This window comes from Acinetobacter dispersus (assembly GCF_009884975.1).
GTDB lineage: Bacteria > Pseudomonadota > Gammaproteobacteria > Pseudomonadales > Moraxellaceae > Acinetobacter > Acinetobacter dispersus.
Genome location: NZ_CP041970.1, coordinates 1901085 through 1958755, shown reverse-complemented (window position 1 = coordinate 1958755; position 57671 = coordinate 1901085). Strand labels below are relative to the sequence as shown.

43 protein-coding genes (2 of these 43 cut by a window edge) are annotated in these 57671 nt (G+C 42.3%); 29 read left to right on the top strand and 14 right to left on the bottom strand.

Annotated features, from left to right (window positions below):
- From pcaF to FPL17_RS08945, 6 genes are all read right to left on the bottom strand, one after another.
- Window positions 1-314, bottom strand: the start of a protein-coding gene (gene pcaF, locus FPL17_RS08970; RefSeq protein WP_159884600.1) for a 3-oxoadipyl-CoA thiolase. Its footprint begins 895 nt before the window's first position; the window shows 314 of its 1209 coding nt (coding positions 1-314); the start codon lies at window positions 312-314; its stop codon lies off the left edge, out of view.
- 234 nt (window positions 315-548) lie between these two features.
- A complete protein-coding gene (locus tag FPL17_RS08965; RefSeq protein WP_159884598.1) occupies window positions 549-1202 on the bottom strand; it encodes a 3-oxoacid CoA-transferase subunit B in 654 nt (217 codons plus the stop codon).
- Window positions 1203-1204: 2 nt separating this feature from the next.
- Window positions 1205-1888, bottom strand: a complete 684-nt coding sequence (locus FPL17_RS08960; RefSeq protein WP_159884597.1) for a 3-oxoacid CoA-transferase subunit A — start codon at window positions 1886-1888, stop codon at window positions 1205-1207.
- Between the two features lie 119 nt (window positions 1889-2007).
- Window positions 2008-2928: a catechol 1,2-dioxygenase gene (gene catA / locus FPL17_RS08955; RefSeq protein ID WP_159884596.1), complete on the bottom strand. Its 921-nt coding sequence runs from the start codon at window positions 2926-2928 to the stop codon at window positions 2008-2010.
- Between the two features lie 119 nt (window positions 2929-3047).
- Window positions 3048-3338 carry a muconolactone Delta-isomerase gene (gene catC, locus FPL17_RS08950; RefSeq protein ID WP_159884595.1) on the bottom strand — a complete coding sequence of 97 codons (291 nt, stop codon included), beginning with the start codon at window positions 3336-3338 and terminating at the stop codon, window positions 3048-3050.
- Between the two features lie 14 nt (window positions 3339-3352).
- Entirely contained in the window at window positions 3353-4462 is a 1110-nt protein-coding gene (locus tag FPL17_RS08945) for a muconate/chloromuconate family cycloisomerase (RefSeq protein ID WP_159884594.1), read from the bottom strand.
- Window positions 4463-4566: 104 nt separating this feature from the next.
- Here FPL17_RS08945 and catM point away from each other — a divergent pair, with 104 nt between their 5' ends.
- From catM to FPL17_RS08915, 6 genes are all read left to right on the top strand, one after another.
- Entirely contained in the window at window positions 4567-5484 is a 918-nt protein-coding gene (gene catM, locus FPL17_RS08940) for a cis,cis-muconate-binding transcription regulator CatM (RefSeq protein WP_005190507.1), read from the top strand.
- Between the two features lie 290 nt (window positions 5485-5774).
- Complete coding sequence (locus tag FPL17_RS08935; protein WP_159884593.1) at window positions 5775-7040, top strand: OprD family outer membrane porin; 1266 nt, start codon at window positions 5775-5777, stop codon at window positions 7038-7040.
- Between the two features lie 319 nt (window positions 7041-7359).
- On the top strand, window positions 7360-10194 hold the full coding sequence (locus FPL17_RS08930; protein ID WP_159884592.1) for a TonB-dependent receptor domain-containing protein: 2835 nt from the start codon (window positions 7360-7362) through the stop codon (window positions 10192-10194).
- Between the two features lie 60 nt (window positions 10195-10254).
- The gene (locus tag FPL17_RS08925) at window positions 10255-10602 is read left to right on the top strand and encodes a DUF3649 domain-containing protein (RefSeq protein ID WP_159884591.1); all 348 of its coding nucleotides are present in this window, start codon (window positions 10255-10257) and stop codon (window positions 10600-10602) included.
- A 4-nt stretch (window positions 10603-10606) separates the two neighbouring features.
- Window positions 10607-12304 (top strand): PepSY-associated TM helix domain-containing protein, encoded by a 1698-nt coding sequence (locus FPL17_RS08920; RefSeq protein WP_159884590.1) that lies wholly within the window; start codon window positions 10607-10609, stop codon window positions 12302-12304.
- Window positions 12304-12639 (top strand): DUF3325 domain-containing protein, encoded by a 336-nt coding sequence (locus tag FPL17_RS08915; RefSeq protein ID WP_033133175.1) that lies wholly within the window; start codon window positions 12304-12306, stop codon window positions 12637-12639. Before FPL17_RS08920 ends, FPL17_RS08915 begins: the two co-directional genes overlap by 1 nt.
- An 85-nt stretch (window positions 12640-12724) precedes the next feature.
- On the opposite strand, the gene FPL17_RS08910 is transcribed toward FPL17_RS08915, so the two are convergent.
- From FPL17_RS08910 to FPL17_RS08900, 3 genes are all read right to left on the bottom strand, one after another.
- Window positions 12725-15250 (bottom strand): TonB-dependent siderophore receptor, encoded by a 2526-nt coding sequence (locus FPL17_RS08910; RefSeq protein ID WP_159884589.1) that lies wholly within the window; start codon window positions 15248-15250, stop codon window positions 12725-12727.
- A gap of 66 nt (window positions 15251-15316) precedes the next feature.
- Complete coding sequence (locus FPL17_RS08905; RefSeq protein WP_159884588.1) at window positions 15317-16273, bottom strand: FecR family protein; 957 nt, start codon at window positions 16271-16273, stop codon at window positions 15317-15319.
- Window positions 16274-16295: 22 nt separating this feature from the next.
- Window positions 16296-16811, bottom strand: a complete 516-nt coding sequence (locus FPL17_RS08900; RefSeq protein WP_159884587.1) for a sigma-70 family RNA polymerase sigma factor — start codon at window positions 16809-16811, stop codon at window positions 16296-16298.
- A gap of 234 nt (window positions 16812-17045) precedes the next feature.
- On the opposite strand from FPL17_RS08900, the gene FPL17_RS08895 reads away from it, so the two are divergent.
- The 6 genes from FPL17_RS08895 (at window position 17046) to FPL17_RS18765 (ending at window position 29056) form a co-directional block, all read left to right on the top strand.
- Window positions 17046-18257 carry an efflux RND transporter periplasmic adaptor subunit gene (locus FPL17_RS08895; protein ID WP_159884586.1) on the top strand — a complete coding sequence of 404 codons (1212 nt, stop codon included), beginning with the start codon at window positions 17046-17048 and terminating at the stop codon, window positions 18255-18257.
- 4 nt (window positions 18258-18261) lie between these two features.
- Window positions 18262-21351: a multidrug efflux RND transporter permease subunit gene (locus tag FPL17_RS08890; RefSeq protein ID WP_159884585.1), complete on the top strand. Its 3090-nt coding sequence runs from the start codon at window positions 18262-18264 to the stop codon at window positions 21349-21351.
- Complete coding sequence (locus FPL17_RS08885) at window positions 21348-24455, top strand: efflux RND transporter permease subunit (protein WP_159884584.1); 3108 nt, start codon at window positions 21348-21350, stop codon at window positions 24453-24455. The genes FPL17_RS08890 and FPL17_RS08885 overlap by 4 nt, the downstream gene beginning before the upstream one ends.
- 9 nt (window positions 24456-24464) lie before the next feature.
- Entirely contained in the window at window positions 24465-25871 is a 1407-nt protein-coding gene (locus FPL17_RS08880) for an efflux transporter outer membrane subunit (RefSeq protein WP_159884582.1), read from the top strand.
- Between the two features lie 393 nt (window positions 25872-26264).
- On the top strand, window positions 26265-28730 hold the full coding sequence (locus FPL17_RS08875) for an acyl-CoA dehydrogenase (RefSeq protein WP_159884580.1): 2466 nt from the start codon (window positions 26265-26267) through the stop codon (window positions 28728-28730).
- Between the two features lie 215 nt (window positions 28731-28945).
- Window positions 28946-29056 (top strand): hypothetical protein, encoded by a 111-nt coding sequence (locus tag FPL17_RS18765; RefSeq protein ID WP_085942822.1) that lies wholly within the window; start codon window positions 28946-28948, stop codon window positions 29054-29056.
- A gap of 85 nt (window positions 29057-29141) precedes the next feature.
- On the opposite strand, the gene FPL17_RS08870 is transcribed toward FPL17_RS18765, so the two are convergent.
- On the bottom strand, window positions 29142-29837 hold the full coding sequence (locus FPL17_RS08870) for an alpha/beta hydrolase (RefSeq protein ID WP_159884578.1): 696 nt from the start codon (window positions 29835-29837) through the stop codon (window positions 29142-29144).
- Between the two features lie 203 nt (window positions 29838-30040).
- On the opposite strand from FPL17_RS08870, the gene FPL17_RS08865 reads away from it, so the two are divergent.
- Window positions 30041-30925 (top strand): helix-turn-helix transcriptional regulator, encoded by an 885-nt coding sequence (locus FPL17_RS08865; protein WP_159884576.1) that lies wholly within the window; start codon window positions 30041-30043, stop codon window positions 30923-30925.
- 82 nt (window positions 30926-31007) lie between these two features.
- Here FPL17_RS08865 and FPL17_RS08860 read toward each other — a convergent pair whose 3' ends face one another.
- Together FPL17_RS08860 and FPL17_RS08855 are read right to left on the bottom strand one after the other, a co-directional pair.
- On the bottom strand, window positions 31008-31685 hold the full coding sequence (locus FPL17_RS08860; protein ID WP_151714850.1) for a hypothetical protein: 678 nt from the start codon (window positions 31683-31685) through the stop codon (window positions 31008-31010).
- 46 nt (window positions 31686-31731) lie between these two features.
- A complete protein-coding gene (locus FPL17_RS08855; RefSeq protein WP_151714849.1) occupies window positions 31732-33903 on the bottom strand; it encodes a TonB-dependent siderophore receptor in 2172 nt (723 codons plus the stop codon).
- A 448-nt stretch (window positions 33904-34351) separates the two neighbouring features.
- Between FPL17_RS08855 and FPL17_RS08850 the strand changes: the two genes are divergently transcribed.
- The 3 genes from FPL17_RS08850 (at window position 34352) to FPL17_RS08840 (ending at window position 38312) form a co-directional block, all read left to right on the top strand.
- Window positions 34352-35443: an amidohydrolase family protein gene (locus FPL17_RS08850; RefSeq protein WP_159884574.1), complete on the top strand. Its 1092-nt coding sequence runs from the start codon at window positions 34352-34354 to the stop codon at window positions 35441-35443.
- On the top strand, window positions 35430-36272 hold the full coding sequence (locus tag FPL17_RS08845) for an SDR family NAD(P)-dependent oxidoreductase (protein ID WP_159884572.1): 843 nt from the start codon (window positions 35430-35432) through the stop codon (window positions 36270-36272). Before FPL17_RS08850 ends, FPL17_RS08845 begins: the two co-directional genes overlap by 14 nt.
- Window positions 36273-36611: 339 nt before the next feature.
- Window positions 36612-38312: an NAD-dependent malic enzyme gene (locus tag FPL17_RS08840; RefSeq protein WP_159884570.1), complete on the top strand. Its 1701-nt coding sequence runs from the start codon at window positions 36612-36614 to the stop codon at window positions 38310-38312.
- 42 nt (window positions 38313-38354) lie between these two features.
- On the opposite strand, the gene FPL17_RS08835 is transcribed toward FPL17_RS08840, so the two are convergent.
- On the bottom strand, window positions 38355-38777 hold the full coding sequence (locus tag FPL17_RS08835) for an Lrp/AsnC family transcriptional regulator (RefSeq protein ID WP_004654809.1): 423 nt from the start codon (window positions 38775-38777) through the stop codon (window positions 38355-38357).
- Between the two features lie 225 nt (window positions 38778-39002).
- On the opposite strand from FPL17_RS08835, the gene FPL17_RS08830 reads away from it, so the two are divergent.
- The 12 genes from FPL17_RS08830 to posA all read left to right on the top strand — a co-directional run bounded on the left by FPL17_RS08830 (window position 39003) and on the right by posA (window position 56437).
- Window positions 39003-40277, top strand: a complete 1275-nt coding sequence (locus FPL17_RS08830; RefSeq protein ID WP_167515363.1) for a Glu/Leu/Phe/Val family dehydrogenase — start codon at window positions 39003-39005, stop codon at window positions 40275-40277.
- A gap of 78 nt (window positions 40278-40355) precedes the next feature.
- Complete coding sequence (locus FPL17_RS08825; RefSeq protein ID WP_159884566.1) at window positions 40356-41561, top strand: aspartate aminotransferase family protein; 1206 nt, start codon at window positions 40356-40358, stop codon at window positions 41559-41561.
- 21 nt (window positions 41562-41582) lie between these two features.
- Window positions 41583-42626 carry an arginine N-succinyltransferase gene (astA, locus tag FPL17_RS08820; RefSeq protein ID WP_159884564.1) on the top strand — a complete coding sequence of 348 codons (1044 nt, stop codon included), beginning with the start codon at window positions 41583-41585 and terminating at the stop codon, window positions 42624-42626.
- Complete coding sequence (gene astD, locus FPL17_RS08815; protein ID WP_159884562.1) at window positions 42626-44095, top strand: succinylglutamate-semialdehyde dehydrogenase; 1470 nt, start codon at window positions 42626-42628, stop codon at window positions 44093-44095. The genes astA and astD overlap by 1 nt, the downstream gene beginning before the upstream one ends.
- 32 nt (window positions 44096-44127) lie before the next feature.
- Window positions 44128-45468, top strand: a complete 1341-nt coding sequence (gene astB / locus FPL17_RS08810; protein ID WP_159884560.1) for an N-succinylarginine dihydrolase — start codon at window positions 44128-44130, stop codon at window positions 45466-45468.
- A gap of 33 nt (window positions 45469-45501) precedes the next feature.
- The gene (gene astE, locus FPL17_RS08805) at window positions 45502-46476 is read left to right on the top strand and encodes a succinylglutamate desuccinylase (RefSeq protein ID WP_159884558.1); all 975 of its coding nucleotides are present in this window, start codon (window positions 45502-45504) and stop codon (window positions 46474-46476) included.
- A gap of 172 nt (window positions 46477-46648) precedes the next feature.
- The gene (locus FPL17_RS08800; protein WP_159884556.1) at window positions 46649-48139 is read left to right on the top strand and encodes an amino acid permease; all 1491 of its coding nucleotides are present in this window, start codon (window positions 46649-46651) and stop codon (window positions 48137-48139) included.
- A gap of 314 nt (window positions 48140-48453) precedes the next feature.
- Window positions 48454-49104 (top strand): paraquat-inducible protein A, encoded by a 651-nt coding sequence (locus FPL17_RS08795; RefSeq protein ID WP_159884554.1) that lies wholly within the window; start codon window positions 48454-48456, stop codon window positions 49102-49104.
- Window positions 49101-49880, top strand: a complete 780-nt coding sequence (locus tag FPL17_RS08790; protein ID WP_159884552.1) for a paraquat-inducible protein A — start codon at window positions 49101-49103, stop codon at window positions 49878-49880. The genes FPL17_RS08795 and FPL17_RS08790 overlap by 4 nt, the downstream gene beginning before the upstream one ends.
- 45 nt (window positions 49881-49925) lie before the next feature.
- Entirely contained in the window at window positions 49926-51578 is a 1653-nt protein-coding gene (locus FPL17_RS08785) for a PqiB family protein (protein ID WP_032864454.1), read from the top strand.
- Window positions 51575-52276: a PqiC family protein gene (locus FPL17_RS08780; RefSeq protein ID WP_151714829.1), complete on the top strand. Its 702-nt coding sequence runs from the start codon at window positions 51575-51577 to the stop codon at window positions 52274-52276. Before FPL17_RS08785 ends, FPL17_RS08780 begins: the two co-directional genes overlap by 4 nt.
- Window positions 52277-52438: 162 nt before the next feature.
- Window positions 52439-56437: a delta-poly-L-ornithine synthetase PosA gene (gene posA / locus FPL17_RS08775; RefSeq protein ID WP_159884551.1), complete on the top strand. Its 3999-nt coding sequence runs from the start codon at window positions 52439-52441 to the stop codon at window positions 56435-56437.
- Window positions 56438-56525: 88 nt separating this feature from the next.
- On the opposite strand, the gene FPL17_RS08770 is transcribed toward posA, so the two are convergent.
- Window positions 56526-57290: a COG4705 family protein gene (locus FPL17_RS08770; RefSeq protein ID WP_005190423.1), complete on the bottom strand. Its 765-nt coding sequence runs from the start codon at window positions 57288-57290 to the stop codon at window positions 56526-56528.
- Window positions 57291-57449: 159 nt separating this feature from the next.
- On the opposite strand from FPL17_RS08770, the gene FPL17_RS08765 reads away from it, so the two are divergent.
- Window positions 57450-57671: the beginning of an undecaprenyl-diphosphatase gene (locus tag FPL17_RS08765; protein WP_005190420.1), read on the top strand. The gene runs 339 nt beyond the window's last position; only the first 222 of its 561 coding nucleotides appear in the window; the start codon lies at window positions 57450-57452; the stop codon falls past the right edge of the window.

The window sequence follows — 57671 nt, the reverse complement described above, 5'->3', positions numbered from 1 at the left end:
TTAATAGCACGGGCAGCTATGGCAATGGCATCCAGTGATGAACCACATAAACGGTTCACTGTGGTTGCTGGTACTTGATAAGGTAAGCCTGCCAATAGTGCAGACATACGCCCAACGTTGCGATTGTCTTCACCCGCCTGATTGGCACAGCCATAGATGACATCATCCACTTGTTGCCAATCGACAGTTGGGTTACGTTGCATGAGTGCTTGGATTGGAACTGCCCCCAGATCGTCAGCACGGACAGGTGCAAGACCACCTGCGTAACGACCGAATGGAGTGCGGATGGCATCAATGATATAAGCATTTTTCATAGTCTTACATTTCCATTTCTAAATCTGTTGTGAGCTCTGCCATATCGTTAAAGTCTTTTTGAGCATTTATCGATAGTTGATTGTCATTACTCAGTTATGAATGAACACGACGGAGTCTTATCGTCTTAAATCAAATGCCAGTAGCTCATTCTTGTTACTTTTTATCCTTAAAAAGTAAGGCAATGCCTATACAAAAAGCCTCTGCTTTAACCCGTAATTAGTGGCTGTTAAACATTATCCTTGTGTCGCATCAATCAATTGAGCACCCGTTAATGCTTGTAACTCTTCAAAGCTCAAACCATCCACTTTTTCAATCACTTTTAAACCGTCTGCTGTCACATCAATCACACACAGATCGGTATAAATACGATCGACACATTTCAACCCAGTTGCTGGATATGAAAGCGTTTCCACAATCTTCGGTTCACCTTGCTTGGTGTTGTGATCGGTGGTGATAAATACTTTCTTGGCACCGACTGCCAAATCCATTGCTCCACCCACCGCAGGAATCGCATCCGCTGCTCCAGTATGCCAGTTAGCCAGATCACCATTGGCTGCCACTTGGAACGCACCGAGTACCGCAATATCCAAATGTCCGCCACGCATCATGGCAAAGGAATCACCATGATGGAAAAAACTGCCACCAGTCAGCATGGTGACGTATTCTTTACCTGCATTAATCAGTTCAGGGTCTTCCTCACCTTTAGCAGGTGGTGGACCGAATGCGAGTAGGCCATTTTCCGAATGCAGGAACACATCTTTGTCTGCAGGAAGATAGTTTGAAATCTTGGTTGGAAGGCCGATGCCGAGATTGACATAAGCACCATCTGGAATATCTTGTGCGACACGTTCAGCAATTTGGTCACGGCTTAATTTTTGATAGCTCATGCTTATTCTCCTGTGCCATTGGCTGTATCAACAGCGACCACATGCTGTACAAAAATCCCAGGGGTAATAATGTGTTCAGGATCAAGCTGCCCCAGTTCGACCAGTTCAGACACTTGCACAATGGTGACATCCGCTGCCATCGCCATGATTGGACCAAAGTTACGCGCAGATTTGTTATAAACCAGATTGCCCCAGCGATCACCTTTGTGTGCCTTAATCAGTGCGAAGTCTGCTTTGATTGGGTATTCAAGCACGTAATCTTTACCATCGATATGACGGGTTTCTTTACCTTCTGCCAATAAAGTACCAAAGCCAGTTGGGGTAAATACTGCACCGAGCCCCATGCCTGCGGCTTGAATACGGCACGCCAGATTACCTTGCGGCACCAGTTCCAATTCAATCTTGCCAGCACGATAGAGTTCATCGAATACCCATGAATCGGACTGACGTGGGAAAGAACAGATGATTTTACGTACTGCCCCTGTTTTAAGCAGTTTGGCCAAACCATAATCGCCATTGCCTGCATTATTATTGACGATGACAAGGTCTTTAATACCAAGTTCGATCAGTCCATCAATCAGTTCAGCGGGTTGTCCTGCGGTGCCAAAGCCACCAATCATGATGGTTGCGCCATTCTTGATCTGTGACAGTGTCTCAGTCAATGTGAGGGTACTTTTATCAATCATAAGGCCAACCTTCTATCCATGTTTTCAAATTTCTATACATACGAATTGCTGTATAAACGGGTATGCATAGAAATTTAAAAACTGTGAGCTAAGGTCTAGCTCACAGTAAATTTGTGGTGTTAAGCACCGACACGACGACGGTCAACTTCGGTAGTTGGCGCACCTGTTTTTTCTGCCACCAATTCAACATTAAAGGTAATGTGTTTGAATGGCTTATTCACACCACGACGAGCAAGTTCAGCTTCATCAGTCACATCAACAGCAGTAGCGACTAAGCCTTCACGTGTTGCAAATGCAAAGTCATCCCATAGGTATTGATCACCTTCAATATTGAACTGCGTGGTTAATTTGCGATAGCCTGGTGCAGACACAAAATAGTGCACATGAGAAGGGCGGTTACCGTGACGGCCAAGCAAGTTCAGTACTGCTTGTGTGGTCCCTTCTGGTGGGCAGCCATAACCGACAGGCATAGTGGTCTGTGCCACATAGTGACCATCGGCATCAGATAAAATAGTACGGCGTAAGTTAAAGTCAGATTGTGACTTATCAAAGAATGAATAGTTACCTAGGCTGTTGGCATGCCAAACTTCGACTTTAGCGCCTTCGATAATATTACCTTCAGGATCAGTGACAGTGCCTTCGATGAATAAGATATCCACTTTGTCTGATTCAGAACCGTCATCCATACGGGCAAAACCAACAGATTCAGGCGCGCCAGCCACATACAATGGACCTTCGATGGTACGTGGAGTTCCACCCGTAATGCCTGCTTTGGCATCTGCTTCATCAGCACGTAAATCTAGATAATGCTCAAGACCTAAACCTGCTGCCAATAAGCCGAGTTCATTGGCTTGACCTGCATCGGTAAAGTATTCCAGACCTTTCCACAGCTCGCTTTGCGAGATATCTAAATCTTCAATCGCCTGAAAAAGATCACCGAGCAGACGAACCACGATTTGTTGTACACGTGGATTGACTTCACCTGTCGCGGTATCCACATTCATTTTTTTAACCAGTGCATCGATTTCTTGACGGTTCATACATATTCTCCTGAAGTATGATAGTTTTTGGTGGCTCGCGGACTTGCTGTTTTGCTGCTTGCTTGGCTTGCCACATTCCTTGTTCAAATTCTGTTTTTAACTTTATCTACTATGCGTGTTTAGCTGTCATCTTCACGAATGGCTGATGGGTGACGATTCATCGCCATCACTTCAATATTCATGTAGGGATACAATGGCAGCCCCTGTAAAATATTGTGTAGCTCTTCATTGCTGTCCACATCAAAGATACTGATATTTGAGTATTGTCCCGTAATACGCCAGATATGACGCCATTTGCCTTGACGCTGTAAATCTTGTGAATAGGCCTTTTCAACAGCTTTAATTTGATTGGCTTGTTCAACTGGCATATCGCGTGGGATATTTACATCCATTCGTACATGAAAAAGCATGGCAACTCCTTGAATTATTGACGACGTAAGTTGTCGATTTTGTCTTCATCCAGTTCAATACCGAGACCCGGGCCAGTTGGAATTTTGAGTTCAAAATTGCCATATTGAAGCGGTGTTTTTAAAATTTCTTCCGTGAGCAACAGTGGACCAAACAGTTCCGTGCCTGCGGCTAAATTGCTAAAAGTAGAGAAGGCTTGTGCGGAAGCAATGGTGCCAACAGGGCCTTCCAACATGGTGCCGCCGTAAAGATCAATCCCTGCCAGATTGGCAATTTTTCCGACTTCGCAAGCTTCAATCAGACCACCTGACTGTGCAATTTTTACCGCAAACACTGAGGCTGCATTGCTTTTTGCCAGTTGATATGCACTTTGCGGGCCTGTTAAAGATTCATCCGCCATAATGGCAATATCGAACTTACGGGTCAGACGTTGCATGGCATCAATATTATGAATCGCACACGGTTGCTCAATCAGATCAACACCGCCATCCTGCAGCATTTGAATCCCTTTAATCGCATCCAACTCAGACCATGCACGATTGACATCGACACGAATCGAAACCTCTGCACCCAAGGCTTGTTTAATTGCCAGTACATGTTCAACATCCTGCTCAACTGGGCGAGAGCCGATCTTGAGCTTGAACACATTGTGGCGTTTTAACGCAACCATTTTTTCTGCTTCAGCAATGTCCTTTTCAGTATTGCCTGAGGCTAGAACCCAAAGTACAGGAACGCTATCACGTAGGCGCCCACCTAAGACTTCACTGAGCGGTAGACCTAAACGTTGTGCCTGAATATCCAGTAGTGCCGTTTGAATGGCACATTTAGCAAAACGGTTCCCATTGATACTGTGTTGAATGGCCTGTAATGTCTGAGCCACATTAAAACTGTCCAAGCTTTTTAACAATGGCGAAAAGTAGTGCTCGATATTGGTTTTGACACTTTCAGGACTTTCATCTCCATAACCCAAGCCACCAATAGTCGTTGCTTCACCCCAACCAATCAAACCATCTGCTGTTGTCACTTTAATGAGGACTAAGGTTTGGGTTTGCATGGTTGCAACCGCCATCTTATGCGGGCGGATGGTTGGGATCTCGACAAGTAGGGTTTCTATGGATTTATACATCTTTGGTATTTCTTTCGTCCTAAGCTATTTACATACCTTAAATTAATGTAATATCTATAACTAGGCTGAATTTGGTATTTTTAGATACTTAAAAGGTATATTAAATGGAATTAAGACATCTTCGTTATTTCGTGACGGTGGTCGAGGAACAGAGCATTACCAAAGCCGCAGAAAAGTTATGCATTGCGCAACCACCATTAAGCCGTCAGATCCAAAAGCTGGAAGAGGAACTCGGTATCCTGTTATTTGAACGTGGTTCGCGACCTGTAAAAACCACAGAGGCAGGGCAATTCTTTTATCAGCATGCGGTGCAGATTTTGACCCATACTGCTCAAGCGGCTTCCATGGCAAAACGCATTAGTACGGTGAATAAGATCGTGCGTATTGGCTATGTTAGTTCATTGCTTTATGCGTTGTTACCGCAGGTGATTTATTTATTCCGTCAAAATCATCCTGATATTCAGGTGGAGTTGATTGAACACGGCACCAAGGATCAGATCGAAGCGTTAAAGCTAGGTAAAATTGATTTAGGCTTTGGACGTTTAAGAATTAGTGACCCTGCAATTAAACGGATTTTATTGCGCAAAGAAAAACTCAAATTAGCCATTCATAAAAACCATCATTTAACCCGCTTTATCGATCAGGGCATTTATCTGTCCCAGATTATTGATGAACCTATTTTTTCTTATCCCGCCACCCAAAAACCGAATTTTTCCACCTTAATTCAGTCGATTTTTACCGACTTGGGGCTGGTGCCTAAAGACATTGTTGAAGTACGTGAAATTCATATGGCGCTTGGTTTGGTGTCTTCAGGTGAGGGGATTTGCCTGATTCCAGAAAGTGCCAGTGATATCGGCATGAAGAATCTGGTGTATATCCCAATCCTAGATTTAGAGGCCTATACCCCAATTTCATTGGCAGTGCGCAATATGGATCAGAGTCCGTATTTGCCTCAGATTTTAGAATGTATTAAGCAGGTATTTGAAGAAGAGGGAATTCCGATACAACTTGACGGTGACTAAGTTGATTGGAATGCTTCATGTATTTAGAGGCGGTCAAGAAGACCGCTTTTTTATTTATCTTTGAGAGGACATCACAGAAGACTTTAAAGGTATAACTATATACTTCATTATCTATGGAAAATTACATTAATAATTCAAATAATAAAGCATGACCAATATTTGATCCAAATATATCTTTCTGAATTTATGTCAGTTTTAAAGCAATCGGAAAGCATGGTTTATCGAATGGATTAGGTATCAATTCATCTCTTATAGCAACAATAATTTCAAAACTTAGGAAAGGATTTCCCATGTTAAAACCAGATACGCTGTATCGAGCACAGCGCGTAGCCTTATATACACTCTTTGGTTGTCTAAACATCAATGCGGCTTATGCAGATTTTTTCGAAGACAGTGAAAAAAGCATTTATCTGCGTAATTTTTACTTGGAACGGGATTTTGAAAATACCAATAAAGATTTAGGCAGTTGGTCTCAGGCGATGACAGGACGCTTTGAATCTGGTTATACCGATACACCGATTCAAGTCGGTTTGGATATGGGCTTTCAATATGCCTTGCGTTTAACAGATCGTTATGATGAACGCCTAGATACCGTATTTAAATATGATCAGCACGAAGGGCGACAGGAGCGTGATTATTTAAAATTAGGCGCAACTTTAAGATTTAAATATCACAATACTGAACTGAAAGTCGGTGAACTTTTCCCAAAAACACCAGTACTGTTTATTGATGATTCTCGACAATTGGTCACCACCTATGCGGGTGCAATGCTCGAAAGTAAAGACATTAAAAACTTGAAAGTATCGGCAGGGCGTTTTACCCATGTGAATGCGCGAGATGATGATGAATATCGAAAGTTCACCTTAGGCAACTCGACAGACCCAAACAAAAGAAGTGACGGGCTGAATTTTCTGGGTCTCGATTATAATTTTACCCCTCAGTTGACCGGTTCTTATTGGTTTGGGCAGCTTGAAGATATTTATCAACAGCAATATTTGAGTGCGGCCTTTACGGAAACGGTTAATAAGAGCAAGCTTAAAGTGGACGCTCGCTATTTTAATTATAAAGAAGATGGTGATGCCTATTTTGGCGATATTGATGTCCAGTCAATTGGTCTGCAAGCCAGTGTACAAAATGGTCCACATACCATTTTGACAGGTCTGCAAAAGCATATGGGCGAGGACAATATTCCCTTATTGAATGGTTATGTGCCACAAGCCTATTTACAGAGCTGGTCTGCAATTGCTTTCTACAAAGCCAAAGAGTTCACTTGGCATGTTTTATATAGTTATGACTTTAAAGAGCAGGGTATCCCTGGGCTAAAACTGACTTTACGTTATTTAAATGGCAGTGAAATCTATCGGGAAGGGTTTAAAGATAACAAAGAAACTGAGAAGAATGTGATCGTCAATTACACCGTACCAGCAGGTAAACTAAAAGGCTTGGGCTTTGAATGGCGGCATATCCGAGCTGATATTAAATATGGTGCGGGCAATAACCCAGGCACAGATTTTGTCGAAAATCGAATTATGACGACGTATACACATAAGTTTTAATTGTCGATTCAATACAAGAATTAAACAGCCCCTTTTATTTAAATTCGCGAATAAGAGGGGCTTGTTTTTTAATGAAAATCACTAAAGCCTGCAAACACTGAGTTCTACACCTTTCAAAAGTTGAGTGCTTTATCAATTGTTAAGATTCATTGACTGCCATCCATATCCCATAAGCTTTTGTTGTTATTGATAACTTTAAAAATATGGAGAGATATTTGTAGCCAATGTTATTATTGATAATAATTATCATTATTATTGTTATTTTTGTTGCTTTTGTGTATTATTCACGAAATTTTTAAGAATTAATTAAGGTTCTTACGTGTTAGAACAAAATAAATCTCTCAAATCATCTCAATTTATTAGAACAACACTCTGCACTTCTGTTTTATTGGTGTTGTCATCTCCACACGTATTTGCACAAGACAGTGCAGATAAAGCCTCGACGCTGCCGACCATTGCGGTAACCGCAAGTAAGGCTGATGTTGCCTATAAATCGGGCAATATGGATATCCCACGTAGCGAAGATGATGTCCAAGCCTATACTATGATCGAGCGGGAAGAGATTGAGCGATCAGGCACCACCACGGTCACCGAATTATTGTCTAAAGTACTGCCGATGGCGACTTCAACCAATAATTCCAGTTATTTCTCTGGCACATCGAGTCAAATTAATTTACGTGGACTTGGCGCCAGTCAAACTTTGGTGTTGATTAATGGCCGCCGTAGCGCGGGAACAGGCAGCCGTGGTACTTCTGAATCCACCGACCAGCCTAATTTAAATAATATTCCATTGGCTGCAATTGAACGGATTGAAGTATTACCAACATCAGCCGCTGCGATTTATGGCAGTGGGGCGATTGGTGGCGTCATCAATGTGATTTTACGCAAAGACTATGTTGGCACTGAAGTGAATGTACGCTATAGCGATACAGTGGATAATCAACAACCTGCCAAGTCTTTTAATTTGGTTTCAGGCTTTTCTCTGGAAGATGGTCGTACCCATGTGATGTTGACTGCTTCTAAAAAAGATCAAGATAGTTTGCTAGCGAGCGAACGTGACTGGAAAAGTAAGTCACGCCAAAATATTTTAAAAAATAATCCAAATAGTCTTATTGGGGACAAGGTCAACCCGCCTGCAGGCAATTTAACCAATATTCGTAGTAAAGATGGTTCTGAATTAGTGCCAGGATGGGGCTCATCTATGGCACATCTTCCAAAAGGTTGGAACGGCGATCTGAGCAAACTTGGTCAAGGCTATGCATTGGGTTTGTCAGATGGAGTGAGTGGCTGGTCAGGTAAAGAGGGATTACTTTACGATACCAAGACCGAAGCCTTTGGTCTTTCTTTAAATCGTGATTTTACTGATGGTCTGAATGTGTTTCTTGAGGCGGGCTATGAAAAAGAAGAGGGTTGGTCATTTAATACCTCACCGCACGGTTATAACGTGGTAACAGTGAGCAAAGATAGTCCGCATAATCCTTTTGGCAAGGATATTCTGGTGAATTATCCAATGCGTTTGGATAGCCTAGGTGGCTTTGCCAAGGACACTTTTGAAACCACCCAGAAGAAAATAGCAACAGGCTTTACCTTTGACCTTACACCAGAATGGATACTCTCAGCAGATTATGCGTGGAGTAAATCAGATATTCGTCAACGTTATACACGTCAAGGCAGCAAAAATCCGAAAGCCAGTGCATGGAACAAAGACACTGCCAATAATGCAATTGATTTTCTGCAAGATTTCACCACCACACCAACGGACTTAATTTCAAAATACTGGAACTATCCAAAAAATAATACACAGCAGACCTTAAATGATTTCTCGATTCGAGCCACAGGTCCAATTGCAAAATGGTATGCAGGCGATATTCGATTGGCAACGGGGATTGAGCATCGTCGTTATGAAAGTGAAGGCTTTGCGGAACATCAACATGTCGACAATCCTTGGGTGAAGCCGACTGAACGTAAGAGCAATGCATCCAGTGTTTACACGGAATTTAACATTCCAGTGATTTCACCTGAGCTGAATTTGCCTTTCGCCAAATTACTCGATGTGCAACTGGCTGCACGTTATGAAGATTTCAATGTCCAAGCCAAGATACCGCAATATGACAGTAAAATTGATCCTGCTACGGGCTATCGTTCCAAGTTCTTAAATTATAGTGATTCGGGTAAATCAAAATTTGATGCGATCACGCCAACAGTAGGTTTCCGCTTCGCACCGAATGACCAATTGATGTTCCGTGCGTCTTATAGCGAAGGTTTTGTGACGCCATCGGTTTCTCAGATTTCTCAAGCGACGTCGACCCAAGTGACGGGCGCGACATTAACTGATCCAGCAACGGGTAAAATCATTAGCACCTATGAAAGTATTTCTGGGGGCAATCCTGATCTGACGCCAGAAAGTTCAAAGAGTATTAATGCCGGGATTGTATTAACTCCTGAGGCGATTCCAGATTTGCGCTTATCCATTGATTATTACAACATCAAAAAAACCAATAATATCAGTTCGATCAGTGCACAATATATTTTAGACAATCAAAGCAAATATGGTAGCCGCATTCAACGCAATCAAGCTGGCGATGTGGTTTCAATTGATATCACACCATTCAATGCTTTAAACCTTAAAACCAGTGGGATTGATACTAATTTAAATTATCGCTTTGATAGCGTGATTGGAGAAACCACCTTTAATTTGGGCTATACCCATGTTAATGAATATCGCCAACAACATAATTTGATTGACCCAGAGAAGAATTTTGTCAGTGTGGTGGGTGGCGCGGTCTCCGATGCACCGCTAAAACATCGTGCCAATGCCTCTATTTATCTACAAGCCAATGACAATTGGGGCTTTGGTTGGGCAAGCCAATATTATGGTTCTTATGACATGGTTAATGCGACTGCGATTTTGAATCAAACGGGTCGTGCCGATCAAAAATTAAAAATTGAAGATCAAATCTACCATGACATTTTTGCCAAAGTGAAATTGCCGAGCAGTAAGTTGCTAAAACATAGCTCAAGCGAACTGAGCTTCGGTATCCAAAATTTATTTAACGATTACACGGTCGATATGTCTGGAACGCAATCATACCTCAGCAAATATAGTGATGTCCGTGGTCGTCAATATTATCTCAATCTCAAGTTTTCTTTCTAATCTTCCTGAAATGCAGGTGGCGATTATTTTGCATCATCGTCACCTGACTGGGTGTCTTTTATGAATATTGAAGCGTCTGTGCCCTTGGCCTCCGCCAAAAGGGTCACAAAAAAGAAGGTTGAACAATCATCATTGATTAAATATCGATTGATGATTTTTTCACGTTTTGTCTTGGCCATTTTTGGTGGTTATTACTTTGCTGCGATTGCTGCAATGTTAATGGGGGCTCTGTTTACAGCTGAACCTTCCAAAGCCAATGCCGTGTTTGGGGCGACCATGCTGGCATTTGTGATCCATTGTGCCGTGTTCATTTGGGTGTTTCTGGTTAACTCAACCATGAAAGTCTGGTTGGGAGTCATTATTCCCAGTGTATTGATGACGTTGATCTATTGGTTTTTAAAAGGGTAAAGTCATGCGTGTTGATGGTAAAAATGAAGGCCCTCGCCAGTCGATGTCATGGTTACATACATGGACAAGCCTGCTCTTGGGATGGCTGCTTTACGCAGTTTTTCTTACGGGTACGCTCAGTTTTTTCCAAAATGAAATTACGGTGTGGATGAAACCTGAATTGCATCAGTCTGTGAATAATACTTCACAGCAGCAACAATTGGGTTATGCATTACAGTATTTGCAGCAAAACGGACAGCCTGCTGAAAGTTGGAATATCCGTTTTGCCAATGAACGCCAACCGGCCATTATGCTGAATATCCGTAAGCCGGGTGAAGGTCGCCGTCGTGGGGGTGAAATCTATTTAGATGCCCAAACGGGCCAAGAGATTAAAGCGCGTGAAACTCGGGGTGGTGGTTTCTTGTATCGCTTCCATTTTGAACTCTATGGCATGCCACGTATTTGGGGGCGTTGGATTGTTGGTATCGCAACCTTATTCATGTTTGTCGCGATTATCAGCGGTATTATCACCCATAAAAAGATTTTCAAGGATTTCTTTACTTTCCGTCCAGCCAAAGGGCAGCGTTCGTGGCTCGATGCGCATAATGCAACGGCTGTGTTTGCTTTACCTTTTCATATTATGATCACCTTTAGTGGTTTGTTGTTGCTGATGTTCATGTTTATGCCTTGGGCGATGAACAGCCATTATGGAAATGGGCAAAATTTCTATCAGATGTTGAATGAACCTGTTGCTAAAACACCTGAGCAAGCACGTTTACTCGCAGAGCAAAAACAAAAAGAAGCAGCAGAGGAGGGGCGTGGCAATCGAGGGGGTGGCCGACGTGGTGAGGCTGAACAGGCAGCACCTGTACTTGCAGCAGCACCAATGGTGAATTTAGTCACATTGAGTCATTACGTTCAACAAGGTTGGGAAGATAACCCGATTGCTTCAATTCGAGTGAATAAACCGAATACTGTTGAAGCTGATGTTGAATTTAATGCAAGCCGTACCACCACATTGCTTGATCGAGAAAGCATTCCTTCAATGAAGTTTAATGCGGTGACAGGACAACTGATTGATGAAGCCAAGCCTGTTAACTCGGCATCAAAAGCCATTTATACCTTGGTGACATGGTTGCATATGGCACGTGGTGTGGATTCAGTGTTGCGTTGGTTGTTATTTTTATCGGGCATATTAGGCACCATGATGGTGGCTTCTGGTCTGATCTTATGGGTGGTGAAACGGATTCCAGATGTACAGAAATTGGGTTATAAGCCTTTTGGTCATCGTCTGGTTGAAGTACTGAATATTACTGCAATCACAGGTTTACCAATTGCATGCGCAGCTTATTTCATTGCCAATCGGTTTATCCCCGCTCAATTGGCAGAACGTTCTCCGTTAGAGATTAATGTGTTCTTTATCGTATGGTTGGTGTGTTTAATTCATGCGGCTATACGGGCGCATCGTCCTGCATGGTTAGAACAGTTGGCTTTAGCCGCTGTACTGTTCCTGTTTATGCCAATCCTAAATTTCTTAACAGGCGGGCAGGCGTTATGGATGAGTATCTATCATGGGCAGTGGATGATCGCCAGTTTTGATCTGGTATGTATTATTTTAGGTCTGATTTTTATTTATTCTTATTACAAGTTAAAGCGTTACCAAGGCTTAGCGGTAAAGCAGAAAAAACAGCCTAAAGTTCAAGCTGAACAGGAGCAAGCATAATGGCAGCATTGATGTTGTGGTGTGTTGCTGTGGTGGCTTTATCAGCACTTGCCTGTGGGATGAGTAAGCATCAGCGCGATATTTTTAGTGCTCAGATTTCAGCGCAAAATAGTCGACAGTTTGAAATCGCAGGTTGGGTAATGCTACTTATTTCTGCATTGGTCATGATTTATTTTAAAGGTGCTTCAGTTGGTTTGTCTGAATGGTTGGGTTGTATCACCTTTGCTGCTTTGGCAGTGGGATTATTATTAACCTATCAACCTAAAAAACTGTTGCAAGCCAATGTGATTGTGACTGTTGTATTTGGGCTGCTGTTTATTGTGGCCTTGATTTAAGATTTGTTTGTATTGAAGTGACATAAAAAGAGGAAACGAAAGTTTCCTCTTTTTATTGGTGAATGAAACATAAGACTAGCTTAGCTTACCAGTCATATTTTAAACCCACACGGAAATTGGTTGGCGCACCATAATAACTATTGGTGGTCGCCAAATGATATTTCTCATTGAAAAGGTTATTCAAATTGAAATTCACCATAAGTTGATCATTCACTTTATAACGTGCCATCAAATCGATTAAAGCATAGCTGTCTTGCGTAAATCGCCCCGTTTTAGAGACTGAATTATTTTCATAAATTTCACTTTGCCAACGAACACCACCACCTACTGTAATTGCTTCATCCAGATAAGGCAGGGTATAGGTGCTAAACAGTTTGACTGTATTATTTGGAATACTGGTGTCTAGGTTTTTGCCCTTATTGTCTTGAGACAGATTACGCGTAAAACTTGTTGAAATCTGCCAGGCATCGGTGATTTTGCCTGTTGCTTCAAGTTCAAAACCACGGCTTTCAGTTCCCGATTCAGCTCTATAAGCTTGAGAACCATCAGGTGCTTTTGCGCCCGTGATGGCGACAGCTTTATTATCTTCCTTAACCTGATAAATGGCTGCACCAATATTTAATTGATTGTCGAAGAATTCACCTTTAATGCCCAATTCGGTACTGTTACCGATGATGGGTTCGATATAGCTGCCCGTTATGGTTTTCTTATCTTGAGGTGAGAAAATATTGGTATAGCTGGCATAACCTGTCCAATGTTCTGTGAAATCATAGGTTAGACCGATATAAGGAATGACCTTTCCTTTTTCTTCCTGTTTGGTGTGTTCTGTAGAATTATTTTCATTGTTATGTTCACCAGTGACACGTTCCCAGTCTTCAACACGTGTCCCCAAAATAACTGCCAGATCATCACTTGCTTTTAAACGTACTGCACCAAAAATGGATTTGCTACGATCATCACCACTGTACCAACCATCGATTTGAGTGGGTGGACGACTTGGCGTACGACCATCCCATGCAAAGATATTATCGAGCTTACCTTCCCATGACATGCCATTGTTCCATCCAGAGTAGGTTGGGCGTTTGTTTTTACTTTGTGTATAGGTTGTTCCCAAAACAACTTCATGAGTTTGACTAAATAAATCAAATGAACCATTCAAGGTTAAATTAAATAAATCTTGGGTCGGGCGATAATCCCAGCGAGTGGCATACAGCATGGCACCACTGCCTGTAGCTCTATCAATTCCTGTATTTGAAAAAGTGTAGCCAACAATTTCATCTGAATCGGTAATGGTACGTGACACCACGCCTTTTAACTTCCAACGGTCATTCAATTGATGTTCAATATCTGCAAAGAAAGCAGTTGTGGCACGGTCAGAACCTGTCCAGCTTGCTGCCGCTGAATCCGAGCGTGACCAATCAATTAGAGAACCATCGGTATAAAAACTTGGTAAACCACCACGTGCCACACCAGAAAGATTCATTTGTTGGTAACTCACACCGAGACTACCTTTGGTTTTTGCACTGAGATCTGCTTCAACTACAGCATAGGCAACTTTGCGTTCTTCATTATAACGGTCAATATAAGAGTCTGAATTTTGGTAGGCAAATAGGGTACGACCACGAACACTGCCTGAAGCATTTAAAGGGCTGGATACATCAATATCGGTACGGTAATAATCCCAAGAACCTAAATCTGCACTGATAGAAGCTTTAAAATCTTGTAAAGGCTTTTTACGAACCATGTTAATACTGGCACTGGCTGTACCTGAGCCGGTCATCAAGCCATTGGCACCACGAACCACTTCAACACGATCAAAGAGCGCCATATCTTGACTCTGGAAAATAGCCTGATAGGAACTCATGAGTTTGACGCCATCTAGAAGATAGTTATCTACTTGTTGACCGCGCGCATAAATTGGCGAGTTATCACTACCGATGCTACCACCTTGTTTAATCGAAAGACCTGCTGCCTGACTAACTACATCGGTCAGTTGGGTCAGGTTTTGATCTTTCATTTGCTGATTGGTAATTACACTGACCAGTTGCGGTGTCTCTTTGAGGGTCAGAGCCAAACCCGTTGAGGCTGTTGTTGCCTTAGCTGTATATGACCCAGAGCCTTCTGTGGTGAGGTTTTGACCTTTATCCGCACTCAAGTGAATCGTCGCTAATTGAGCTAGGCCAGTTTCGCTACTTTGATTTATATTCGCCGCATTTGCCTTAGTATGAATCGCTTCTAATTTAACAACTTTAGGTTCAACAGTAGCTACAGTTGCTTTGGCTTGAATGCTATATCCCGCATTGGCAACTTTAATGGCTTCAAATGCATGTGGTTTAAGCAAAGTCTCTAAAGCAGTTTCTACTGAATAATTCCCTTTGAGTGAAGTGCTTTTTACTTTTGCAAGTGTAGTTGAGTCATAACTGATGGTGGTACCTGTTTGAATGGCGAGTTGCTTCAATGCCTGATCAAGTGTGGTTGAGCTAATAGAAATCTGATAAACATTGGCAGCATAAGCAGAGGTTGTTGCAATGCTGGCAATACTGAGTGGCATGCCCCATAAAATGGCGCGTACAGCCAACGCCAAGGTTGTTTTCGCCTGATAATCCTTCATGTGGTCTTCTCGACTGGGAGTGTATTTCTCTATAAGTCGAACAAGATCAAAAAAAGGGTCAAATTTTTATCTTTTTTTTATTTTTAATACATATGGACTGTAATAACTCAACTCAAGTTGATGGGTATAGGCCAGTGTTTCTAGGCTTTGTTGAGGATTCTTTAATGAAAACACACCTGAAACGTGAAGGTCTTTTAAGGCTGGTTCGATGAAATAAGTACCTTTTTTATAACGATATAGTTCACCAATGACTTTTTCTAGTGGCCATTGTTCTACCACCAGTAATTGTTGAGTCCAGTAGGGCTGCTCATTGTTCAATGGCAATGGTTTAGAGATCTGTTGACTGTCGAAATAGGCTCGTTGACCTTGCTGTAAAATCTGCCGTTGCCCAGAATCCTGCGGCTGTAAAGCGACTGCATGTTGATACACTTTGACCCGAGTTTGATCATGATGCTCTTGTCTTACCGTAAACTGAGTACCCAAGGCCTCAATTACACCATCTTTGGTCTTCACCATAAAGGGGCGGTGTTGCGGATCTTTTGCGGTCTGGATATAAATTTCACCTTCGATCAGTTGAATCTGTCGAGTCTGTTCGGAGAAATTCACGTTGATATAACTGTCACTGGCCAAGATCAAGGTTGAACCATCTTGCAGTGCAATAGTTTTAATTTCACCGACCTCGGTATGATCATCAGATTGCCATTTTGCCCAAGGCAACAAATACATTCCGTAGCCGATAACCAACAATCCTGAAAGGCTCAACAGCATATTTCGTTTTGCAGTCAGATTAAATTTTTGCTTGGACTGGACTAAAGAATCTGAGGGAAAGTGGTTGGATAAACTTGTTAAGCCATGGGTGAATTTATTGATTTGCTGAATGGCGAGGCCATGCTCTTGTTTCTCTGCTTGCCAATGTTCAAATTGTTGCTGCTGTAACTTAGTCATTTCACCTGAATGTAATAGCACTAGCCAATCTGCGGCTTGGTCCAATACATGATCAGGGATTTTAGGGGCTTGAGACATAGCAGCAAAGCAAATTCAGCAATTAATCGGTCTGATTATAAAGACTTATGCAGGCCAAGAAAGCCTGTTTCATATCTCTTTTGACTGTTGCCTCTGAAATATCCAGTTTTTCACTAATCGCACGATAGGTCAGCCCATCCAATTGCGATAATAAAAACACCTGTGCAGTGCGTTCAGGTAGCTTTTCCAGCATCAAATGCACTTGATAAAGCGTTTCACGAATACAGACTTCGTATTCAGCAGAGGGGTAATATTCTTCTGGCAGCTGTGCAAGCGCATCTAAGTATAAATGTTCTACATGCTGATGCCGCCAATAATCAATAATCACATGCTTGGCGATGCCCATTAACCATGCCTGAGGTTCTTTAATCTTTTCAAAGCAATAGTCGCTTTTTAAGGCACGATAGAACACTTCCTGACTCAAGTCTTCCGATTGATGGTGGTGTTGTAGTTTGTGCTTAAACCAAGACAACAGCGAGCTTTGTTGCGATTGATAAACGTGGCTAAACCATAACTGTTTTTCTACATTCAGGTTCATAGCAAGGAGTCCACAAATGAGCAGGGAGATGCACAATTAAAGGCGGATGGAAAAAATATTTTCAAATAGTAATGATAATTGTTATTAATATCAATAAAATTGTATACATACTTTTACAGAAAAAATTGAGCTGATTTTGATTTTCGTTCGACTAAACCAATGTAGGGGAACATTTTTTGTTTTCTTCGTCTCCCATATTTCTAATGAATTTTGTTTGATTAAGTAGAGCATGCCATGAGTGAACAACAGATTGATTTAAAACCACAACAGCATTCTCGATCAAATAAAATCAAATGGTTGATTGCATTGACAGTGCTTTTATTGCTGATGGTATGGGGTTGGAATTATTGGAAAAAATCCCAAGCTGATAAACAGGAGTCGTTTAGCCAATGGAGTAAACCTGTGCCTGTTCGCGTGGTCGGGGTACAACGTGGTGATTTGCAATTACAAATTAAGGCGATTGGTACGGTCGTACCAGCCAATACCGTGAATGTGCAGAGTCAGGTGTCAGGTGTGTTGCAAAAACTGTATTTCCAAGAAGGGCAATACATTCAGAAAGGGCAATTGCTGGCACAAATTGACCCGACACCATTTCAGGTCGCATTGGCACAAGCACAGGGGACACAGCAACAAAATTTAGCGCAGTTGCAAAATGCACAAACGGAATTGAATCGCTACCAGTTGCTATTTAAGCAAGATTCGATTGCTAAGCAACAGGTCGACCAACAACAAGCCCTAGTCAATCAGCTCAAGGGACAGATGCAAGCCAATCAAGCCCAAGTGGATGCGGCAAAGTTGCAACTGTCTTATACCAAAATATATGCGCCGATAGATGGTCGTGTTGGCTTTCGCTTAAAAGATGCGGGTAATTTAATCCAAGCCAATGAAGCAACAGGTTTATTGAGTATTACTCAAATCCATCCTGTGTATATTCAGTTTGCGATTGCGGAAAATTATTTAGACACGATCCGCCAAGCCACAAAAAATAAGCAAAGCATTCAAGTCAGTGCTTGGGATCGTGCAGAGCAAAAGCAATTGGCCACAGGTTCAGTTCAGGCACTGGATAATCAGATTGATCTGAATACTGGCACACTCAAAGTAAAAGCCGTTTTTGCCAATCTCGATGATGCTTTATTTCCCAATCAATTTGTCAATGTTCGTTTAAATGCCAAGACCTTGCAAAATGCGGTGCATCTGCCGAGTGACGCCATTCAACATGGGGCAAAAGGCACTTATGTTTATATTGTGAATAAAGAAGATAAAGCCGAAGTTCGTATGTTAAAGCTGGGTGCGGTTTCACAAGGACAGACCGAGATCATTGAAGGCTTACAAGGCAATGAACGCGTTGTTCTAGAGGGCATTGATCGACTTTCCGAAGGACAAGAAGTACAAGTCATTCAAGATGATGTTTCTAAGCCGATCCCAGCAAAAACAGTCGCTGGATAAGCGTATGAATATTTCCAGATTCTTTATTTTACGACCCGTTGCCACCACTTTATTGATGTTGGCACTGTTTTTTAGTGGTCTATTGGTTTGGCGTTTATTACCCGTATCAGCATTGCCACAAGTCGATTATCCGATTATTCAGATATACACCTTTCAGCCAGGTGCAAATCCAGACACGGTACAGCGAACCATCAGCTCACCTTTAGAACGAGAAATGGGCAAAATTGCAGGTTTGAAGCAAATGTCTTCGAATAGTTCGGTCGGTGCGTCGGTGATCACCCTGCAATTTGAGTTATCTGCCGAGCTGGGCATTGTCGAGCAAGAAGTACAGTCAGCTTTAAGTACTGCAAGCAGTAAATTGCCCAATGATTTACCCACACCGCCAATCTATCGCAAAGTGAATCCTGCCGATGTGCCGGTGATTACGCTTGCGATTAGTTCTGACAGTTTGCCACTAACCACGGTCTATGACATGGTCGATACCCGAGTGGCACAAAAGCTGTCGCAGCTCTCTGGGGTGGGGATGGTCAGTCTTGCTGGCGGGCAACGTCCTGCGATCCGTGTGCAGATGAATCCAGCTGCTTTGGCAGCGTTTAAGCTCAGTGCTGAAGATGTGCGTGCAGCTATTTCTGCCGCCAATGCCAATCAGCCGAAAGGGAGTTTTGATGGGCCTTTTCGATCGACCATGCTCGATGCCAATGATCAGATGCGTTCGATTGCTGATTATGAAAACCTGATTTTACGTTGGAATAATGGCGCACCGATTCGCTTAAAAGATGTTGCACAGGTGCTTGAGGGCAGTGAAGATCGCTATATGGCTGCATGGGCAGACAGTCAATCGGCTATTTTGGTGAATATCCAGCGTCAGCCCAATGCCAATGTGATTGATGTGGCCGATCAGATCAAAAAAATCCTACCTGAATTACAACAAAACCTACCCGACAATGTTCATATTCGCGTCCTGACAGACCGAACGGAAAGTATTCGTAGCTCGATTAAAGATGTGCAAAAAGAACTGGTCTTCGCCGTATGTTTGGTGGTGTTGGTCACCTTCCTGTTTTTGCGTAACTTTGCAGCAACTTTGATTCCGAGTATTGCCGTACCGCTGTCGATTATCGGCACTTTTGTACTGATGTATTTCCTTGGTTTCTCGGTCAATAACCTGACTTTAATGGCATTAACCATTGCCACAGGCTTCGTGGTAGATGATGCCATCGTGATGCTTGAAAATATTGCACGACATCGTGAGTCAGGTGAAAGTATGTTGCAAGCGGCATTGAAAGGCTCTAAAGAAATTGGCTTTACTCTAATTTCTTTGACGATTTCCTTGATTGCAGTTTTGATTCCTTTGCTCTTCATAGGCGATGTGGTCGGACGCTTATTCCATGAGTTTGCGGTGACACTGGCAGTTGCGATTGCACTTTCATTGCTCGTTTCGCTGACTTTAACCCCAATGATGTGTGCCTATTTACTCAAAGATGCACCGAAGCATGCAGAGCAGCCGAGTCGATGGAGTTTGGATCGAGTCATTCAGCACTATGCGAAGTTGTTGCAATGGGTACTTCGACACCAAGTGCTGACCTTGATGGTGATGTTAGCAACAGTGCTACTGGCAGGGCTGCTGTATTGGTCGATTCCTAAAGGCTTTTTCCCAGTACAGGACAATGGTGTGATTCAGGTGGTGACTGAGGCCCCTGACCAGATTTCATTTCAGGCCATGAGCGAACGTCAACAAGCTTTGGCCGAAGTGATTTTAAAGGATCCTGCGGTTGCCAGCTTATCTTCCTTTATTGGTGTGGATGCCAATAATCCGAAGTTAAGCAATGGACGTATTTTGGTGAATTTAAAAGCACATGCCGAACGTGCACCAGCTGCGGAAGTGATGGCACGACTGAATGAAAATTTTGCACAGGTACATGGCATTAAAGGTTGGATGCAACCCGTACAAGAACTCAGTATAGAAGACAAAATTAGCCGAACCCAATATCAGCTCAGTGTGACAGCACCGAAAAATCAATTGGTTGAGGAGTGGACACCTAAACTGGTTTATGCATTGCGTCAGCAGGCTGCATTTGCAGAGGTGACCAGTGAAGATGCAGGGCAGGGTTTACAAGCCTATATTGAGGTTAACCGTGATGCGGCAGCACGGTTGGGTCTAAGTGTTGAAGACATTAGTTTGGCTTTGCAAAACCTATTTGCGCAGCGCCAAATTGCAACTTTATATACGCAGTCCAATCAGTACCGCATTGTTTTAGAATTAGACCCAAAACTCACCCAAGGTATTGAGGCTTTAAACCAGACCTATATTCACAACAACCAAGGACAGCCGATTTTATTGAGCTCTGTTGCTACGATTGTCGAAAAACATGCGCCTATTCTTTTACAGCAACAGTCGCAATTTCCTGCCGTTGGGATTTCTTTTAATTTAGCCAAGGGGGTGTCTTTAGGAGAAGCGATTAAGGTGATTGAGCAGGTTAAACAAAGTCTTGAGCTACCGCCAGAGCTACAGGTTCAACTGCAAGGAGCAGCAGCAGCCTTTGAAAACTCACAGCAACATACCTTCTGGTTGGTGATTGCAGCGATTGTGACTATGTATATTGTGCTCGGCATGTTGTATGAGAGTTTTATTCATCCCGTGACTATTCTTTCAACCTTACCTTCTGCCGCGATAGGGGCATTACTGGCTTTGTTCATAGTGGGCCAGCCGTTGGACATGATTGCACTGATCGGGATTATTTTATTGATCGGTTTGGTCAAGAAAAACGGCATCATGATGGTGGATTTTGCACTTGTGGCGCAACGGAATCAGGGGTTGTCGGCTGAGCAAGCCATTTATCAGGCTGCTTTATTACGTTTCCGTCCAATTCTGATGACCACATTGGCCGCAGTAGTGGGTGCAATCCCGCTGATGCTGGCTTCGGGTTCTGGGGCTGAACTTCGTCAGCCACTTGGGTTGGTGATGGTCGGTGGTCTATTGGTCAGTCAGGTGCTCACCTTATTTACCACACCCGTGGTGTATCTGTTTTTTGATCGCCTGCAAGCCAAGCAACCCGATGCAAACCTGCTTTCAGATCAGACAGGAGCATCGCAATGACGTTGCTGTCTGTGTTTGTACAACGTCCAGTGGCCAGTGTACTGCTGGGGATTGCGATTGTTCTGCTCGGTATATTGGCCTATTTGCGTTTGCCTGTTGCGGCATTGCCACAAGCGGATATCCCGACCATTGTGGTGCGTGCCAATCTGCCTGGTGCCAGTCCAGAAAGTATGTCTGCAACAGTAGCAACCCCCTTAGAGCGTGCCATGATGGGGGTATCCGGGGTTAAGGCGATTAATTCATCCAGTAATCAAAGTTCGACACAGGTGGTTTTACACTTTGATTTGAATACCGATATTAATGAGGCCGCGCGTGAAGTTCAGGCTGCGATCAATGCGGCAATGTCACAGCTACCTGCAGGCATGCCGAGTCCGCCTGAATATTTCAAAATCAACCCGAGTCAAAGTCCGATTTTTTATTTGGCACTCAGCTCAAAACAACTTTCAGCGGCAAAGCTATACGAAATTGCATCCAATCAATTGCAACCGAATTTGGCGCAGATCAGTGGTGTCGGTGAAGTGTCGATTGACGGGGCTTCCATGCCTGCCGTGCGTATCACCATCAATCCAACGGCTTTAGTTTCAATGGGCATATCTCTTGAACAGGTACGACAGGCTGTTGCGAAAAGTAATGTGGTGCAGGCATTGGGCGTGGTGGAGCAACAGCAATTACGTTGGCAAGTGGCACTTTCTACAGAATTAAAGACTGCCCAAGATTTTGCCGATCTGATCATCCGACACACCGATCAAGGGGCTGTTCGCTTAAAAGATGTTGCAGAAGTGCGTGATTCGGTTGAAAACCGCTATGTCAGTGGTTTTCACAATGGGCAGCCTGCGGTGATTTTAAAAATTAGCCGACAGCCCAATGCCAATACTGTGGCGACCATTGACCTGATTAAAGCCAAATTGCCCGTTCTAAGAGAATTGATGCCACGTGATGCGCAATTGACTGTGGTGATGGATGGCTCGACTATTGTCCGTAACAGTTTAGAGGAAGCAAGGGATACCTTGTTTTTATCCATGTTGCTGGTGGTCATCGTTGTGGTGCTGATGTTGGGGCGGCTGCAAAGTGCGGTGATTCCCGCAATGGCACTACTGGTCACTTTAATTGGCGTATGCAGTCTGATTTATTTGGCTGGCTTTTCACTGAATAACCTGTCGATTATGGCGATCATCGTGGCGATTGGGTTGGTGGTGGATGATGCCATTGTGGTACTCGAAAATATTGAACGCTATATTGAACAAGGTGATTCTCCCGCACAAGCGGCGGTAAAAGGCATCCAAGAGGTTGGCTTTACCTTGATTGCCATGAATCTGGCATTGATGGTGATTTTCCTCTCAGTGCTGTTTATGGGCGGTGTGATTGAGCGTTTATTTAGAGAGTTTTCACTCACACTGGTGTTTGTGGTGGTGTTATCAGTCTTTGTGTCCTTGATCTTAACCCCCAGCTTATCAGCACGCTGTTTAAAACCTCTATCTCTTAATAACCCCCCGAGGTTGTATCGTTATAGTCATGATCTGATTCAGGGGCTGACCCAGTCTTATATTCGCTCTCTTCATTGGGTACTCAAACATGCTTATCTGATTGTAGTGCTGTGGCTGGCGGCAATTATTGCTTCAGTTTATCTCTATAATTTATTGCCTAAACGTGTTTTGCCTGAACAAGACACGGGGCGAGTTGGTGCTTTTATTCGTGGCGATGATGGCTTTTCTTTTCAGATTATGCAGCCGAAGATTGCCGCATTTAATCAAGCCTTACTCAAAGATCCTGCAGTACAGGATGTGGTGGGTACTTCTGGTGGCGGTGGTGGTATGACCAACTCATTTTTAATGGTCAGTCTCAAACCAAAAGCTGAACGGGACGGCCTAAGCTCCAAACAAGTGGTCGAGCGTTTAAAGAAAAATGCACCTTGGCAGGCGGGGGCAGTATTCTCCGCAGATGTCGAACAAGATTTGGAATTGGATGATCCTTTTTCCAGTGGCAATGCCCAAGAATATTTATTGCTACTGCAATCTGACAATGTGAGCTTACTGCGTGAATGGGCACCCAAAGTTGCAGATGCCATGCGTAAACTGCCTGAGTTTGAAGAGGTGGAAACACAGGGTGATGAAGGTGCGCAGCATGTTACTTTGGATATCGACCGTGAAGCTGCAAAACGGTTGGGCATTGATATTGAAAGTATTTCCAGTGTTTTAAATAACTCCTTTTCGCAACGGCAGATTTCCACAATTTATGATCGCAATGATCAGTTCTATGTGGTGATGGAAGTCGACCAACGTTTTACCGAACATCCAGAAGCCTTGGCGGATGTGAAAGTGCCAAATCAACAAGGGGCATATGTGCCTTTAAGCAATTTTGCCACGTGGAGTTACGGCATTAGCAATGATCGGGTTTATCGCCGTAATCAATTTGCTGCCATGGGTGTTGGCTATGTGGTGAAGAAAGGCTATAGCTATGAACAGGCCGATGCTGCGATTCGTCAGGTCTTGCCAAAGATCATGCTGCCAAAAGAAATCTTTGTGATGACAGATCGCGATGTTGAAACTGAAAGTCTACAGGCAGGTTTGAGTACGCCTGCTTTGATTGCGGCTGTGATCGTGCTGATTTTTATTGTCTTAGGGATTACTTATGAAAGTATTGTGCATCCTTTTACCATTTTATCCACCATTCCGACAGCAGCTCTGGGCGCTTTACTCAGCTTATGGTTGTTTCAGATTCCGTTTAGCCTGATAGCCTTGTTAGGCATCTTTTTGCTAATCGGGATTGTAGTGAAAAATGCGATCTTGCTGATTGATTTTACTTTGCAGCAACGACGTCAAGGTCACACCGATTTAGACAGCATTATCGCTGCGGCAACATTGCGTTTTAGACCGATTTTAATGACCAATACCGCAGCTTTACTGGGTGCCATTCCTTTGGCACTTGGTTGGGGAGAAGGCTCGGAAATGCGGCAACCACTGGGGATTGCCATTGTTGGCGGATTGGCACTGGGTCAATTGTTAACCTTATATACCACCCCTGTGATGTATCTCATATTTGAAAAATTCGCTCAATTCTTGAATCGCTTCAAACTGCGATTGAATATCTTGCGTTGGAGTAAATAGGAAGTCGCTATGAAAAAAACAGTTTTTACACTTTCTATGGGTCTCGCAGTGACGATGCTGCTCACAGCATGTCAGTCGTCCAGTACCTTTAAGCCTGCAGCCTATCAGCAGCCGGTGATTCAGAGTGCTGCACAATATAAATATGCAGATTTGCAGTGGATTGAAGCTTCTAAGATAGCAGCGACACCGCAGCAATGGTGGGAGATGTATCAAGATCCGATCTTATCTAAACTGATACAGCAATTGGATCAGGATAACCTGAGCATCCAACAGGCCCAAGCCAAGTATCGCCATGCCATAGCACTGTTGGATGGGCAACGTGCTAATGCGCTTCCTAGCATCAGCATGGGCGGCAATGCCAATCAGACTGAAACCAAAAACGCTGGCAAGAGTCGGCAATTCGGTGCCAATGTCGCAGTGAGTTGGATTCCTGATCTTTGGGGGAGAGTTGCAAAAGCAGTGGAAGGGCAACAGGCCAACCTACAAGCATCTGCTGCAGATTTGGCTGCCATTCAGCTGAGTCAGCAACTGCTCGCAGCAGAGGCCTATTGGAACATTCGTTTGTTCGACGCCAAACTGGATGTGTTAAATCAAACCCAGCAAAGTTATCAACGATCTGTGCGTATTTTACAGCAGCAATACCAAGCAGGCATGATTGCACGGGCTGATGTGATTCAGGCTGAGACCCAACTTAAACAAGTCGGGCTACAATTGTTAGAGCTACAACGTAGTCGTGATTTACAAGAAAATGTGTTGGCAGTCTTAGTTGGACGCAATGTGGCGGACTTTAATTTAAATAAAAATCACTATCAATTTAGCACCCCTCAAATCCCGACCCAAATTCCAAGTCGTCTTCTGGCACAACGCCCCGATGTGATTCGTAGCGAACGCGAATTGGCAATGACACATGCGCAATTAGGCTTAGCACAAACTGCTTGGTTACCTGATTTGACCATCAGCTTGGATAGCAGTGCCAATAGTCAGGTCTTTCATAGTTTATTGCAGTCACCCAATACCGCATGGTCAATGGGTGCAAAAGTCTTAGGCACATTGTTTGATGGGGGGAAAAGACAGGCTGATATTCAACAGGCTCAAGCCAATTATGATGAAAAGCTTGCTGCTTATAAGCATTCAGTTTTAACAGGTTGGAAAGAGGTGGAGGATGGTTTGCTGCAAACAGGTCATTTCCAGCAGCAGATCGTAGCGCAACAGCAACTGCTTAAGCTGTCGATCGAAAATGAACGGGTTGCCAAGCAGCGTTATCAAGCTGGTTTGGTCAGCTATTTAGAAGTCGCGACAGCACAGAATCTGCGTTTGAGTACAGAAGAACGGTTATTGGAATTACAGCAATTGCATCTCAAAAATTCAGCGCAATTGGTGGCTGCATTGGGTGGTGGGATGAATTCTTCATCTTAAATTGAATGGCATTATTAATCATTGCAGCTATTCATATTCAATTTGAATGGCGTTTGGATCGCTGCAATTTATTTATTAAATTCGAAAGATACTGCTTGGATTATTATTTTTTTGCTTTGTAACATTACAAAGAATCGTGATTGATGATTTTATTTTTGGTTTTTTGAGGGGAAGGATTCCAATTTTTTAGAGCGGTATTCTATTCAACTCATGATTTTAATTTTTCGGTATCATCTGAATGCCTTTGTGTAAATTTTAGTAGTTAATCAAGCAAATAGCGCTTCGATATGTAGAATAAAAAATAGCCATTTTATTAGAGAAAGACGTTCATCATAAATTAATTTAGATCTTTCTTATTTCATCTTCATCCCAATCTGAGATAACGGAGCAAATATGATTGTATTATTGATATTGCTTGGCCTATTGATTCAGTTAGTTGTGGTATGGGCTGTTTTTTATTTTGAAGCCAATCGAACTGTTGGCTGTCTTGTTTCCATTGTCGTTGCCATTCTGTGTAGTGTGTTGATCACACCGTGGAGTCTGTTACTGGGCATTCCGATTATTCTCGCGAGTGTGATTGTTTTGATTGCACCATTACGTGATGCTTTGGTGAGTCGACCTGCGTTTAATATTCTCTCAAAAGCAATGCCGAGTATGAGTATCACCGAAAGAGAAGCCTTGGAAGCAGGGACCAGCTGGTGGGAAAAAGAACTATTTATGGGGGCGCCTGATTGGGAAAAGTTTGATCAATATCCTTATCCAACTTTATCCGCAGAAGAACAGGCATTTTTAGATCATGAAGTACAACAGCTCTGTTCCATGTTAGATGAATGGCAGATTCATCATCAAGAAAAAGACTTACCGCCAGAGGTTTGGCAATTTATTAAAGATAACGGCTTTTTAGGTTTGATTATTCCTAAATCATTCGGTGGCAAGCAATTTACACCGTTTGCACAAAGTCGAATTATGAGCAAAATTGCGTCTCGTTCCTTAACTGCTGCAGTCAGTTGTATGGTACCGAATTCGCTTGGGCCAGGTGAGTTACTGCTGCACTATGGTACCGAAGAGCAAAAGCAACGCTATTTACCCGGATTGGCAAAAGGGACAGAAGTGCCTTGTTTTGGTTTGACCAGCCCTGAAGCTGGGTCAGATGCAGGGGCGATTCCTGATACGGGTGTGGTTTGTTATGGGCAGTACCAAGGTCAGGAAGTTCTGGGTCTAAAAATGAATTTCTCTAAGCGCTGGATTACGCTGGCACCGATTGCGACCGTGATTGGTTTGGCATTTAAGCTCTATGATCCAGATGGCTTACTTGGTGATAAAAATAAAGTGGAATATGGCATTACCTGTGCCTTGATTCCTGCTGACCATGAAGGGATTCAGATCGGCCCTCGACATAATCCAGGCGCACCGTTTATGAATGGTACGGTTGAGGGCAGTGATGTCTTTATTCCATTGGACTGGATTATTGGTGGGCAGCAAAATGCAGGTAAAGGTTGGCGTATGTTGATGGAGTGCCTAGGCGTGGGTCGAGGTATTTCACTGCCGGCTTTGGCAACGGCCGGAGGAGAAATGAGTTATCTGTTGGTCGGTGCATTTGCCAGTGTTCGCCAACAATTCAAAATCTCGGTTGGACATTTTGAAGGCGTACAAGAGGCGACCAGTGATATCGCCAGCGATGCCTATATGTTGGAATCATTTCGTTATCTCGTGACTTGTGGTTTAAACCAAGGTGGAACGCCTGCGGTAATGACTGCAATGGCCAAATACTATGCCACTGAAACCATGCGTAAAGTGGTCAATCACGGTATGGATGTGGTCGGTGGTCGAGCGATTCAATTGGGACCACGTAACTTCCTTGCGCTGACTTATCAATCCATTCCTGTGGCGATTACCGTAGAAGGGGCCAATATTCTGACCCGCTCATTGATGATTTTTGGTCAAGGCTCAATGCGTTGTCACCCTTATTTATTCGAAGAATTACAGTTATTGCAATCGGAAGATAAGGCATCTGCTTTCAAAACTTTTTCTCCTTTACTATTTAAACATTTGGCTTATACCTTTAATCGAGCGGCGAGAGCAGCAGCATATTCGATTACGGGTGGTTCGGATAAAGGCTCTCAACAAGCAGACGATTTTTCCAAAGCGTATTACAGCAAAATCAACCGTTTCAGCGCTGATTTTGCATTGACTGCGGATATGGCACTTGGAATTTTAGCAGGTGATTTAAAACGTAAAGAAATGCTGTCTGGTCGGTTGGCTGATATCCATTCCAACTTATTTATTGCTACGGCAATTTTGAAATACTATGAGCATGGTCAAAGAACTGAGGCCGAACAGAAACATGCAGAATTGGCCCTCAATAAAGCTTTATATCAAGTGCAAGAAGCGTTCTTTGGCTTCTATGATAATTTCCCAATGAAGCTTGCTGCGTGTCTAGTCAAATTGCTGTGCTTCCCATTTGGACGTCCAATTGCAGCACCATCGGATCAGTTGAAGCAAGAGGTGGCTCAGCTAATCATGCAAGAACATGCGTTTCGAGATCAGTTGAAGCAACATGTTTATTACAACACCGATGCTAACGATGTGATGGGACGTATGGAATCTACTTTTCAGGCATTATTGCCACTACAACCGTTGTGGAATAAGTTTAAAAAGGCAGAATCGAAAGATCAGTTTAGAGGTTTGACCTTTGAGGAACATATTGCTGATGCGATTGAGACAGGTTTCATTACAACTGCTGAAGCAGAGTCACTTGTACAATATAACGCTAAACGTTATGACAGTATGTTGACGGATATTTTTGATGCACATTTAGACAAGGAGTTGCCGCTGGATAATCCGCATCTTAAAACCTGATTGTTTTTAGTATCTCGAAATTAAGATCGAACAGTCCTGAATATATTGATGATGGTATTGTCCACGTTTTAATAATATTTGGGACTGTTTTCATAACAGTTCCAATTTTTCCATGCTTATCTGTTATATTTTTTTTAGAAAATTCTGTGTCTTTTTTTTGTCTGTATCTTATTGCACTATAGCAGCATGAGTTGAGCAAAGCCAAAGGTGCCGATATGAGTTTTTTGAAAAAAAAGAATAATGCCAGTTTTGTATTCTTCATCATTACACTGTATGCATTCCTCGGATTCGGTCTAGGCTACATTATCTGGGAATATGTTTTATAAGCAGCAACTTCTGTGTTTTGTTCAAGCAGCGTTAAGGCAGATAAATAGGGAATAACATTATTCCCTATTTGCTAGAGCATTATATTTATTTTGCAAAAAATGTAGCAGCTTCAGTAATTAAGGCAGCCACTTCTTTTGGTTGTGAAGCCAATGAAGCATGACTTGCATTTAAAGAAATCACTTTTTTAGCATTTAAACGATCTGACATCACCGCTTGGTTTTCTGGGCTAATCATTCGGTCTTGAGTTGAAATTTGATACCAAGAAGGTTTGGTTTTCCAAGCTGGGGTAGAAATATTGTCGCCAAAAGTACTGGCTAAAGGTGCTTTTTGGGTAACACCCATGGCAAAACCTTCATCTTTACTCAGGTCTTGGCAGAAACTTTCGTGAAATTTATCTACTTTTAACCAAAGATAACCATCACTATCTGGTTCTAGGTTCGGCGCTGCCACAGGTAAATGTTGTTGGGTAATTGCCCCTGGGCTTTCATTGCTATCTGGCGCAAAGGCGGCAATATAAACCAAACCTACGACATTTGGATGGTTGCCTGCTTCGGTAATCACTGCTCCGCCGTAAGAATGACCCACCAAAAGTACATCACCATCCACTTGGGCAATCATTTTTTTGGTTCGTTCAACGTCATCTGCAAGAGAGGTCAATGGGAGTTCGACGGCACGTAGGGCACTATACCCCTGATGAGAGAGTTCAGTAATCACTTTAGTCCAATGGGCTGCACCGCCCCAAAAACCATGTACGAGAATAATGGTCGGTTGAGTACTCATATTTATCTCCTAGCTGAACGCTATTGTGTTGAATTTTATAAGCTTAAGAAGGGAAGGTTGACTGTATAAGAATGAGAAAGAGGTTGGTCGATTTTTATACTATCGAAATCTTCTAAAAAAGATTATTGGTGATTTGTTCGGCTTGTACAATAACTGAAACGCCAATGTTTTTGCAGAAACACTTTTGAGGACAGACGAGCAAAATGAGTGATGAGCATGCTTTAACAGATATCTTTTTTGATATTTATCGATTTGCTGAGATATCGGGTGAAATCTACGGTCTAGAAAACTTTTCGCAGCAGAAAAAAATAAATTTTCATGCTCAACATGCCTATATCCACATTATTCAAAATGCGAGTTGCAGACTTAAAATTAAACGGCTTAATCTTAACCTGATCTTAAAGACTGGAGACATTGTTGTCTTGCCAACGAAGCTTGAGCATTCGATTGAAATCGTAAGTGGACAAACAATGGAAGTATCTGTGATTAGCTGTATTTTTCAGCTGAAAGGAATCTATGGCGAGGCGATTGCGGAAGGATTGCCGACTTATATTCATGTACCTTCACATCACGAGGCCGAAAAAATTGCAGAATGGGTACCCATGACCGTTGCTGCAATCAAGCTTGAACTTGAACACCCCGCACTTGGCAGTCGAGTCATGTTGTCTCGAATCATTGATTTATTGTTGGTCTGGTCGATACGGTTTTGGTTAGCAACGGAGAAGATTGAACATCAAAGTTGGATTTCTGCATTACGCGATCCAATCATGAGTAAGGCATTATCATTGATGCATGCGCAACCTGCTTATGAATGGGATGTAAATTCGCTTGCCCAACTCACTAAACAGTCTAGATCTAGTTTTTCCAAGAAGTTTGTTGAGTTGGTTGGCGTACCTCCGATGCTGTATTTAAAAAATTGGCGGATGAAATTGGCCTGTCAGTTGCTTAAAGAGACTGATAAAAATATTGCACAAGTTGCTGAATTAGTGGGTTATTCATCCCAAGCTGCTTTTAGTCGTGCTTTTGTGCAAAGTTTTGGTTGTGCACCAAAAACGTTTAGGGCTGCGGTAAGTCAGGAAGTATTTTAGAGTATTCGAGCAAATGCATAGATGGGAATTTGCACTGATGCAGAGTGAACTGCATCAGTGCATTGAAATCTAAGTTGGGATTTTACTTATTTAGAGACCATTGAATCGCAGCATCAAATAGTTTCAAGCCATCCTCAGACAGATTGCTAAAGGTCTCATTATTGAGAAAAAACATCAGTCGTTTTGCAGGTGCTAGCGACTCATAATCCATAGTTGCACCTTTTTCATAGCCCCAGATTGCGACTTTTTCAGGTTGCCCATAAATGGTTGCAATGATGGTTGCACCGAGTCCTGGTTTGCCCCAACTCATTGGTGCTTGTGCTTTATAGACGTTGTGAGTCCCCGCAGAAAGATGTGCAGATAGGGGATGCGGTGCATTTACTAGCCATAAGTAACGTTCTTTCTCCACTTCACCAAAATCAGTGTCAATCCGTTTACCAGTCATGGCCAGATCATCGAGATAATCATTTTCCCATGTCATCAGCGGAATCGGCAGTTGTCGCCAACCCGATTGCAGATTTTTGGATGCTACTGTTGAAGAGATAATCACGAGATCCGTGTTTTTTAAACTGCTGGGGGAAGCAGACTGATCGAGTAGCTCAACCTGATAGCCCTTGCGTTGCAAGTAATTTTGAATCGCAACATCGGTGGCAAAGGAAGTCCCTTTAAGCTGCGAAATCAGGGCAATCTGTGTTTGGGCGTAAACAGAGGATGTCCATGTACTAAGGATCATCGTCATGATCGTAAGAATTTTTTTCATATTGATCTCAAAAGCGCAGTAATGAACTTACTGCGCTGATCCTCTATTAGAATTTAAAAGTGGCACGTAATACCGCTTGACGAGAATCCCCTTGAGACACCGCCAGATTATTAACGCTGGCCGTATAGTAGGTTTTATCAAAGATATTATTTAAATTAAATTGAAAATTAACCGCTTGTTTGGCAATGGTGGTGTCATAACTGACAAAGGCATTGGCCAATGCATATTCAGGCAGGTCAAAGGTATTCTCTGAATTTCCAGCACGTTTTCCGACATAATTACCGCTTAGCCCTAAACGTAAATTGCCATGATAAAGTTCGCCATAGTTATAGGCCAATGCGAGTGAAGCTGTATCTCGTGCCACATTGTTCAGGCGATTACCTTGCAAACCGAGCTCATCTTCGGTGACTTTGGCATCGGTATAGGCATAGGTTAGGGTCGCATCAAGCTGATCAGTGAGTCGTCCTGTGAGATCGAGTTCTGCGCCTTTGGAACGGACTGCGCCTGTGGTATGCAGTTCAACTTCATTGCTCGATGGGTTGGTTACTTTGGCTAAAACATTACGCTTTTTAATATTGTAAAGTGCAAAGTTGGCTTTAATACGGTCATTGAATTCGTATTTCGCACCGACTTCATAAGATTTGGCTTGTTCAGGTTTAACGTCTGCATCAATGACTGCATTGCTGCCTAAAGGTGCAATTGAAGATGATGGTTTGAGAGATTCGGTATAGCTACCATAGAAAGACAGCTGATCATTCCATTGATAGACTAAACCTGCATGTGGGAGCCAAGCATCATCATTGGTATTGGTATTTTCTTTAAATGGTCTGCTACGCCCAGCAGTCTGTTGATAATGTAAGTAACGCCCACCGAGTACGGCAATCCAATTTTCATTTAAGTGAATTGCATCTTGCATATAAAAACCATAAGTATGCAATTTATCGGTTTGGTCGCTATCGGATGCAACGATATTTTTAGACGCTTCAACCATTCCAAACTTTGGATTTAAATAATCTAAGGTTGAGCTATCACCACGAACCATATCTGGACGGAAATATTTACGATATTCAATGTCTGAACCAATTTGAATATCATGTTTCAAACCAAGTAAATTGACCGAACCATTGAGATAGGCTTGGGCATTACTGTCTACACTTTCTGCATTTAAGGTGGCATCGGTACGACGCTTCACGGTGTGGTTCTTGCTATTTAACGACGTGACACGTAACTGGTTGGCATCATAGGTTTCATAGTTATAGCTATAGCCTAAGTGAGCAGACCAGTTATCATTAAGCTGATGATCAACCAATAGTTGTGCCAAATGAGATTCACCTTTCATTTGGTTAAAGGTTTCATCTAAGCGTTGATATTTAGAGATCGGTAAAGCTTTTTGGGTGTTGGGATCAAAAATAGTGGAACGATCAAAAGGGACGTCAAAGTCACGATATTGATAACTTAAATTGACTTTGGTCTGACCATTATCCCAACCCAATGATGGTGCAATTAAAGTCTGTTTAAGATTCCCGAAATTACGCCAGTAGTCTGCATCGGAATGATCGGCAATAAAACGATAGGCAAAGTTACTGTCACTGATTGCACCCGTAGTATCTAGACTTGCACCTAAACCATTTTTACCTGCGGCGAAGCTTGAACCATAAACTGAAAATTCAGTTTTTTGCGTCGTTTCAGGTTTTTTGGTAATGACATTGACCACACCGCCTGGGTCCATAATGCCGTAAAGTAAAGACGCAGGACCTTTTAATACTTCAACCTGCTCAACTGCAGCATTCATGGTGCGACCTTGCACAATTGGCATGCCATTCACGGTAATCGAGCCATCACGATTATCCCCAAAGCCCCGTTTCATGACGGTATCTTGAGTACCCCCCAAAGTATTACCCTGAGTAATACCACTAACTTGGGTTAGTGCATTATCCAAGTTTGCTGGCAAATAATCTTTCATATATTGTTTAGACACCACATTTACCGTTTGTGGGCTTTCTAGATTGTTTTGATTGCCACGTAAGGTTGATGCTGTTTGTGCAGCGATATAGCTTGAGGATTGTTCAGCTTGAACATTGATGGTTGCGAGTTGAGTGGGGTGTTCTGATGTTGTTTCTGCCCATGACAGCACAGGTATTAAAGATAAAAGTAATGGGCTGCTTTGTTTTAAAATTTCAACAGTAATAAGGTTTTTGCGCGAGGAAAAAGCAGACATATAGATACCTGATGAGTGCTGTTGGAGCAAGAGAGAGGTAGTTTTAACTAACCTGAAGGTAGGCTAGGACGGCAATAAGGCTGTAAAGTATATTTAAATGAGAATTATTTACAAGAAGTTGGTCGGCGAGAAAAGATCAATAAAAATTAAGCAGTTGATAATGCATTTATTATTTTTAAAAAATGCACATTATTTTTATAAGTTGAGAACGATAGTTTCTTTTAAATTTTTAATAAAGCTATGAAATTAATAGTTATTGTATGAATATAGGCCAACCATTTCTGATATGCAATGAATCATATTCATATCTGAATATTTAAACAAATCATTTTATTCATAATGATTTGTTCAGTAGGCTAAAACAACAAAGCTATTTAGAACAATTAGAGATCGCTATGGATGAGCAGTATTTAACACTTTATGTCTTTATCTTATTTTGAGTATAACAATGACAAGATTAGATTTTGCAATCATCGACCCGCATATCCATCAATGGGATCCTTATCATACACCGCATTCCGCAGCACTATTGGTCAAAGCTTTAGGGAAATATCCTGTTGTCATGGATCGGGTGGTGCGGTTGGTTAAATCCAAACCCTTATTGGATAGTTTAGGTTTAACTACATATGCATTGAATCCCTATTTACCAAAGCATTATCAGGCAGACACTTCGCCATTTTCAGTCGAGAGTGTGGTTCATGTCGAAGCCAATTGGCACCATCACAAAGGCTTTGGCGTGGTTGAAGAAACGGATTGGATTCAACAATTAGATTTTAAAGCACAGGGTTTAAAATTAGGTGCTATTGTTGCAACAGCTGACCCAAGAGATCGAAAATTTAAAGATATTCTTAAAGCACATCAGGATGCGAGTCCGCTATTCCGTGGCATTCGTAAAATGGCGGCTTGGCATCAGGATAGCGGTGTTTATCGTTGGTGTGATCGGCCCCATCTCTATCGTGACAAGAAATTTCTCCAAGGCTTTGAGCATTTGGCAAAAATGGATTTGTCTTTTGATGCTTGGGGCTATTCTACTCAATTAAATGAAATTACAACTCTCGCTCAGCATTTTCCTGAAACACTTATTGTGATTGATCATCTGGCGACACCTGTCGGTTTATTTGGAGCCGTGGGCAAGAAAACGGGAATGACACAATCGCAGCGTGATGCCATTTTTAAACAATGGCAGCAAGATATTGCGGTTTTGGCTGAACAGAAAAATGTCCATGCCAAAATCTCGGGCTTGATGATGCCAGTACTTGGACACACATTCTATAAACTGGGTCGAACAGCAAGTATTGTTGAGATGGTGAGTTTATTGACACCTATGATTCAGCACGCAATCTCAGTATTTGGTACAGAGCGGATCATGTTCGCATCCAATTTTCCGATGGACAAGCCGAACACCCGTTTAAATGACCTAATCCATGCCTATATTCAAATGTTGAGTCCTTATGGTGATCAGGCCTTGCATGCCATATTTAGACAAAATGCCGCCAATTTTTATCAACTTCCTTTAGAGTCATCATATGAAAAGTTTTAATCAAAAAGTCGCAGCAATTACAGGTGCAGGGTCGGGTATAGGTCAACAGCTCGCAATTTTATTGGCACAACAAGGCGCACATTTAGCCTTAAGTGATATCAATGAACAAGGGTTGATGGAAACACAGGCTCTACTTCAGCAATACCCTGTCAAGGTTACACTGACAAAACTAGATGTATCAGATCAAAGTGCAGTACGTGAATGGGCTGCAGAGAGTTTTAAAGCACATGGCAAGATCAACCTGATTTTTAATAATGCAGGTGTGGCTTTAGCGAGTACCGTAGAAGGAATGAACTATGATGAGCTGGAATGGATTTTAAATATTAATTTTTGGGGTGTGGTGTATGGTACTAAAGAATTTTTACCGTATTTAAAACAAAGTGATGAAGGACATATTATTAATATCTCCAGTCTGTTTGGTTTAACCGCACAGCCGACACAAAGCGCTTACAACGCCACAAAATTTGCAGTCCGTGGTTTCACAGAGGCTTTACGCCAAGAGTTAAAAATACAGAATAATGGTTTAAGTGCAACTTGTGTGCATCCAGGCGGAATTCGCACCAATATTGCCAATAGTGCAAGAATGAGTGACAGTATTCGCAGTTTAGGAATGAACCCAGCTAAGGCGAGTCAGGCATTTAATAAGGTTTTAAAGACGCCACCAGAACAGGCGGCTAAAATTATTCTGAATGCAGTTAAAGCGGATAAAGCGCGTATTCTGATTGGGAACGATGCCAAGGTACTTGATTTGATTCAACGTATCACACCAACGCATTATGGGCATGCGCTTAGCTTTTTCACTAAAAAAAGCAAGAAAAAGAAAACCTGATTCACTTTAAGAAACTCATCAAGATGATGTCTGTTGCTTGAAAACAGACATCATCTTTGAGCTTTTATGGGTACTTAAAAGCATCTGCAACGATATCACTACAATAATAGACCTGAGCTGGTGCAAAAATAATTCAAAATATTGCAGTTTAGAACGAAAAATGATCTAAAAAAGGGACTACTATTTATTTTCGAAATAATGATTCACTTTACATGTAACTAGATTATTCGGTTTCTGACCTCGTTTGGTGTAAATTATTGTCCATGCCAAAGTTCTTTTTAAAAGAATTTCAGCAAATAAATTTTTTGTACATTTGAGAGAGAGTCTAAAGAGTAAAGTATGTCTGTGAACCCTAGTAAAATCAAAAAACCTTTATATATTCACTATGCTGGAAACGCTCTTTTAGAACTACCTCTGCTAAATAAAGGCTCTGCTTTTTCTGAAGAAGAAAGAGAGAATTTTAACTTACATGGTCTAGTTCCGTACAATATCGAGAATATCGAAGAGCAGACTCAGCGTTCGTATCAGCAGTATCTTTCATTCGACAACGACTTGAATAAGCATATTTATTTGCGAAATATTCAAGACACCAATGAAACACTGTTCTATAACTTATTGAGTCAGCATTTGGATGAAATGCTGCCGATCATTTATACCCCAACGGTTGGTGAGGCTTGTCAGCGCTTTTCGGATATCTACCGCCGTCACCGTGGTATCTTTATTTCTTATCCAGAGCGTCAATACATCGATCAAATTATCCATAACGTTAACAAGAAAAACGTTAAAGTAATTGTGATCACTGATGGTGAACGTATCTTAGGTCTTGGCGATCAGGGTATTGGTGGCATGGGTATCCCAATTGGTAAATTGTCACTCTATACCGCATGTGGTGGTATTAGTCCTGCCTATACTTTACCGATCACTATTGATGTTGGAACTAACAACCAAGAATTGCTTGATGATCCAATTTATATGGGTTGGAAACAGCCGCGTATCCGTGGTGAGCAATATTATGAATTTGTTGAGCAGATTATTACGGCAGTACGTCAACGCTGGCCAGATGTGCTGATTCAATTTGAAGATTTTGCGCAAACCAATGCCATGCCATTATTGACTCAGTACCGCGACAAAATTTGCTGTTTCAATGATGATATTCAAGGTACGGCTGCAGTCACTGTTGCGACCCTAATTGCGGCATCACGTGCGCAAGGCAAACAACTGAAAGATCAAACGGTTACTTTTGTTGGTGCAGGTTCAGCAGGATGTGGTATCGCTGAACAGATTGTTAGACAGATGATGGACGAAGGTCTGAGTGACCATGAAGCGCGTTCACGCATCTTTATGGTGGATCGTTTCGGCTTGATGACCGATCAACAACCAAACTTACTCGATTTTCAGCAAAAACTTGCCACACCAGTCAATGCAATTAGCACTTGGGAATATACAGGTGAGAATGTTGCTTTGTTGGATGTAGTGAAGAATGCCAAACCAAGTATCTTGATTGGAGTTTCTGGGCAGGCAGGTTTGTTTAGTGAAGAAGTGATCAAAACCTTAGCTAAATATTATAAGCATCCGATTGTATTGCCATTATCGAACCCGACTTCACAAGTTGAAGCACAACCTAAAGATATTATTGAGTGGACGCAAGGTGCTGCAATTGTGGCAACAGGTAGTCCTTTTGCACCGATCTATTATCAAGGCAAGGTGTATAGCATTGCGCAGTGCAATAACTCCTATATTTTCCCTGGGATTGGTTTAGGTGTGATTGCATGTGGCGCAACCCATATCAGTGACTCGATGTTAATGGCTGCAAGTACAGCTTTGGCAGATTGTTCACCACGTTTGAAAAATGCCACAGCGGATTTATTGCCAAATATCAACGATATTCAACAGGTGTCTAAGTTTATTGCCTTTAAAGTAGCAAAAGCTGCTATGGCGGATGGCTTGGCCGTACCGTTGAGTAATGATGTGTTGAAACAAGCGATTGAAGATAATTTCTGGACGCCAGAATATCGTAACTATCGCCGTGTTAGTTATTAATCCATTTCATTTAAAAAGGGACTCTAGCTAGAGTCCCTTTTTTTAGGTCTTATAGGTGGAGAGCAAAATACTGGTTTCACTATTGTAAATCCCTGAAATATTTCGGATTCGCTCTAGGGCTTTATCAAAATTTTCCAAACTATCAGATTGCAACTCGACTAAAATATCCCATTTACCATTGGTGGTATGCAGTCGCTCAACCGCTGACTCTAAGCGTAACTCTCGAATTACCGCCTGTGCTCGCGTACCTTCCACCATGATATTCATCCATGCCCGAATGATATTTTTTTCAGCATTGGGACGGAAACGTACGGTATAGCCCGTAATGATCCCCGTTGATTCCATATATTCAATTCGTTTCTGCACGGTGGCACGAGACACACGTGTTTTCGCTGCCAAGTCGGTAATCGACATCCGTGCATTGTCTTTGAGTAAGCCTAATATAATATGATCGATATTGTTCATTTTGATTCTTTCTATTAGCAAATTGATAAAAAATAATTCATTTTAATCATTATAACGAATTTTGTGAATCAATTTGATTCTTAATAATAATAACAATACAACACCCCAAGCATTTTCACTTCGGCACGAAAGAAGCTGAATGCACATCAGGGAGGATGGGGGTAGGACGCCCTTAAACAAAGGGAATCTGTGAATAACAGGGACAATTGATTAATTAAGGAATAGATGATGTCTTTATCATATGCGGCTCAAAATGGCAGTGCTTGGCAAACTTTTCTCACTCAAGTAGATCGAGTGGCACCTTATTTGGATGCGGACCTCAGTAACTTTGTCAACACACTGAAAACCCCAAAGCGTACGCTTATCGTTGATGTTCCAATCGTGATGGACGATGGTTCAATTCGCCATTTTGAAGGTTACCGTGTACAGCACAATTTATCACGTGGTCCAGGTAAAGGCGGTATCCGCTATCACCAAGATGTTGAACTGAATGAAGTCATGGCTTTATCTGCATGGATGACCATTAAAACTGCAGTATTGAACCTGCCGTTCGGTGGTGCTAAAGGCGGTATTCGCGTTAATCCGAAAGAACTTTCGCCGCGTGAATTAGAGCGTTTAACTCGTCGTTTCACCAGTGAAATCAGTCCAATCATTGGTCCTCAAATTGATATTCCTGCGCCAGATGTCGGCACCAATGCCAATATTATGGGCTGGATGATGGATACCTATTCAAGTATCAAAGGTCATACCGTAACAGGTGTGGTGACAGGTAAACCTGTACATTTGGGCGGTTCACTTGGCCGTGTTCGCGCAACAGGTCGCGGTGTATTTGTAACGGGTATGCAGGTTGCGGAGCGCATTAAATTACCGATTGAGGGCAGTAAAGTTGCTGTGCAAGGCTTTGGTAACGTCGGGAATGAAGCCGCTTATTTGTTTAGCCATGCAGGCGCAAAAATCGTTGCTGTACAGGACCATACCGGTACCATTTTCAATGTAGAAGGCTTGGATGTTAAAGCATTGCAAAAGCATGTCGTTGAAACTGGTGGTGTGATGGGCTTTGTTGATTCAAGCGTGATTTCAGATGAAGAATTCTGGACGGTTGATATGGACATTCTTATTCCTGCTGCATTGGAAGGTCAGATTACGGTTGAACGTGCACAAAAACTAAAAGCCAAAATTGTGCTTGAAGGCGCGAACGGCCCAACTTATCCAGAAGCAGATGATGTATTTGTGAGTCGTGACATTACCGTTGTCCCTGACGTGATCTGTAACGCGGGTGGTGTAACTGTTAGTTATTTTGAATGGGTTCAAGATATGGCGAGTTACTTCTGGACCGAGGATGAAATCAATGAACGTCTTGATAAGTTGATGATCCAAGCCATTGCCGATGTTTGGAATACGGCAGCACAGAAGGAATGTAGCTTACGTACCGCAGCGTATATTTTGGCATGTGAACGTATTCTGAAAGCGCGTAAAGAACGCGGTATTTTCCCAGGTTAAGTCATTTATAAAATTATAGTGAAGGGCTTGTTGAGCATTTAACAAGCCTGAAGATTAAACAGGAAGTGAGTAAATAAAATGAGCGAAGTCGCAATTACACGTAGCAATTTTAATGATTGGATGGTTCCAGTTTTTGCCCCAGCAAATTTCATTTTAGTGCATGGCGAAGGGTCACGTATTTGGGACCAAAACGATAAAGAATATATTGATTTTGCAGGTGGGATCGCGGTAAATGCCTTGGGTCATGCACATCCTGTTGCAGTAAAAGCCTTGACTGAACAAGCTCAAAAGCTATGGCACATTGGGAATGGTTATACCAACGAGCCTGTATTACGTCTTGCAAAACAATTGGTAGATAGTACTTTTGCTGACAAAGTCTTTTTCTGTAACTCTGGTGCAGAAGCCAACGAAGCAGCATTAAAACTGGCGCGTAAAGTCGGTTTGCTGAGTGGTAATGTAAACAAGAACCAGATTGTTGCATTTAAGAATGCTTTCCACGGTCGTACTTTATTTACCGTAACTGCGGGTGGTCAGCCAAAATATTCTCAAGACTTTGCACCTTTACCAGGCGGTATTGAACATACTGCATTTAATGATCTTGAAGCAGCAAAAGCAGCCATTACCGAAAATACTTGTGCAGTCATTGTCGAGCCGATCCAAGGTGAAGGTGGTGTTCTGCCAGCAGATATCGAATTCTTAAAAGGCTTACGCGCACTGTGTGATGAAAAAGGTGCTGTGCTGATTTTTGATGAAGTCCAAACGGGTGTTGGTCGTACAGGTTCTTTGTATGCCTATATGAATACAGGGGTAACGCCTGACATTTTGACCACTGCAAAGGCATTGGGTGGTGGTTTCCCGATTGGTGCAATGATCACTACAGATCATTATGCCAACATGTATGCAGTCGGCGATCACGGCACCACTTATGGTGGTAATCCATTGGCTTGTGCAGTTGCTGGCGCAGTGTTTGAATTTATCAATACACCAGAAGTGTTAGATGGCGTTAAACAACGTCACCAATATTTCATCGATGCCTTAAACAAAATCAATGCTGAGTATGGATTATTCAAAGAAATTCGTGGTCAAGGTTTGTTAATCGGTTGTGTATTGAAAGATGAACATGCTGGCAAAGCGAAAAATATCGTGACTTTAGCGGGTGAAGAAGGTCTATTGGCATTGGTGGCGGGTGCTGATGTGGTTCGTTTTACCCCTTCATTGATCATTCCTCAACACGATATTGATGAAGGTCTAAGCCGTTTTGTTCGTGCATTAGCACGCCTCTAAGTCTGCTGTGAGCATCTGCCCATGATGATTGTTCGACATGCAGCGCATCGGGACTTAGATGATATTTATCGTTTAGCGCAACGAGCGGGGGAGTCTGGCATTGGCCTGACTTCCTTACCACAAAATAAAGAAATCTTGGCTGAACGTATTACACGTACCACTCGCACTTTAGACGGCTTATCCGAAAAGTGCGAGGCAAGTTATCTATTTGTATTGGAAGACACCAGCATTCACAAAATTGTGGGTGTGAGTGCAATTGAAGTTGCGGTCGGGTTGAATGAACCGTTCTACAACTTTCGTGTGGCAAAACAGGTGCACGCCTCTAAAGCCTTAAATGTGTATAAGACTTTAGACACCTTGTTTTTAAGTAATGACCATACTGGGTGTAGCGAACTCTGCACCTTGTTCCTTGATCCTGAATATCGCAAAAACCAAAACGGCAAATTTTTATCCAAAGTTCGTTTTCTGTTTATTGCCGCATTCCGTTCTTTTTTTGAAGAAAGATTGATTGCTGAAATGCGTGGTTTCTCGGATCAAAACGGACAGTCACCGTTTTGGGATTCCTTGGGCTATTTATTCTTCAATATGGATTTTGCTGCCGCAGACTATCTGAGTGGTGTGGGGCAAAAAGCCTTTATTGCAGAGTTGATGCCGAGATTTCCAGTCTACGTAGATCTGCTGAGCTCAGAGGCACGTGAGGTGATTGCAGAAGTACACCCACATACGCTGCCTGCGGCAAAAGTGTTGATGTCAGAAGGTCTTAAATATCAAGGTTATGTTGATATTTTCGATGCTGGGCCAACACTGGAAGCCAATACTGCTGAGTTACGGGCGGTGAAAGAGAGCCGCTTGCTCAAAGTTAAACTTACTGAGCAAGTCGAAAGTACTGAGACACATTTTTTGGTTGCCAATGACCAATACCAAGATTACGCCGTGTTGCTGATCAATAATAAAGTTGATGAAAGTGAGACTTTGTATATGACAGCAGCACAAGCACAGGCACTGAATATTGCTGAACACGATCAAGTCCGTGTTTTAGCATTAGAAAAAATGGAGAACAACTAATGTCACAAGGTGCATTATTAATTGATGGTGCTTGGGTTCAAGGACAAGGAACCGCATTTGAAAAAACCAATCCTGTCAGCAATCAGCAAATTTGGGCGGGGTATGAAGCAAGCCCAGCCGATGTTGCACAGGCTTGCGATGCAGCACGTCAGGCATTTCCTACATGGGCACGTTTGCCACTAGAACAGCGTATCGCGATAATTGAACGTTTTGCTGGATTATTAGAACAGAATAAAACCCAATTGGCTGAAGTGATTAGCCAAGAAACCAGTAAACCACTCTGGGAAACTTTGACCGAAGTGCAATCGATGATTGGTAAAGTGGCGATTTCGATTCGTGCTTATCATCAACGGACAGGTTTTAGTGAAACTGAAATGCCAGATGGCGTGGCTTCACTACGTCATCGTCCACATGGTGTTTTGGCTGTATTTGGCCCGTATAACTTCCCAGGTCACTTACCAAATGGTCATATTGTGCCTGCATTGATTGCGGGTAATACAGTGGTGTTTAAACCAAGTGAACTCACCCCTTGGACAGCGGAAGAAACTGCAAAATTATGGCAGCAAGCCGGTCTACCAAACGGTGTGCTGAATATCGTACAAGGTGGACGCAGCACGGGTGAAGCACTTGCAGCAGCAGAACAAATTGACGGTTTGTTGTTCACAGGCAGTGCCAACACGGGTTACCACTTGCATAAACAAATGGCAGGTGCTCCTGAAAAAATTCTCGCTTTGGAAATGGGTGGCAATAATGCCCTGATCCTTGATGAAGCCAGCGATATCGATGCTGTGGTGAATCTCGCCATTCAATCCGCTTTTGTTTCCGCGGGGCAACGTTGTACTTGTGCACGTCGTATTATTGTCAAGCAGGGTGCTAATGGTGATGCCTTCATTCAACGTTTTGTTGAAGTCGCTAAAAACCTAGTGGTTGGTGCTTGGAATGCTGAACCGCAACCCTTTATGGGTGGTGTCATCTCTGCACATGCAGCAGAACAAATGTTAGCAGCGCAAAGCAAACTGATTGCTTTGGGCGCAAAACCATTATTAGAAATGACCCGTCCACAAGCCGATAGTTCATTGCTGACCGCAGGTATTTTAGATGTTACTCAGGTGACCGATATCCCTGATGATGAATACTTTGGCCCATTGACCACGATTTATCGTTATAACAGCTTCGATGAAGCCTTAAACATTGCCAACAATACCCGCTTTGGTTTGGCAGTGGGTCTGGTTTCACCTGAGCGTGATTTATTTGATCGTGTACTGATTGAAGCGCGTGCAGGCATTGTGAATTGGAATAAACCATTAACAGGTGCTTCAAGTGCCGCACCATTTGGTGGTGTTGGGGCATCTGGGAACCATCGTGCCAGTGCGTTCTATGCAGCAGACTATAGTGCATGGCCTATGGCTTCACTGGAAAGTGACAGCGTTACTTTACCTTCAAAATTATCACCGGGCATTGTGCTGTAAGTCGGCTCGTATCGAGACACAGGGAGAATAAAATGTCAGGCTATGAAATCAATTTTGATGGCTTAGTGGGTCCAACGCACCATTATGCCGGCTTATCATTTGGTAATGTCGCATCGACCAAGAACCGTAATAACGCGTCAAATCCTAAACTTGCAGCAAAGCAAGGCTTAAAGAAAATGAAAGCCCTTGCTGACTTAGGCTTGAAGCAAGGTGTGTTTGCTCCACAAGAACGTCCGCATGTACCAACGTTACGCCGTTTGGGTTTTACTGGCAGTGATATTGACGTGATTAGCCAAGCGATGCGTACTGCGCCAGCTTTATTATCTTCGTTGAGTTCGGCTTCTTCGATGTGGACGGCCAACTCGTGTACGGTGTCGCCATCGGCAGATAGTGCTGATAAACGCATGCATTTTACCGCTGCAAACCTGAATAATAAGTTCCATCGATCAATTGAGCATCATACGACCACGCGTATTCTTCAAGCGATGTTCAATAATGATGTATATTTCGCGCACCATGAGGCATTGCCTGAAGCAGCGTTGTTTGGTGATGAAGGGGCAGCCAATCATAACCGTCTTGGTGGTGGATATGATCAGGCGGGTGTGCAGGTTTTTGTTTATGGACAGCAACAACTCGGTGGAACGGTTGCACCGCAGAAATTTCCTGCGCGTCAAACCCGCGAGGCAAGTGAGGCAATTGCTCGTTTACATCGTCTAGATGCGAAACGGACCGTGTTCATTCAGCAAAATCCAGATGTGATTGATCAAGGTGTATTTCATAACGATGTCATCGCCGTGAGTAATCAACAAGTCTTGTTCCATCATCAGCAAGCCTTTTTAAATCAAGCTGATGCATTGAATGAAATCCGTCAAAAAATGGCGGGGATCGAACAAGATTTTATCTCGATTGAAGTTCCTGACAATCGTGTCAGCGTTGAAGATGCGGTGTCGACTTATTTGTTCAATAGTCAGATTTTAACCCGTGCAGATGGCGGCATGAGTATTGTGGTGCCTGAAGAATCACGTCATAACAAGGCGGTATGGAGTTACTTGAATGACATGATTCAAATGGGTACGCCAATTGATGATATCAAGGTGTTTGATCTGCGTGAAAGTATGCGTAATGGCGGTGGACCTGCATGTTTGAGATTACGTGTTGCGGTGAATGAAGCGGAACTGAATGCGGTGAATCCAAACTTGTTTATGAATGATGCATTATTCAAAACGCTGAATCAGTGGGTCGATCAGCATTATCGTGATGAGTTAACACAAGATGATTTAGCTGATCCAAGTTTATTGATCGAGAGCCGTACTGCATTAGATGAGTTAACCAAAATTTTAGCTTTAGGTTCGGTTTATCACTTCCAGAGATAAACATTCAATAACGGCTTTTAAGGATGAAAGTACATGGTTGATCTATTAACGTTGACTTTAGAACAACGAGTCCCTGTGCAAATGCAAGGGGAAACAGCTGGATTTACATGGCAATGGCTAGGTGAAGGGCTATTGCAATGCACTCCAAAAACAGCTTATAGAAAAACCATGCTGCTTTCTGCAGGTATTCATGGCAATGAAACCGCACCCATCGAATTGTTGGCAAATATCATCAATGATTTATTTGCACAACGTTTAACTTTAGCAGTACGGGTACTGTTTGTATTCGGTAACCCAGAGGCCATTCGACATGGGGTACGCTATCTTGAAAATGATATGAACCGCATGTTCTGTGGCGCGTATCAGCAATTAGCCCAAGATCCGGAAACGGAACGGGCAGCACATTTAGAACAGGTTACCGCACAGTTTTTTGCCGATAGTGAAGTAGACACACGGCGTTATCACTACGATCTACATACTGCCATTCGTGCATCACGATTACCTGTGTTTGCCTTATTCCCTTATCAAACACAGCCTTATGATGACTTTCTCATCCAAAGTTTAAAGGCTGCAGATTTGGATGCTTTGGTCTATCACAATGCAGTTGGGAAAACTTTTACCCACTTTACTGTTGAACGTTTTCAGGCAGCAAGTAGTACTTTGGAGTTAGGCAAGGCTAAGCCATTTGGTGAAAATGATTTAGCTGAATTTGCCAGTACCGACCAGATGCTACGTGCAGTCCTTGCAGATCAAGCATTGCCGATCAGACAGAAATCCGACATTCGACAGTTTAAGGTGGTGGATTCAGTATTAAAACAAAGTGAAGATTTTCAACTCAAATTGAGTGCTGACGCACCAAACTTTTCTACTTTTCAGAAAGGCGAGTTGATTGCAACACAACAGGCCGGGGATTATGTCGTGCATGATCAACAAGTCTGGATTTTATTTCCAAACCCTAAGGTAAAAACAGGGCTTCGGGCTGGACTGATTTTAAAAGAAATTGAATAAACAGTCGCCGTTTTAACAGTTGAACTGTCGGCAAGGAATAGTTGAAATGGAGTTTGAATATGGATGTTCAATAGAACAAAGCGCGTCAAAGAATATCGTTTAGATATTCGTTTTTATGAAAGTGAAACAGCAAGGACAGGTTGTCATAAGAATACAGTTGGAGTGACCGTGTATGAGTAACAATAACGAAAAGACATTTCCCTCAGGCCAAGCCCTGAGTGGACAATATGTACCGCAGCAGGATGTTGCCAGTTTATCGGAAACTTCGAGCGCAGAGATTGAAGTGGGTAAACCATTGAAACGTGCCATGACCAAGCGTCATCTGGTCATGATTTCTTTAGGTGGTGCAATTGGAACAGGGCTATTTTTGGGCTCGGGTGATGTCATTTCTCAGGCTGGTCCAGTCGGTGCGATTCTTTCTTACCTACTGGGTGGTGTAATTGCATACATGGTGATGTTGTGTTTAGGTGAACTCGCTGTACAAATGCCAGTTTCAGGTTCTTTTGGTGAATATGCCAGAACCTATATTGGCCCAGGCACAGGCTATATGATCACATGGTTGTATTGGCTGACGTGGACTGCAACTTTAGGGACTGAATTTACCGCTGCGGCTTTACTGATGCAGGAATGGTTTCCTTCGATTTCCATGTGGACGTGGACCTTATTATTTGCAGGGCTGGTGTTTAGCTTGAATGTCAGTTCGACACGGCTATTTGCTGAGTCAGAGTTCTGGCTGTCTTTGGTTAAAGTCTTGACCATTATCTGTTTTATTGGATTGGGTTTAGCCGCTATCTTTGGCTTTATTTCTTATCATGGGCATGAGTCTGCACCGCTGTTCAGTAAGTTGACGGAACATGGCTGGTTTCCAAATGGTATTTTCCCAATTTTCGCGACCATGTTGATCGTAAACTTTGCCTTCTCTGGTACAGAATTGATTGGTGTCGCGGCAGGTGAAGCAGAAGAACCTGCGAAAACAGTACCTAAAGCCATCAATGCCGCGATCTGGCGTTTATTGATTTTCTTTGTGGGTACCATTGTGGTGATTTGTGCATTACTGCCTTATGAAATGGCAGGTATAAATGCCAACAGTGTCAGTAATAGCCCATTCGTTACCGTATTTAATTATATTGGTATTCCATATGCGGAAGACATTATTCGTTTTGTGATTATTACGGCACTTTTATCTGCTGCAAACTCAGGTTTATTTGCTGCATCGCGGATGATGTGGTCATTGTCTGCAAAGAATCAGTTGCCGAAGGTGTTTTCAAAATTAACTCGTTCAGGGACGCCAATTATCGCGATTATTGTGACCATGTTTGGCGCGATTCCTGGTTTGCTATCGGAACATTTTGCACCTGAAACAATTTTCAAAAATTTATTGGGTGTTGCCGCTTTTACTATGGTGGTGGTATGGATTTCGATCTGTGTATCCCAATTTAACTTCCGCAGACAATGGATTAAATCGGGTAAAACAGTCAAAGACCTAAAATTTGCTGCACCATTATTCCCACTCACCCCGATTTTAGGTGGTGTATTCTGCGTGATCACCTGTATCAGTATGGTGACTGATCCATCGATGCAAGTCGGTTTTGTCTGTTGTGTCCTGTTTATTATTGCCTGCTATGCGAGCTACAATATTTTTTATAAAAACAAAGCCATTTAAATAAAAAATTAATTCAAAATAAATATATAGACGAATAGGTTGTAGGCGTGATCTGCAACCTATTCGTCTTTTTTATGTATGATAATAGGGCTGCTGTACGCTCGGTGATAGACTACCCGTACCTGAGCTTTGCTCTTTCTGATAAAGACGAAATAAGCCATCTACTAATAGGATTGAGAATGCTTTTAGATGATGATTTGTTTACATATTGTGTAAGAAATACAGTCCGTGGTTGTGATTGCAAAAATAAAAGGTATAAATGGTTTAAGTCGATTTCTTAAACAACAAAGAATCTGTGTGATGAGTTTGACTTTATGGCGAATAAAAATAATCCATCCGTAGTGATTGGTCAGCAAGTCAGACTCACTGCACTGGCGGGTTGTGAAGAATGCGATGCAATATATCGCAGGGTTGAGCTTGCATCGGGTGAACGGGCATATTGCACTTGTTGTGGTGCGGAGTTATATCGTCGAAGTCGATCTTTTTCATCTTTGCTTGCCTTGGTCATTACCGCTTTGATTGTTTTTGTGATTGCCAATAGTTTTCCCATCGTCATTGTTGAGCTACAGGGCAATACCTCGCAGACCACTTTAATCGGTGCTGCATGGACCATGTTTCATATTGATCGTGCCTTGGTCGGTGTTTTAATTCTGATTACAACTTTTATTGTGCCTTTGGTTGAGCTGTTATTGCTAAGCTATGTGCTTTTTTTTATTAGTGTGTTGAAGGTCAGGCCTGAATTTTTGACTTTGGCACTGAGAGCCTTATTTCTGTTTCGGACATGGGGCATGGTTGAGGTTTTTTTAATTGGTGTACTTGTAACCTTGGTCAAACTTGTGGGCATGGTCACCGTTATTCCTGGTGTTGCACTTTGGGCATTTACACTATTGAGCGTGCTTTTGGTCTATATCGCTTCGGTCAAGATTAAAGATATTTGGGATGAAGTTGATCGGAGTCTTGGATGAAGCAAAAACACGACCATGACACCGAGATTGGTTCAATTGTAGAACACCTTTCCGATGTTGATTTACAGATCAAAAATTATGTCAGGGCAAAACAGGTTGGGCTCATTCAATGTCACTGCTGTGGATTACTGAATGCTGTAGCGAGTCACGCAGATCAGCAAAATCATGCTCAATGTTCAAGATGTAAAAGTACCTTGCACTCACGTAAACCACAAAGTTTAAATCGTACTTTTGCTTTGGTGGTCGCTGCAGCAATTTTATATATACCAGCCAATGTACTACCCATGACGGTAACAGATTCTTTGTTGGGGCGTCAGCAAGATACCATTATTAGTGGTGTGATCTATTTCTGGCAAAATAGTGATTATCTGGTGTCCGTGGTTATTTTTATGGCCAGTATTTTTATCCCGATTTTAAAATTATTGATTCTGATTTTTTTATTAATTTCAGTCTACATGCAGTCATCTTCAAGATGGCATTTTACCCCTGAACAATGTGCGCTGATGTATCGCATTGTTGAATTTATTGGGCGTTGGTCGATGATTGATGTCTTTGTGGTTGCATTACTGACTGCATTGATTCAAATTCAGTCATTGGCCACTATTTTGGCAGGGCCTGGCGCAGTTGCTTTTGGTGCTGTAGTGGTGTTGACCATGTTTGCTTCACTCAGTTTTGATCCAAGAATTATTTGGGACAATTATTTCAAGGCGCGTCACGCGAATGCGCAACAATCAAATCATTTGAAAGGAACGGCAATTCATCAATTAAAAAGTTAAGATTGACGATGAGCCTTATTTTTGACCTATAAAAGAAAGATCACTATGTCAGAAAATACCCCGAATAGCCAAGATTCTGAAGAAAACACTACGGTGTTAACGCAGAACGATGCAATCTTTGACGAACCTGAAAAAAAGAAGGGACGTTGGAGACCTGCACTCATTTGGCTGGTTCCATTTGTTGCGCTTTTAATCGCACTTTCGCTTGCAGCAAAAGCGGTTTTGGATACAGGTCCAACCATTGAAGTGTCTTTCCGAACAGCAGAAGGCTTGGTTGCAGGGAAAACCACGGTACGTTATAAGCAGGTTGATATTGGTTTGGTTCGACAAATTGATCTTTCGGATGACCGATCTCATGTCATTGCCAAAATCGAATTACGTAAAGATGCCAGTAATTTTGCTGCCAAAGATTCGCGTTTTTGGGTGGTGAGACCGCGAGTAGGAACGGGTGGTATTTCGGGTATTGATACCTTACTCTCAGGGGCATACATTGAAGTCGATGGTGGGAAGGCTGAACAGAAGCAAGAGAATTTTACTGGGCTTGAAGTTCCACCTGTAGTGTCATCGGATATACCAGGCAAGGTCTTTTTCTTAAAAGCACAGGACTTGGGGTCACTTGATGTTGGCGTGCCGATTTACTATCGCAGAATTAATGTCGGGCAGATTACAGCGTATAAATTAGCAGCTGATGGGAAAAGTGTTGAACTACAAACCTTTATCCAATCTCCTTACGATAAGTTCGTAACCACAGATGCGCGTTTTTGGCAGGCCAGTGGGGTTGATGTGACCTTAAATGCATCAGGATTTAATCTGGATACGCAATCACTGGCCAGTATTATTGCGGGTGGTATTGCCTTTGGTTATCCAGAAAATTCTGCTGGAGCAATTGCACCAGACAATAGTTATTTTACTTTATCAGACTCTCGCAAAGAGGCGATGAAGGAGCCTGATGGTAAGCCGCGTCCAATTATTATGTATTTTGATCATTCACTTCGTGGTTTAACCGCAGGTGCACCAATTGACTTTATGGGCATTGAGATTGGTAATGTCAAAGCAATCAACGTCGAATTTGATCAGTCTTATACGCATTTAAGAATGCGCGTGGATGCAGTGATTTATCCATCGCGTTTAGCGCATGGCAAAGAACTTGATCCAGATGGCGAAATTTTTAAATATTTTATCGAGAGAGGTTGGCGTGCGCAGATGCGGACAGGTAATTTATTAACAGGTCAGAACTATATTGCCTTTGATAAGTTTCCAAAAGCCAAAGCCGCGTCTTTAATCACGAGACCAGATGGACGTGTTGAAGTACCAACCACGGCAACAGAGTTGAGTGGTTTACAGGCACAAGTTTCACAAATCGCGGATAAAGTGAGTAAGTTCCCACTCGAAGAAATTGGACAAGATGTTCGTAAGACGCTTAATAATATGAACACCACCATTGAGTCGACTGACAAACTGGTAAAACAGTTGGATGGCAAAGTCGCACCTGGTTTACAAGCGACGCTGAATGATGTGCGTAAAACCATGCAATCGAGTGAATCCATTTTATCCAGTGATGCACCGATGCAGCAGGATGTCCGTAAAGCATTGCAGCAAATGACTCGAGCTGCGGCATCTTTACAATTAATGGCTGATTATATTGAACAGCATCCTGAATCATTGATTCGGGGTAAAAAAGCAGAGGCAAACAAATGATAAGAACAATCATCGCTAAACATTCATCTGCTGTAGCAGGAGTGCTCAGTGGCGTGAGCATCTTATCTGCTGCGGTGTTGCTCACAGCTTGTTCGGGTTCACCCACACCGAATTATTACACCTTGGCAAGCAAAGTTTCTCCATTGCCAAGTTCAAAAGTCAAGGTCATTGAAGTATTGCCTGTTGGATTACCAGATCGTATCAATCGTGCGCCTATCGTGATACAGGATGCAGCAGGTAAATCTAAAATCATGGAAAACGAGCGTTGGACGTCCACGCTTGGAGCTGAATTAAGAGATAACCTGTCTGCTGGCCTACAGCAAAAACTTGGTGCGGTTGATCGTTATAACAGCGGTATGGTGGGTGGCAAGGTGTCTTATCGTGTCGCAACTGATTTTTCACATTTTGATATCATTAATACATCTGATATCGCGAACAAAAATGTTGAAGTTTCGGTTGCGTGGATCATTAAGCGTAATGATCCGAATATCACCTTAGATCAAAACTCAACCCAAAATCAGCAGCTGGCCTGCCGTATGACGTTTACTCAGCCAGTATCAGGTAAGAACAATCAGATACAAGATATTGTGAGTGGTGCGAGTAGTTCATTGAGTCGAGTTATTGATGCAATGGCGCTGTCAATTGTGTCCTTAGATGCAAAAACCTCACCTAACATAAATGGGGTAATTTGTTCATAATTTGAATAAAAAGTGGTCAGATTGATCACTTTTGTTCTGTTCAGGTTTTATTGTTTATTCAGACATCACAGTTTAATGTTGTTTTAAGTTGCTCTCTTTAATTTACCAACGAATACCTCATTTCGTCTTTGGCTAAATCAAAACATTAAAGAGAGCATAAAAATGAATCAATGTGTGATGAGCGCAAAAAATATTATTCGTGGTAAGCACCACCCAGAATTTTTACAGCATGAAGTCCTTGCTGATATTTTTATTGAAACAGCACAAACATTTCCTGAAAAAGTCGCCCTGATTGAAGCTGAACGAACGTTGAGCTATGGCGAGTTATATCAACAAGCTTTATTGATGGCACAGCATCTGACGCTGAAAGGAATTAAAGCGGGTGATATTGTTGGTTTATGGCTACCTCGTGGTATTGAGTTATTAAAATCACAGTTAGCCATTTGTTTAAGTGGTGCGGCTTGGCTACCATTTGATATGGATACGCCCGCAGACCGAATCGCCGTCTGTCTTGAAGATGCTACTGCAGTGGGGATGATTACCAGTGATGAATGGTATGAACACTTACAAGAAGTACCACAAACGAAATGGACCAATACTGAATTGCAGCGACCACTGCATGAGACTGTGGAATTAGCCAAAACCTCACCTGAACAGCCTGCCTATATTATTTATACCTCGGGTTCGACAGGAAAGCCGAAAGGGATTGTAATTACCCAGAAGAATATCTGTCATTTCTTGCGCAGTGAAAACAGTATTTTAGGGATTCAAGAGCAGGATAAGGTCTATCAAGGTTTCTCGGTTGCTTTTGATATGTCCTTTGAAGAGATTTGGTTGTCTTATCTTGTTGGTGCAAGCTTATGGATTGCACCAAAGTCCTTAGTCAGTGATCCAGAGCGACTTTGTCAAACGCTGAAACAACAACAGATTACCGTATTACATGCGGTACCCACCTTGTTGGCTCTATTTCCAGAAGATGTCCCGAACTTACGTATCATCAACCTAGGCGGGGAAATGTGCCCTGATTCATTGGTGGAACGTTGGGCTTTACCACATCATCAAATGTTTAATACCTATGGTCCGACTGAAACCACGGTATCGGCTAGTTTAGAATTATTACAGCAAGGAAAACCCGTCACCATTGGTAAGCCATTACCAAATTACGGCATGTTGGTGATTAATGCAGAGCGAGAGTTATTAGCTCAAGGCGAAACGGGGGAGCTGTGTATTTTTGGTCCGAGTGTGGCACAAGGTTATTTAGGTCGAGCTGATTTAACTGCAGACAAATTTATTGAGAATCCTTGGGCAAATAATGAGGATGAAATCAGTTTGTATCGCACAGGAGACCTCGCCAAAATTGATGAGTTCGGTCAGGTACATTGTTTAGGTCGTGCCGATGATCAAATCAAAATTCGTGGTTTCCGTGTCGAACTCGGTGAAATTGAAGCAGCGCTTTGTGATCTGGATGGAATCGGTACTGCTGCCGTCATTTTAAGAGCTGAAGATGGTATTGATCAGCTGATTGCTTTTATTGCACCTGAGTTGGAGGCAAAACAAGCGATTGAAATTAAGCAGCTCAGATATCAGCTTAGTCAGCGTTTACCGCCATATATGGTGCCAAATCGCTTTGAAATTATTGAAGAAGTGCCACGACTATTATCTGGGAAAATTGACCGTAAGGCATTGAAAGCTCGCCCATTAACCAGTGTGATTGATCGTAGTGAATCAGACCAGCCACAGAATGAAGCAGAAGAGATTTTATTTGAGATTCTAGGTCGTTTATTTCCCAATATCCCAATCAAGTTAGACTCAGACTTCTTTGATGATCTCGGAGGCCATTCCTTACTTGCCGCAGTACTGATCTCGAATTTACGTGAACACCCTCAATATAGCCATCTAACCATTCAAAGCTTATATCAGGCGAGAAAAGTTGGGGCGATTGCAGCTTTAATGTTAGAACAGCCTGAACCTTCCTTATTTGATCGTCAGATTGGACAAGACAATCCGCGTAATCAAAGCTACAAATGGCTGTGTGGAATTGCACAGGCGGTGACGATTCCTGTATTGATCTCGATCAATATTCTGCAATGGTTGGCACCATTCTTTACTTATCACTATTTCACAGGCGGCACACGAGACAGTATTCCTTATGCGATTGTGCTGTCGTTATTGGTTTATGTCAGTGTGATTATTGCCAGTTTTGCAGTTTCAATTACGGTAAAACGTTTACTGATGTTAGGGGTGGGTGCAGGTCGTTATCCATTATGGGGGATGACCTATTTCCGTTGGTGGCTAGCGGATCGGATCACCAGTATTTCACCTGTATATCTACTCTCTGGTTCAACCTTACTGAATTTATATCTCAAAGCACTTGGGGCAAAAATTGGGCATGATGTCACGATTAGCTCAGTGCATATCCGTATGCCATCTTTGTTAAAGATTGAAGATGGGGTCAGTATTGGTTCCAACGTAAATCTGGAAAATGCCAAGGTTGAGCACGGACATCTCGTATTGGGTTCAATCCAACTCAAACAAGACAGTTATGTGGGATCTTATGCAGTATTGGAAGAAAATACCGTGTTAGAACCGCAAGCGCATGTCAATGCTTTAACCTCAATTGAATATGGGACGACGATACCCGCAGGCGAAATTTGGGACGGAACACCAGCGAAAAAAATAGGCCATATTGATGATTTTGAATCATTGGCAGCACGTCCAAAATTATCCTTAGTACGCAAATTTTCTGAATATGGCTATTACAGTATCAGTGCTTTAATCATCGCCTGTTTATTCTTTATTCCGATTTTCCCAAGTTTCTTGTTAGTGGATTGGTTAGATGTGAATGTGTTTAATATTGATCCGAATAATCATGTTCAAACCGCACTGTATTATTTCATTCTTGCGATTCCTGCCAGTGCCATGATGATGGTCATTACCGCATTAATTTCATCGGCAATACGTAAGCTGGTATTACCGCGTTTAGAGACAGGCACTTATGCCATACATGGTGGTACCTATTATCGTAAATGGTTCGCAGCTCAGATTTTAGAGACCAGTTTACAGACTTTACATGGTTTGTTCGCCACCCTATATGCTCCGACATGGTTTCGTATGTTGGGCGCAAAGGTGGGTAAAAATACAGAAATTTCGACTGCCACAGGTGTAATTCCTGAAATGCTGACACTAGGTGAAGAAAGTTTTATTGCAGATGCGGTGATGCTCGGTGATGAAGAAATTAAAGGCGGCTGGATGTCGCTGAAATCGACTCAAATTGGCAATCGCAGCTTTGTTGGGAATAGTGCATATATCGCAGATGGTACGGTATTACCGGATAATGTTTTGATTGGGGTACAATCGAAAACGCCAGATAACCGAGAAATGTATTCAGGTCAGACATGGTTCGGTTCGCCACCTTTATTGTTGCCAGCGCGTGAAGCAGCAGCGCAATATCCAGATCATCTGACCTTTAAACCAAGTATCAAACGCCGTTTCATGCGAGGTTTGATTGAGGGTTTACGTATTGTATTACCGACAGCACTCGCCATTGGTGTAGGTTATATGATTGTTTTAGAAGTGATTGATGTCATTAATGACTATAGTATTGCGATGGGGCTATTGGCTTTAACTATGGCTGGACTGTTATATGGTGTCGGTTGTTTTGTCATCGTGACCGTATTGAAATGGGCTTTAATTGGACGTTATCAACCACGTTCGGCACCGATGTGGACCATGTTCGTTTGGCTTAGTGAAGGGATTACCAGTCTCTATGAATCTGTTGCGATTCCGAACTTCTTGAATTATTTAAGAGGGACACCAATGTTGCCTTTCTTCTTACGTCTTTTAGGTGTTGGGATTGGTAAGGATGTATATCTAGATACCGCCGATATCACTGAATTTGACTGTGTGAAGATTGGTGACCGTGCAGAATTTAACAGCTTCTCTGGGCCACAAACGCATTTATTTGAAGACCGCATCATGAAAATAGGTCAAGTCAATATTGGCAATGATGTGGTGGTGAATTCGCGTAGTATCATTTTATACAATGCCAATGTGGCTGATCATGCGGTATTAGGTCCACTGACATTGGTAATGAAAGGAGAGAATATTCCTGCAAAATCAGCATGGATTGGCTCACCTGCAGTACCTTGGAAACATAGCTAATCATTTATAAGTGATCACTAAAAGGGATAAGAAAATAATTTTTCTTGTCCCTTTTCTATATGTGCAGTGAAGAGGATTGAAGAAAGATTTAATGTGCTGTTGAAGCTGGTTTAGATTTAAAAAACACTAAACAAACAAGGATAAAAGCCAATAACACAAAAGAAGCACCGAATCGGCTTAAATCCAGCCCACCGTGATCAAGAGGTTTATCTAAAAAGTCACCTAAGACCGCACCGAGAGGTCTGGTTAAAACAAAAGCTGACCAGAATAAAAATGTTCTAGAGATCTTGGTCCAATAATATAAGATAATCAAGATAAGCAGTAATGAACCAAAGATCAGGGCAGCCCCTGTATAACCTAGTCCTTGGGTATCTGCTGTCCAGTCACCAAGCGCTGTTCCTAGGGTTTGAGAGAACATAATGGTGACCCAGTAAAAGGCTTCGGTCTTTGCGGACTGGACACTGTTCACCGCAATGTTGCCACAGCTCCAATACCAGATCGCAAGCGAGCTAAGCAGTAGGGTGAGTAAAATAATACTCCCTCCGAGATAACCTATGCCTAGAGAGCGATCGACATAATCAGCAATGGTGGTTCCCAGTGTTGTGGTTGAGATAATGGTTGCCCAATATAAAAAGGGTTTGTACTCTTTGGCTTTCATTTGCAGTGAAACAAAGCCAATAAAAATAATAGAAAAAATACATGTACTTAATATATAGCCCAGATTGAGCGACATTGATAAAGCATCACCAGCCGTTTCACCGAGTGTTGTTGCTGCAATTTTTATAATCCAGAACAGCAAAGTCACTTCAGGCACTTTGCTTAATACTTCTGGTAGCCTATTTTTGTTATCCATAATTCACTCCAATTGAAGGGTAGATCAAATTTAGGATTTTTTTATTAATAGCGACTTAAAACTAAATTGTAATTTTGTTTGGTTTTTAAGCGTATTTAATTTTATTTTAAGTTGATATTTTTATATTTGCATCGTCAAACCATCATGGAACGATTGACGATGTCAATTGAAACGATCGATATCAGCTTATTTAATTGGATTAACTCGGCTGCAACTCAAAATCCTATTTTAGATAAAGCTGCATTATTCGCATCTCATAATTTAATTGCAGTATTATTTGTATTTTTAATTGCTTCATTGTTTTTTAAGGATAAAAAATACCGAGTACAGTTTATCAAGATGCTTATCACCATCGTCGTTTCTTTATTGGTCACGCAGATC

What these genes read in the sequence shown, in the direction of transcription:
- FPL17_RS08965 (WP_159884598.1), bottom strand. Translation starts at nt 1,202, where the DNA reads ATGAGCTATCAAAAATTAAGCCGTGACCAAATTGCTGAACGTGTCGCA.
- FPL17_RS08960 (WP_159884597.1), bottom strand. Translation starts at nt 1,888, where the DNA reads ATGATTGATAAAAGTACCCTCACATTGACTGAGACACTGTCACAGATC.
- catA (WP_159884596.1), bottom strand. Translation starts at nt 2,928, where the DNA reads ATGAACCGTCAAGAAATCGATGCACTGGTTAAAAAAATGAATGTGGAT.
- catC (WP_159884595.1), bottom strand. Translation starts at nt 3,338, where the DNA reads ATGCTTTTTCATGTACGAATGGATGTAAATATCCCACGCGATATGCCA.
- FPL17_RS08945 (WP_159884594.1), bottom strand. Translation starts at nt 4,462, where the DNA reads ATGTATAAATCCATAGAAACCCTACTTGTCGAGATCCCAACCATCCGC.
- catM (WP_005190507.1), top strand. Translation starts at nt 4,567, where the DNA reads ATGGAATTAAGACATCTTCGTTATTTCGTGACGGTGGTCGAGGAACAG.
- FPL17_RS08935 (WP_159884593.1), top strand. Translation starts at nt 5,775, where the DNA reads ATGTTAAAACCAGATACGCTGTATCGAGCACAGCGCGTAGCCTTATAT.
- FPL17_RS08925 (WP_159884591.1), top strand. Translation starts at nt 10,255, where the DNA reads ATGAATATTGAAGCGTCTGTGCCCTTGGCCTCCGCCAAAAGGGTCACA.
- FPL17_RS08920 (WP_159884590.1), top strand. Translation starts at nt 10,607, where the DNA reads ATGCGTGTTGATGGTAAAAATGAAGGCCCTCGCCAGTCGATGTCATGG.
- FPL17_RS08915 (WP_033133175.1), top strand. Translation starts at nt 12,304, where the DNA reads ATGGCAGCATTGATGTTGTGGTGTGTTGCTGTGGTGGCTTTATCAGCA.
- FPL17_RS08910 (WP_159884589.1), bottom strand. Translation starts at nt 15,250, where the DNA reads ATGAAGGATTATCAGGCGAAAACAACCTTGGCGTTGGCTGTACGCGCC.
- FPL17_RS08905 (WP_159884588.1), bottom strand. Translation starts at nt 16,273, where the DNA reads ATGTCTCAAGCCCCTAAAATCCCTGATCATGTATTGGACCAAGCCGCA.
- FPL17_RS08900 (WP_159884587.1), bottom strand. Translation starts at nt 16,811, where the DNA reads ATGAACCTGAATGTAGAAAAACAGTTATGGTTTAGCCACGTTTATCAA.
- FPL17_RS08895 (WP_159884586.1), top strand. Translation starts at nt 17,046, where the DNA reads ATGAGTGAACAACAGATTGATTTAAAACCACAACAGCATTCTCGATCA.
- FPL17_RS08890 (WP_159884585.1), top strand. Translation starts at nt 18,262, where the DNA reads ATGAATATTTCCAGATTCTTTATTTTACGACCCGTTGCCACCACTTTA.
- FPL17_RS08885 (WP_159884584.1), top strand. Translation starts at nt 21,348, where the DNA reads ATGACGTTGCTGTCTGTGTTTGTACAACGTCCAGTGGCCAGTGTACTG.
- FPL17_RS08880 (WP_159884582.1), top strand. Translation starts at nt 24,465, where the DNA reads ATGAAAAAAACAGTTTTTACACTTTCTATGGGTCTCGCAGTGACGATG.
- FPL17_RS08875 (WP_159884580.1), top strand. Translation starts at nt 26,265, where the DNA reads ATGATTGTATTATTGATATTGCTTGGCCTATTGATTCAGTTAGTTGTG.
- FPL17_RS18765 (WP_085942822.1), top strand. Translation starts at nt 28,946, where the DNA reads ATGAGTTTTTTGAAAAAAAAGAATAATGCCAGTTTTGTATTCTTCATC.
- FPL17_RS08870 (WP_159884578.1), bottom strand. Translation starts at nt 29,837, where the DNA reads ATGAGTACTCAACCGACCATTATTCTCGTACATGGTTTTTGGGGCGGT.
- FPL17_RS08865 (WP_159884576.1), top strand. Translation starts at nt 30,041, where the DNA reads ATGAGTGATGAGCATGCTTTAACAGATATCTTTTTTGATATTTATCGA.
- FPL17_RS08860 (WP_151714850.1), bottom strand. Translation starts at nt 31,685, where the DNA reads ATGAAAAAAATTCTTACGATCATGACGATGATCCTTAGTACATGGACA.
- FPL17_RS08855 (WP_151714849.1), bottom strand. Translation starts at nt 33,903, where the DNA reads ATGTCTGCTTTTTCCTCGCGCAAAAACCTTATTACTGTTGAAATTTTA.
- FPL17_RS08850 (WP_159884574.1), top strand. Translation starts at nt 34,352, where the DNA reads ATGACAAGATTAGATTTTGCAATCATCGACCCGCATATCCATCAATGG.
- FPL17_RS08845 (WP_159884572.1), top strand. Translation starts at nt 35,430, where the DNA reads ATGAAAAGTTTTAATCAAAAAGTCGCAGCAATTACAGGTGCAGGGTCG.
- FPL17_RS08840 (WP_159884570.1), top strand. Translation starts at nt 36,612, where the DNA reads ATGTCTGTGAACCCTAGTAAAATCAAAAAACCTTTATATATTCACTAT.
- FPL17_RS08835 (WP_004654809.1), bottom strand. Translation starts at nt 38,777, where the DNA reads ATGAACAATATCGATCATATTATATTAGGCTTACTCAAAGACAATGCA.
- FPL17_RS08830 (WP_167515363.1), top strand. Translation starts at nt 39,003, where the DNA reads ATGATGTCTTTATCATATGCGGCTCAAAATGGCAGTGCTTGGCAAACT.
- FPL17_RS08825 (WP_159884566.1), top strand. Translation starts at nt 40,356, where the DNA reads ATGAGCGAAGTCGCAATTACACGTAGCAATTTTAATGATTGGATGGTT.
- astA (WP_159884564.1), top strand. Translation starts at nt 41,583, where the DNA reads ATGATGATTGTTCGACATGCAGCGCATCGGGACTTAGATGATATTTAT.
- astD (WP_159884562.1), top strand. Translation starts at nt 42,626, where the DNA reads ATGTCACAAGGTGCATTATTAATTGATGGTGCTTGGGTTCAAGGACAA.
- astB (WP_159884560.1), top strand. Translation starts at nt 44,128, where the DNA reads ATGTCAGGCTATGAAATCAATTTTGATGGCTTAGTGGGTCCAACGCAC.
- astE (WP_159884558.1), top strand. Translation starts at nt 45,502, where the DNA reads ATGGTTGATCTATTAACGTTGACTTTAGAACAACGAGTCCCTGTGCAA.
- FPL17_RS08800 (WP_159884556.1), top strand. Translation starts at nt 46,649, where the DNA reads ATGAGTAACAATAACGAAAAGACATTTCCCTCAGGCCAAGCCCTGAGT.
- FPL17_RS08795 (WP_159884554.1), top strand. Translation starts at nt 48,454, where the DNA reads ATGGCGAATAAAAATAATCCATCCGTAGTGATTGGTCAGCAAGTCAGA.
- FPL17_RS08790 (WP_159884552.1), top strand. Translation starts at nt 49,101, where the DNA reads ATGAAGCAAAAACACGACCATGACACCGAGATTGGTTCAATTGTAGAA.
- FPL17_RS08785 (WP_032864454.1), top strand. Translation starts at nt 49,926, where the DNA reads ATGTCAGAAAATACCCCGAATAGCCAAGATTCTGAAGAAAACACTACG.
- FPL17_RS08780 (WP_151714829.1), top strand. Translation starts at nt 51,575, where the DNA reads ATGATAAGAACAATCATCGCTAAACATTCATCTGCTGTAGCAGGAGTG.
- posA (WP_159884551.1), top strand. Translation starts at nt 52,439, where the DNA reads ATGAATCAATGTGTGATGAGCGCAAAAAATATTATTCGTGGTAAGCAC.
- FPL17_RS08770 (WP_005190423.1), bottom strand. Translation starts at nt 57,290, where the DNA reads ATGGATAACAAAAATAGGCTACCAGAAGTATTAAGCAAAGTGCCTGAA.